The sequence below is a fragment of the Maribellus maritimus genome (assembly GCF_022267315.1).
Taxonomy (GTDB): domain Bacteria; phylum Bacteroidota; class Bacteroidia; order Bacteroidales; family Prolixibacteraceae; genus Draconibacterium; species Draconibacterium maritimum.
In genome coordinates this window covers 1-57,671 of the sequence record NZ_JAIKLE010000007.1, presented here as the reverse complement: position 1 = coordinate 57,671, position 57,671 = coordinate 1, and the positions used below count along the sequence as shown (strand labels likewise).

The window sequence follows — 57,671 nt, the reverse complement described above, 5'->3', positions numbered from 1 at the left end:
TCATTTTTTGAACGTCTGCATAGGCCGGGTCGTCATAAATGTTATGCATTTCGGTCGGGTCCTTTTCCAGATCATACATTTCCCATTCGTCAATATCATAGTAAAAATGCATCAGTTTATAACGTTCAGTTGCAACACCATAATGACGTTTTACCATGTGAACCGACGGATATTCGTAGTAGGTGTAATAAACAGCATCGCGCCACTCATCTGTTTCTCCGCTTACCAGTTTGCGGAAAGATTCTCCCTGCATTTCTTCCGGGATGCCAACACCTGCATAATCAAGAAAGGTAGGAGCAAAGTCGAGGTTCTGAACCAATTTGGTAACTTTTGTGTTGGGTTTAATCTCTTTCGGGTACCTTACTAGAAGTGGTGTTTTGAACGATTCTTCATACATAAACCGTTTATCAAACCAACCATGTTCACCAAGATAAAATCCCTGGTCGGAAGTGTAGACCACGATTGTATTTTCAGCTAATCCTGATTCATCAAGATAATCAAGCAATTCGCCCACACCGTCGTCAACCGATTGGATGCAGCGCAGGTAATCTTTGATATAACGGTTAAATTTCCAAAGCGCAACTTCTTTTTCTGAAAGCTTTTGTGCTTTCATCGCTTCATTTTTTGGAGTATATGCCGCCAGCCAGTCATCCATCTGTTCCTGGTTGAAACGTTTTAGTTGATTCATAAATCCTGTACTGTCGCCATTGGGGTCAACAATCATTTTGAAATCTTGACCCCATTGCGCATGACCGTCAACTTTCATCTCCTGCTCTTTTGCTGCAGTTCCCCTGTTTTTATAATCATCGAAGTAGTTGGATGGAGGGTCAAATGTTTTATCGTCGTACAGGGCAAGATATTCCTGAGCCGGTTTCCAGTTACGGTGCGGAGCTTTCTGGTGGTATAAGGCGCAGAACGGTTTATCTGGATCTCTTTTGTATTGCAGCCAGTTCAGCAAACTGTCGGTAATGATGTCGGTACAATATCCTTCAATCCGTTCCCATTTCCCGCTCCCGTTAACCATAAACTCGGGATTGTAATAATTGCCTTGCCCCCGTAACACCATTGAATAATCAAATCCCTGTGGGCTGCCATCCAAATGAATTTTACCAATCATAGCGGTTTGGTACCCGGCTGCCTGCAGTAATTTTGGGAAATTTGGCTGATCCCAGTTAAAAGGCTGAACATTGTCTACTTTACCATTTACAAAGCTGTGTTTTCCGGTTAACATGACCGCCCTGCTGGGAGCACAAATGGAGTTGGTAACACAAGCCCTGGTGAAAATTGCTCCTTCGTTTGCGAGTCTGTCGATATTTGGTGTTTCGTTTAATCCATAACCATATGCGCTGATTGCCTGGTAGGCATGGTCGTCACTCATGATGTAGATAATATTTGGCGGCTGCCTGGTTTCTTCCTGTTGGGGAGAACAGGAAATAATTAACACGCTGCAAATAGCCAGTAAAAAGACAATTCGGATTTGATAATTTCGGTGCATAGTTTCTATCTTAAAAGTTGATTATCGTAAAATTAATACAATATTTAAAAAGGGATAGCTTTCAGCTTGTCTGAAAGCTATCTGTAACATTAACTAAACTTGACTATCATAAACATTTTAAAGTTTTGACAAATTGCTGCAATAGACTTTGTTGATTTTATATATTTCATTTTTTTTATTTCTCATTTTTCTATAATGGCTTAAAGCTATTGGCTAGTATTCTACCCAGTCTGTCTTGTATTTTCTGTTTTCATTTGGCGGTGGAAGAGATTTCCATTTATATCCACTTTTTTGAATCTCCGTGAGTTTATCTTTAATCTTTTGTTTGTAAATCCCGGCTTCCGGACAACTATTGATTATATTTTTTTGCTCTCCAATATCTTCACCCAAATCATATAATTCAAATTCTTTTACTGCCATAATATTGATATAATCCATATCAGGCTTTGAAAATGAATGTGCCCTTTTTATCGAATCATTATCCTTACCCATAATCATATAATTATCTATCCTCATGGCTATTTCAGGAGTTGTTCTGTAAAAGAACCAAAACAGATTGTTTTTCCGGTCAAAATCTTTTCCTTCCAGAAGGTTAAGGATACTTGTTCCGTCTATAACTCTGTCTTTTGGAACATCTTTCCCTACAATCTCGCATATTGTTGGCAGCATGTCTACGAAGCCTGCTGATTCGTCAACAACCTTATTCTTCTGGAATATTGCCGGACAGCTTATTATACCGGGCACGCGAATTCCGCCGTCATAAAGATAACTTTTAACGGCTCTGAGGTTTCCATTTGAAGCGCTCCGGTAAGAACCATTGTCTGAACTAAAAAAAATCAATGTGTTTTCGGTCAGATTATTTTCCTCAAGATAGGCCAATAATCTACCAGCGGCCAAATCCATGTTTTCAACATTTGCAAGGTATTCAGCATCCTTCGGAGGGTAAGTACTGTATTTTTTCACCAACTCAGGAGGAGAAGCAACTTTCATATGAGGTTCATGAAAAGCTACATACATAAAAAACGGAGATTCCTTTTTATATCTGTTTTTCAACCACGATATTGCTTCATCGGCAACAATTTGACAAGAGTAACCTTGAACTTCACCAATTTCCTTTCCGTTTCTAACAAAATTTACGGGGTTGAGATGCGACGGGACAGCATTATTTTCTGTACCCAGGGAATAATCAAAGCCCTGGTCAATCGGTTGCGGGTGATTTAATAAAGAATCCTGGGGCAAACATCCGAGATGCCATTTCCCAAAATGAGCGGTTTGATAATGTTCTTCTTTGAGTATTTCGGCAATGGTAATCTCAGAATCTCTTAAATGCATCGGATGTTTTGGCGGGCGGTAGTTGTACATTCCAACACGCGAAGGAGAACGACCTGTCATTAAACCGGCCCGCGACGGAGAACAATTGGGAGCAGCAGCATAAAAATTTGTAAACAGAATGCCTTTTTCAGCAAGATTATCTAAATTGGGCGTGTTGGAAACTCCGCCATAGCAGCCTAAATCCGCATATCCCATATCGTCTGTAAGAATAAACAATATGTTTAAGTTGGATTTATTTTTACCGTCACTATTTATTGCTAAAGCATTTTGAAAAAACGAAATTAGAATAATTACTATCAATATTTGTTTGTTCATTTTCTTTGGTTTTAAGTTTGAAATGTTCCTGTATCACAAAAGAATAATCTTATTCTACAGGATTTGGTTTGGCTCCGCCATCGGGATTCCAATGGGTTACTTTTTTCAACTCCTTTTTTAGTTCATTGTATATATTTTTCTCTTTACCAGACAAATTATCATAAATTAAAGGATTCTCTTCAAGAATATCGTTTTTTATATTATAAAACTTTCCGCTATTGTATAATTTATAACCGGTAGTTTGTGCAAAATATCCCCGGTACTTATTTACCCTGCTATTCCACATTGGATCGTAATATATCAATATCTTATCTTGCTCTTTTTGTGGATCTTTTGAACTTATTGCAGGCAAAAACGAGTTACCATCTGTTTCAACGCTGTTATCCAGCAAATCGGCAAAAGTGGGCATAAAATCAGCAAAAGAGATCAAATTTGAACATACTGAACTATTTTCATTGTATTTGGGCCAGTGAGCAATTAAAGGTACGTGTGTTCCATCTGTAATGGTATTTCCCTTGGCGCCTTTTACAACTCGGTCTTTTGTATTGGAATAAATGGTAAAGTGCGTTCCGTTATCTGCGGTAAAAATGAATAAAGTATTTTCATACACATTGTTATCTTGTAACGCCTCTTCAATTTTACCGACAATTTTATCGGTATAGTTCATCATGTCAGCAAAAAATGAAGTATCGTTTTTATCTCTCAACGTTTTATCAAGCCATTCAGGTGAATCAGGAGTTGGAACAAAAGGGCTGTGAACCAAAACCATCGGATAATATAAAAAGAAAGGATTATTTTTATTTCTTTTTATAAAATCCACCGCATAATCAGAAAAAATGTCCGGACCATATTTATCGATTCCATAAAATTTAGCAACTCCATTGGTATTAATATACGGATTTGCATATCTCGACCCATTGTTGTCGGTAACCTGCCAAAGAGCGAATTCTTCAAATCCCATTTTGCCGGGCCGGGTTAAATCATCATAACCAGGAATTTTAAAAACAATTCCATTTAACTGCCACTTTCCAACAATGCAGGTTTTATATCCTGCTTCCTGCATTAAATGACCAAAAGTTTTTTCATTTTCATTTAAGTATCCAAAATATTCATAGTTCCTGAAATTATGTTTCCCCGTCATTATCTTTACTCTTGAAGGAGTACATAAAGGCTGGGAATAGCACTGCGTAAAACGAGTTCCTTTTTTTGCAATACGATCCAGTACAGGAGTAGAATATTCGACGCTGCCATTTACACCCAAAGTCTCATAGCCCATGTCATCAGCCATTATTAAAACAATATTTGGCTTTTGATTTTTTGGAGAGTTATGTTTATTTCCTGTTTCAAAAGGAATATAAAAGAGTTGTATTATAATAAATACCACTAAACAGTGTATATTACCCATATGTTTGAAATTAAAAATATTACAACGGCAATTATGGTTTTCCCAACCATAATTGCCTGTTTGAAAATTTTAATTGTAACCTGGATTCTGAGTTAACTCAGCCTCGGTATTTTTTTGAATTTCACTGTATGGAATGGGCCATAGATTTTGATGGTCGTAGAGATCAAAAAGTGTATTGTAAAGCCTGTTCCGTTCCACTAATTTACCAAGTCTGCATAGAGTTTGTAACCTGTTTTCTTCAAAAGCTAACTCACGAGCTCTTTCGTCAAGAATATAGTCAATATCAACGTCTTCAGCAGCTACTTCAGGTGCCTGTGCCCTGCTTCTCACGACATTAATATCTTTGGCTGCATTAGCCTTATCTCCTTTGCCCAGATATGCTTCGGCTCTAACCAAATAGGTTTCAGCCAGTCTGATCTGGTAAATGTTGGCGTAAGTTGTATTGGAAGGGCCTCCTTCCATTGTAATACTTCCGGGGACTGTTTGGTCCTCCAGCCAAACCTCAGCCGGATGGTCACCCATACTCATAATTTTGGCAACAATGTGAAAATAATCGCGACAAGTATCATCTGCTGTTTTGAATTCTACCAAATTATCTTTGAGTATCCATTGTCCATAATGAGGTGAGTTTGGGTCGTTTACCATGAGATCACGAACTATGTTATGATCTGCATTACGCATATCCTGATCCCAACCACTGTCATTCCAGATTTTATTGTAAAAATATAGACTTGGTTTCATTTGTCCCGCACCACGTCCACCATAGTAGGTATTGGCAGTAGGTAAAAATGCATTCCCGTCAATTTTAATTCGCCAGGTGCGAGGTCCAGAACAGGTTTCCCAGCGATAGCCTCCGTTATTAAGAGACACATCATCATATCCCCCTGGGACGTTACGGGCAAATTGAATAGTCCACAACGATTCGGTATTTCCTGATGACCTGTTTTGATTATCTTTTCTAAAAAGATCCCAATATACATCACCTCCATTAGCCCACGGTACTCCAGGCACAGGTTCGTCGTTAACCCGCGATCCAAAACGCTCTGTCATAAGCGCGGTTTCCGGAGCATCAATAGTAACGCTAGCTGCTGCGATAGCATTATCATAATCTTTCAGGCAAAGATATGCCTCAGCTAATGCATGGTAAGCTGCTAAATTACTTACTCGTGCATCATCGGTTTCAGTTATCGCCAGAAGGTTTGCAGCCGCAAATTTCAAATCATCCACACTTTGCTGGTACACTTCGTCTCGCGATGCTCTTACGAAGTCCCGTTTTGGCTCAGTTGTTTCTTCCAAAGTTATGGGCACTCCGCCATGGATATCCGCCAACATTTTATAGCAGTATCCTCTAAAGAACTTTGCTTCCGCCTGTACAAGTACTTTTTGTTCTTCAGTTAATTCAGAAATCTCAGCATCAGAACGACCAATAATTACATTTGCATCAAAAATTATCTGGTAACAAGGTTTCCAAAACGCCGTATAGACCCAGTTGCTGTGCGGGGTTAACAAATTAGGAAAATCTGCTGTATTCTGGTCGTACGTCACCATATCGGTACATGTCATTGATACACGTGGGGGACGAAAAGCATCTCTCGTTTGAAAAAAGTTGCTCCGAAATACCTGGTATAAGTTGAACAACGATGCTTCAAAATTTTCATAGGTGATATATGAATTCTCAGGCGCATAAAAATCAAGTGGTTCTTCTTTTAAAAATTCGTCTTTATTGCACGAGTAAGACAAAGTAAAAAGCAAAGCAAGTAGCAAAGTGCGGGATTTCATCAAAATATTCGCAATTTTTATTTTTATTTTCATTTTCATTTTTCTACTTTTTAAGTTAAAATTTAACTTCTAATCCGAAAGTATACCCTTTTAAAACAGGCCTTCCTCCCATACTTATTTTTTCTCCGGTTTCAGGGTCCCAACCGTTCCAATTGGTGAACGTAAGTAAATTCTTTCCATTGAAAAATAGTCGTAAATCCTGTAGGTTAATCTTGGTCAATAGCGACTCTTTGAAAGTATATGAAAGATTAACGTCCTGCAGGCGAACAAAGCTTCGCGGAATATATCTGCCAGCCCCAAGTCCACTAGAATAACTAACGCCCATACGTTGGTAACGGGCATCCTGATTCTCAGGTGTCCACAAATCACTATTGGCCGGGAAGTTTGTGTTATCGAACATTGTTCCATTCAGGCTATTAAATGACATCATATCATCTTTTCCCAGATAAAATTTATCGTTACCCCAAACAGAATTAATAAAAAACGACAACTTCCAGTTTTTATAAATAAAACTGTTGTCAATAGCGATTCGGAATAATGGATCAGAAGTTCCAAGGATATGTTTATCCAATGGGTCAATTATCCCACTTTCATCATAATCCAGTATTTTATAAGAACCCAAATCAGCCGTGACTGGTATTGCCCCAGCATAATAATCATCGAACTGCCAAAGTTCTCCTGTTGTGTAATAATCGTAAATGGCATTCAGCGACTCTCCGATAAATAGTCCTTCGGAAACAAGATCGTCTTCAACACCATCGCCATCATTATCGTATCCTAATAACTCAACGAGTTCATCGCGATTTAGTGAAAAAACTAAAGAGCTATTCCATCTAAAATCATTGTGCTCTACATTTATGGAAGATAGAGTTACTTCAAAACCATAATTATGAATTTTTCCTAAATTATCAGGAAAAGTTTCAAAACGGGAGATACCCGGTATATCAACATCATAAAGCAAATTCTTGGTGTTATTATTATAATATTCAACAGTCCCCCAAAGACGCTGGCCCAATACCGAAAAATCCAACCCCAGATTTAATCCGGTGGTGGTTTCCCATTTTAAATTTGGACTTGCTAACTCAGTGATTCCCTGAGTATATACTGGTGTTTGACCACCGTCGATGTAATTAAAATTGCCGTTAACTCTTGCCAAAGTTTGGTAACGCCCAATAGTACGGTTTCCATTACTTCCATACGAAGCCCGGATTTTCAAATTGTCAAGCCATGTTAATTTTTCCATAAACGATTCTTCGGATATAACCCATGCAAACGAAGCAGAGGGGAATGTCCCGAATTTATTTTGGGTTGAGAAGCCAGAAAAACCATCACGCCTGATGGTTCCGGTAAAAAGATATTTCTTTTTGTATCCATAAAAAAGTCTACCCATAGTATAAAGTGAAGCTTCCTCCCAAGCGCCTGTGTTAACTGACTGTAAAGTAGCGTCCCCTGCTTCCAGTTTGTCGTACCCTAATTCCTTTGATGCGAATCCAGCTGCATTAGCCTGTGTAGAGGTAGCCATTCGTTGTTCAGTTCCAAAAACAAATGTGGCATTTATTGCGTGAGTATCATCAAAAGAATGCTCATAATTCAATATATTGTCGTTGGTCATTTCAGTCCGACGTTCTTCATATTTTTGACCTTCTCCTATAAAACTGTTTGCATAATCACGAAACCAGTATTGACTAAGTGTTATGTAGTTTATGTTAAAGTTGGGTTTAAATGTCAACCCTTCTATAAAAGGAAGTTTTATAGAAGCATATATATTTCCGAACATATTATACCGTTTATTGTAATCATCGGCATTTGCAAGGTAAATCGAGTTTGTACTGACACCTACAGCATGTGGAAAAGGATTAAGTGTAACGCCATCCTCATAGTAAGGTGGATCAAACCAGTCATCTCGATAACGGTTTCCAAGAGGCAAGTCCTGTCCTGAATAATCGCTGAGTGTCATAAAAGATTGTATTCCCATTTTAAACCAATCGGTAATTTGGTTGTCGAGGTTGATACGGGCATTCCAACGGCTGTAATCTTCGTTAAGCATATACCCGACCTGGTCGGTGTATCCAATCGATACAAAATACCCAGAACTTGCTGTCCGCTGCTGAAGTGAGATGTTGTGGTTTTGAGTGTGCATTTTATCTCTCGTAACATAATCATACCAATCAAAAGTCAAATTGTTCTCAATTGCCCTTAATTGTTCCGCATCGCGCATCAAACTTCCTACTTCCCAATTTGGATTTGATTCGAGATACCCTGATTCTTCGGTACGACTATTAAAAAAGTGTCCTGCAATAATCCTTTGAATATGTTGCTCAGGAGTTTCTGGAACGAATTCTACAGATGGTGTTTCAAAAGTGTACCTGCCTGAATAAGTAATGGTTGGTTTAGTACTTTTTTCTCCAACTTTTGTTGTGATAATTACGACACCATTTGTCGCCTGAGAGCCATAAATTGCTGTTGAACTCGCATCTTTCAATATATCAATTGATTCGATATCGTTTGGGTTAATATCTACCATACTACCACGAAAAATTACACCATCTACAACAATTAATGGGTTCTGACTACCAGATATTGATGTCCTTCCTCGAATAGAGATATTTGGATTCTCTCCAGCCTGATTAACTTGTCCTACATTCAATCCTGCAGTTGAACCCTGTAAAGATTGAACTAAAGATACCCCCTGGCGCTCTGTTATTGTTTCACTGGACACTCTGGAAACGGAACCTGTCAAATCACTTTTTTTTACTGAACCATAACCGATGGCAACAACCTCTTCTAAACCTATTACATCTTCTTCTAACGTAACGTTGATTTGCGTCTGGTTACTTATCGGAATTTCCTGTAATTTCATACCAACAAATGAAAAAACAAGAACAGCATCACCGGAAACATTTTCTAGCGTATATTTTCCTTTTACATCTGTCACTGCCCCTTGCGTGGTACCTTTTAATACTACAGTCACTCCAGGTAGTGGTTGATTATTAGAATCAGTTACTATTCCTGTAACTGTATTTGGCTGTTGCTGACTCTGTAGAAAAGAGAAATTGGCGATTTCTTCAGAGTCTTTGGAAAGCGCTATTTGCCGGCCTCTTACTTCGTAGGTAACACTGGTATTATCAAATAATTCATCCAGAATCTCGAAGATTTTTTTGTTCTTTTGAGAGATTGATGTAACTCTGTCAACATCCACCCTATCGCTGTAAAAGAAACGAAATTCACTTTGATCCTCAATTTGGCCAAGAATTTCTTTCACAGTTGAATTCCTCATATTTAAGGTAAGCTTAGTTGACTGCGAATAGCTTTCTGAAGCGATACTGCCTAAAAATGTAATTAGAATTAAGAAGACTGTTAGTTTCATTTTCATTAGCATTTTATATGCCACAGGCATGTTACCCGGGCATAACCGAATTTTTTTCATAATTTTGTTTTTTGGTTTAATTATTTGTGTTAAATCAAAATTCTTAAGAGGTGAATATCACATGACTTGGCGGACAGTGGTTTTGCCTCTTTTTTTTTATAAATAGCTTAAAGGCGAATCCTCAATTTTTAAGAGTAAAAAATGATTTTATTCTCTTGAAATCATAAGGATTCAGATTTAATGAGTGTTCACATAGGCATTTCGTTTAAGCGTTAAAAATTATCTAATCATAAAATATCCGTATTGTACGGGTTTTTTCATTGTAATAATACGATATCGGAGCAGTAACCTTTAGTAATTCCAATACTTCGCTGAAAGACTCCATTTCAAGTGTTCCTGAATACCATATTTTTGATAACCGGGGATCGTCGTCCAGTTCAATCGTAACATTGTACCATCTTTCAAGTCGTTTAACTGCTGAGGGCAAATATTCTTCCCTGAAGATAAGTTTTCCCTCTTTCCACGAAGTGTAAAGTTCAGTATCGACATTTTTTACACTAATTTTTGATTCCAAAATATCGGCTTGTTGTCCGGGATGCAGAGTAACCCGTTTTTTTGTATTTTTTTCGGTAATGCTTACAATTCCCGAAACAAGCGTCGTCTCAAAAACTTCATTTTTGAAAGCTTTTACATTAAACGATGTACCCTGAACTTCTACGTTGCCATATTCTGTTGAAATGACAAAATGTTTTTTGTCTTTTTTGACATCAAAAAACGCTTCACCTGTGAGTTTTACTGAACGAATTTCTCCAAATTCTGAAGGGTAGGAAAGTTTGGAACCCGAGTTGAGCCAAACCACAGAACCATCAGGTAGTTCAAAATTTGTTTTTGCTCCCAGGGGAGTTGAGATGTTTTGAGTAACCAATACTGATGTTACGTCGCGGGTTTCAGTTGCCCAAAAAGTGAACAAAACCCCAAAAATAAATGCTGCAGCCACAGACGCAGTTCTTCGTAGTTTTATTTTTCCTCTTTGATGTTTTTCTGTGTTTTGAATTTTTTTCAATAACGAGCGCCATCTCATTTCCAGGCGGCGATCAGTTGAAGAGAGTAAATCATTTTGTATATTCTCCTGCTCCGAAAGAAAAAGATTTTTGTTTGTTTCGCTCTCCTTTACCCAGGAAAGCAGAAACTCCTCTTTTTCTTCCGAAAGTTTTCCTTCCAAAAAATTTTGAATTAACTCTTTTATTTTTTCGTTGCTCATGCTCTTTTGCGTGGTTTTAAAGAATAGACAATCCAGTTTCAATTTTACCAACCTTAAGAATTATATTTTTTGAGAAGTGGGAAAGTGGGGATGTCGGAGATTTCATTTTTGCTTTTTGTCGCTTTAAGTCAGGTTGGCGTATAATTTTTACCTTTTTGTGCAAATGTATAACAGCAACAATGGCGGAATAAATTTTTTCCGTGCAATTTCAAGTCCTTTAGCCAGATGCTTATCGACCATAGTTGTCGAAATATTCATGATTTCTGAAATCTCCCGTATTTTTTTACCCTCAATCCATTTTAAGTGAAAGGCTTCACTGCAACGGTCAGGCATTTGAGTGATAACATCTTCAATAATTTGAGACAAATTCTTTTCCATGGAATCAAAATCGTCTTCGATGCCAAAACTTATGTGATATAACTCCTCTGATTTTAATTGTGCCTGAGAACTTAAATATTTTTCTTCTATTACTTTTCGTTTTAATATGTTCAGGCATTTATTTCTAACCATTTTGAAAAGATAGGAGGTAAACTGCTTTTCGCTGATAAATAATTTTCTTTTGTTCCATACTTCAATAAACACTTCTTGTATGAGATCTTCAGTAACAAAAGAATCATCCAGAAAATGATGCGCATATTTAAATAATCGGGGATAGTAAAGTTTAAATAATTTCTCGTAGGCGGGAGTTTTACCTTTACGAAGTTCATTTATAACTTTATTAATTTCCGTTACTTTACGCATAGCCGGTTGTAGTTGTAGACAAAAATATGAAAAAAAGAACCCAAATTTTTGAGAAGAAAGTTAATAGATCAACAATAACATGAATAAAAGTTAGATTTGTACTCGTAAAAAACAATAAAAATATGAGTCATTTACTTCCCGTAATTATTTTAGTTTGGACACTGAATATTTTCACTTCAGCTGTTGGGCAGAAAAAAAATGAAACATTGACAAACCTCAATCTTGAATTTGTGGAATTGCAGACAAATTCCGATGCGAGTATTCGCGGGTTGTTTGTTGTGGATGAAAACGTGATTTGGGCGAGTGGTTCGGGCGGAACCGTTTTGCGGTCAACTGACGGAGGCAAGAATTGGATTGACGTGAAGGTTCCCGGGCAAACAGCGAATGACTTCAGAAGTATTCATGCGTGGGATAAAAACAAGGCTTTGGTTTTTGGAGTTGCCGGACCCGATTTTGGTTTTTTAACCGAAGACGGAGGAGAAAGCTGGAAGGTGGTGTATAAAAATGCTGCACAAGGCGCTTTTTTCGATAGCGTGAAATTTTCCGACAGTGACACAGGGCTGGCAGTAAGCGACCAGATTGATGGAAAGCCCTTGCTGATAAAAACGACAGATGGAGGGAAAAACTGGAGAAAGATAGAGAACCTTCCGGCTGTAGTGGATGGAGAAGCTCATTTTGCCGCATCAAATACCTGTATTGAATTTTTATCCTCCGGGAAAGCATGGATTGCAACGGGAGGAGCAGCTGCCCGCGTTTTTTATTCGGAAGATTTTGGCGAAAACTGGGAGCTTGTAAAAACACCAGTGATTCAGGGAAAACCGTCGTCCGGAATTTTTTCGATTAGTTTTAAAAATGAGAGGGAAGGAGTTGTTATTGGCGGTACATATGACAAGCCAGAGCAAAATAAACAGATTGCTGCTTACACAACCGACGGGGGAAAGAACTGGATTTCCGCTGAAAAAATGCCTGAAGAATACCGCTCTTGCGTGCAGTTTGTTGCTGATGAGAAAGAAAATTTCTTTTTCGCTATTGGCAAAACCGGCTGCGATCTTTCAGTTGACGGGGGAAAGAACTGGAGTTTTCTTGTTAAAACCAATTATTATACGTTTCGCGCCGTACCGGGAAAATTAGCTGGTTTTGTTGCCGGTGCAGAGGGAAGAATTGCCCGTGTTGAATTCAATTAAAAAAACGGGCTATATTTTCCGGAACCCGTTTTGCTGATTTATTCTGTATGCTAAAAATTTCTTATTCTTCCCACGGAACTTGGTTTGACTTATAAAAATCGATTCCCAGGTCTTCAAATCTTTTTCCATGTTTTGCCAGACGCATTTTGTATTCGTTCCAGTCTCGTTTTTCAGGAGCTGTCCAGCCAATTTCTGCATAGCCCGGCAGGCGTGGAAAAACCAGGAATTCCACTTCATCTATATTTGTAACTGTTTCCGACCAAAGAGGGGCTTCAATTCCGATGATGTTTTCTTTGGTAACTCCGGGTACCAGTGTTGCCGGATTCCATGTATACCCATGATCAACTTCAATATAACCCGCCCAGTGTAACCCGAGGTGAGTTGTGGAATCGTACTGCATATCGAGGTAGGCCCGCGCTGCCGGCGACATGATTACCCTGGCACCTTTTTCAACTCCCGTTGTAGTGTTTTCCACGTCGGCCCAAAACTGAACCGTGGCATCGTCAACCAGTTCAGCATTGGCAATTTCGTCCCAACCAATTACTTTTTTGCCGTATTTTAATACAATTGGCTGAACCCTGTTTACAAAATAAACATAATCATCGTGGGCTGTAACATGCGACTCATCGCCGCCAATATGAATGTACGGTCCCGGTGTTAAAGCGGCCAGCTCCCGAATTACATCATCAATAAATTGGTAGGTTATTTCTTTGTCCGTACAAAATGTACTGAACCCAACTTCTGTTCCGGTGTATAATTCCCGGGCTTTTCCATCGCAATTTAATTCGGCATAAGAAGCCAGTGCAGCATTGGTGTGTCCCGGCATGTCAATTTCGGGGATGATTGTAATTTGCCTTTCCTGTGCATATTTTACTAGTTCAGTATATTGTTCCTGGGTGTAAAAGCCACCGGTTCCGCCACCAACTTCTGTACTTCCGCCTATTTCTGTTAATTTTGGCCACGACTTTATTTCAATTCTCCATCCCTGGTCGTCTGACAAATGCAAATGCAGTATATTCATTTTATACATGGCCAGAAAATCAATAAATTGTTTAACCTCTTCAACATTAAAAAAATGACGTGAAACATCCAGCATCGCTCCACGGTATCCGAACTCAGGGAAATCGCGAATGATACCCGTTGCAAATTCTATCGGATCTTCAGCATACAGTTTCTCCGGAATAGTTTGTAACAAGGTCTGAACGCCATAAAAGCATCCCGCAACTGTTTTGGCTTTTATTGCAATCAGTTTTTTGCCAATATTTAGCTCGTAGCCCTCGGTATCTAATTCTGAATCTTCGTTTGCAACAGTAAAATATACTCCTTTTTTAGGTGTTGCATTTGTTGACTCCACCTTTAAATTTACGCCGGAAGTCCGTTTGATTTCCAAGGCAAGGTATTCAGCTACCGTTTGAAGTCCTTCTACACTTTCTTCATAATAAATAACAGATGATTCTTTCAATTCAAAAGAATTTCCGGTAACATCAACACTAACCGGCTTTGGAATAAAAGCGGTTTCGGAAAGATCGGTGGAAGGTTGTTGTGTACATCCGATTTGAAGAATTACCAGTGCTAAAATTCCTGCAAAGCCAAATTTGTTTTTCATAAAAGAAGATTGTTTTACTTTTGTTTGAGCGATAAAATTATGGATTTGATTTTAAGAATCACAATTAATTTGTAAGGTTTTGAAGCATTTGTCTTTTTCTGAATTGTTTTGGAGTACATCCGTTTATCTCTTTAAACTTCCGGTTAAAATTCGACAGGTTTCCAAAACCGACACGGTAGCAAATATCTGAAATATTAAATTCTTCCTGTTGCAACAACTTACAAGCCTGCCCAATTCGATACTCTGTTAAAAAGTCGATGTAAGTTTTTCGTGTTCGTGTTTTGAAGTAGCGGCAAAACGAATTTACTGTCATGTTTGAAACTCCGGCAACCTCCTCCAGGCTAATTGGCCTGTAAAATTCATTTAAGGTAAACCGGAAAACAGCATCGAGACGTTTTTCATCGGTTTCATTCAGGTTATTATACATCCCTTCGGTTGCAAGAATCTGCCCATGATTTGATTTGGAAAGAAGGGTTACCAGCTGCAATGTGAGAAGTAACCTGTTTATTTGGTTTTCTTTTGAAACCTTTTCAATAATTTCCGCTTCTTTTGGATGAAAAGAACCAGGGTAAAAAAGTCCGCGCCTGGCTTTTTGCATGTATTCTTTTATCATTTTAGTTTCAGGGAGGTTCCAGAATGCGTTGCCAAAAACTTCACTTTCAAAATATATGGATAAAGCCTGTGCCGTTAGGCCATTTTCTTCGTGGTAATATTCCGGATCGTTTCGAAGGGCATGTGGTAAGCCCGAACCAAAAACAAAAATATCACCGGGTTGAAACGCAATAAACTGGTTGCCGGCAATCACATTACCGGTACTTTCTTTTATAAGTGTAATCTGGAATTCGTTGTGCTGGTGCAAAATATCATAGAGGTGGGGGAGCAGGTCATTTTGAATCCAAATGGATTGATCGGCGGGTTTTGCAATTTTAAAAGGCAGGATTTTCATACCGTTTTTTTTAAAGTAAGCTTGAATAATATGTAATATTCCCGAATAATGGTTTGTTTGATAAAACATAGATAAGATAGTATTGGTTCATGATAATATCAAAACAGTTCGTGTTACAGCTTTATTTTATTTTTGAAGAATAAAAGATGATTAAATATTTAATAAATAAAATAAGACAACATGAATTTTGAATGGAAGGGAATATTTCCCGCAATTACAACAAAGTTTACATCGGCTGATGAGTTGGATTTTGAAGCATTTGATGTAAATCTTGAAGCTCAAATTGAAGCCGGAGTAGATGGCATTATCCTCGGGGGATCGCTGGGAGAAGCCAGCACTTTGTTGCAGGATGAAAAAGATGCCTTGTTGAAACATACGAAAAGTGCATCAAAAAACAGGATTCCGGTATTGATGAATATCGCCGAACAGTCGACAAAATTTGCTGTTGATGCAGCGTTAAAAGCACGAGATTTTGGAGCAGATGGATTAATGTTGCTTCCGCCAATGCGCTACACTTCCGATGAACGGGAAACAGTAACTTTTTTGCGTGAAGTGGCAACAGCAACTGAATTGCCCATTATTTTGTACAATAATCCGGTAGATTATAAAATATGGTTATCTCCTGAAATTTTCAGGCAGTTGGAAGATTTGCCAACCATTCAGGCTGTGAAAGAGTCAACGCGCGATATTTCGAATGTAACGCGTATGAAAAATGCTTTTGGCGATCGTTTTGCGGTTTTAACCGGAGTTGATACCTTGGGTATGGAAAGCCTTTTGATGGGGGCTGACGGTTGGGTAGCCGGTTTGGTTTGTGCCTTTCCAAAAGAAACTGTGGCCATTTACCGCCTAATCAAAGCAGGAAAAATTGACGAAGCACTCAAAATTTATAGCTGGTTCCTGCCGGTTTTGGAACTCGATGTATCAACAAAATTGGTTCAGAATATCAAATTGGCGGAGCGTCTTACCGGATTGGGAAATGAAAATGTCCGTGCACCACGTTTGCCATTGGAAGGAGAGGAGCGTGAGCGTGTTTTGTCAATTTTAAATGCAGCTTTGGAAACTCGTCCTGAATTACCTGATTACCTGAACCTCTAAACAGTTACATATGATACACGGAAAAAATATAATAGGTTTTAATTTATCTTCGCAGGGTTCAACAACATTTCAAACCTTTAGCCCGCTTACGCTTGAAGAAATGCCCGAGCTTTTTGTTCAGGCAACTGCCGGGGAATTGGAAGAAGCCGTTAATAAATCAGCATCGGCATATGCAGAGTACAAGAATAAAAGCGGAAAGGAACGTGCCGACTTTTTACGTTTGATAGCGGAAGAAATCGAACTTCTGGGAGATAACTTAATCCGGCGTGCCTGTGCGGAAACCGGTTTGCCGGAAGGAAGAATCACTGGTGAACGAGGTCGTACAGTAAATCAGTTGCGCATGTTTGCCAACGTTTTGGAAGACGGTTACTGGGTGGAAGCAACAATTGATCCTGCACTACCCGATAGAAAGCCGCTTCCACGTGCTGATATTCGGAAGATGTTACGACCGGTTGGCCCGGTTGTGGTTTTTACAGCCAGTAATTTTCCGCTTGCTTTTTCTACGGCTGGTGGCGACACGGCTTCTGCTCTGGCAGCGGGAAATCCGGTGATTGTAAAAACTCATCCTTATCATGCGGGAACCAACGAAATGGTTGCAGGCGCAATTGTTCGGGCTGCGCACAAAAGCAATATGCCCGACGGAGTTTTTTCTTCTCTGAATGCATCTGATTTTTCTGTAGGACAAGGTTTGGTTTTACATTCAAAAGTAAAATCGGTAGCCTTTACAGGTTCGTTTGCAGGAGGAAAAAGCTTGTACAACCTTGCACAAAAACGCGAAGACCCCATTCCTGTTTTTGCGGAAATGGGAAGTGTAAACCCGGTTTTACTTCTACCTGCAAAAATAGAGGAAAATGTAAAAGAACTTTCAGCAACTATCGCATCATCCATAAATCTTGGTGCAGGGCAGTTTTGTACAAATCCCGGTGTGCTGATAGCATTAAAAGGCGCAGAAACAGAGGCCTTCAAAAGAGAACTTGTTGTCAACATTCAGAAGTTGCTGCCGGAAACGATGTTGCACAAAAATATAAGTGTCAGTTTTGAACAGAAAACAAAGGAGTTTTTTGATAACAGGGTTGTGGATAAACTTGCTGAGTCGGAGAACGAAGTGGCGGAAATGAAGGGACAACCGGTTGTGGCAACAGTGAAAGGAAGAGATTTTGTTGCTAACCCGGCATTGGCCGATGAAATTTTTGGCCCGTTTTCTTTGTTAATAGAATGCGATGGCGAAGATGAGCTGTTAAAGGTGGTCGATTCATTTTCCGGTCAGTTAACGGCTTCTGTTTTTTGCACTTCTGAAGACGTGCAGAATTATAAATCTTCTATTACAACCATTCAGGAAGTAGTTGGGAGGTTGATATTTAACGGAGTTCCTACCGGAGTAGAGGTGGGATATGCCATGCAACACGGAGGCCCGTATCCTGCCTCAACCGATGGGCGTTTTACCTCAGTAGGAGTTGATGCCGTCAAACGTTTTGTTCGTCCTGTTTCATTTCAGGATGCTCCTGACGAATATTTGCCCGATGAGCTAAAAGATACAAATCCACTGGGAATATGGCGAAGAGTGGATGGAGAGTTGAGTAAAGAACCGGTAAAAAGATAAAAATGGCAGCCAAGACTTTCTTTTGTGTCGATGCGCATACCTGCGGAAATCCTGTTCGGGTGGTAGCAGGCGGAGGACCGGTTTTGAAAGGGGAAAATATGTTTGAAAGGCGTCTTCATTTTATGAAAGAGTTTGACTGGATTCGCCATGGATTGATGTTTGAACCACGCGGTCACGATATGATGTCGGGAAGTATTATTTTTCCCCCGTCGAACCCGGCAAACGACATGGGGATTCTGTTTATTGAAACCAGCGGTTGTTTACCGATGTGCGGACATGGAACAATTGGCACAGTTACCGTTGCTATTGAACAGGGCTTGGTTACCCCTAAAAATCCTGGTGAACTGATGGTGGAGGTGCCGGCTGGTTTAATAAAAGTCGAGTACAAAATGAACGGTAAAAAAGTGAGTTCAGTAAAACTTACAAACGTTCCATCCTTTATTGCGGGAAAAGATTTGGAAATAGATTCGCCACACCTTGGGGAATTGCAGTTTGATGTAGCTTATGGCGGAAACTTTTATGCAATCATAGATCCGCAGAAAAATTTTAAAGGATTGGAACATTATTCCGCCGATGAGCTGATTTCATTTAGCCGCCCGCTAAGAAAACTGATAAACGAAAAATACACATTTGAGCATCCTGAAAACCGGGAGATCCAAGGTGTTAGTCATATTGAGTGGACAGGCGCTACTCTTTCTGAAAATGCCGACGGACGGAATGCTGTTTTCTATGGCGATAAAGCTATCGATCGATCGCCTTGTGGCACGGGCACTTCAGCAAGAATGGCTCAGTTGTTTGCACGAGGTAAACTTAAAGAAGGAGATAAATTTCTTCATGAAAGTATTATAGGTAGCCAGTTTTTAGGCAAAGTGGAGAACCGGACAAAAGTTGGCGAATTTGATGCAATCGTTCCAAGCATTGAGGGGTGGGCTAAAATTACCGGCTTTAACAATATCTTTATCGACGATGAAGATGATCCCTATGCCCACGGTTTTCAGGTCATGTAAATCTTTGTTTTCTAAAAGAATGAGTAAAGTAGTAGTGGTTGGCGGAGGCGTTATCGGTTTGTTTACCGCCTGGTTTCTTGCAAAAAAAGGTGCGGAGGTTACAGTAATCGACAAAGGAGATTTTTCCGGTGGATGTTCTTACGGAAATGCCGGACTTATTGTCCCAAGCCACGTCGTTCCGCTGGCTTCACCGGGAATGTTGAGAAAAGGCGTCAAAAATCTTTTCAATTCCTCTTCTGCTGTGGGATTTCGTTTTGCGCCTGAAAAGGGTTTAATCCGATGGTATCTAAAATTTGTATCGGTGGCCAATGAGCGGCATGTTCTAAATTCAATTCATATTTTGAAGGAATTAAGTTTGCTCAGTAAAGATTTGTTTTCTGAAATTAAAACTTCGGGTGAATTGGATTTTCCGCTTTGGAAGAACGGTTTGCTGATGTTGTATCAGTCAGGGAGAACCGGAGCAGATTTGCGGGAGGAAGCAGAAATCGCACGAGATGCAGGTTTAAAAGTGGATGAGTTATCGTCGACAGATATTCTCCAACTGGAGCCTGATGCCAAACCAAATGTCGCCGGCGGCTTTCTTTATCATTCCGATAATCATCTAAACCCGAATGTTTTAATGAATGTATTAAAACATACACTGCAGGAGAAAGGAGTTGTTTTCAAACCAAATTGTGAGGTAAAGAAGATAGAAATCGAGTCAAATAAGGCGGTCAGGATAGAAACAGAAAACGAAGATTTTGATTTTGATGAATTGGTAATAGCAGCCGGGATGTGGAGCAGGGAGTTGTTAAATCAGCTACACACAAAAATAGATGTTCAGCCCGGGAAAGGTTACAGTTTTGTGGTAAACCCGTCTTCCCCCGTTCATTATCCTGCCTTACTTTCCGATGTGAATGTGGCAGTTACTCCCCTTGGAAACGGGGCTGTTCGGTTTGGAGGAGGAATGGAAGTGGGATACAAGGATTATAAGATAAACAAAAGACGTGTAGAAAAAATTATTAAATCAATAGGCGAATTTTATCCTTCTGAGAAGCAGGTTGAAGTAATGGAAAAGTATATCTGGCAAGGACACCGGCCCTGTTCCTTTGATGGATTGCCTTATATTGGACGTGTTCCAAAGTTTCAAAATATTTATGTTGGTACAGGGCACTCTATGATGGGAGTAACCTTGGGACCCGTAACAGGCTTGCTCCTCAGCGAATTAATTTCCGGTGAAAGAACAAGCCTCGATCTTAAAGCTTTTAGAATCGGACGATAACTTTATAACTGTTTTTCGCTTTCTATTCTCTATAGTCAGGATTGTTGGGAACCAGTCCCAGACTTCCCAGAAAATCCATACAGGCGGCTTTTACGTTATAGTTACGCTCCGGCATTTCATGTACTTGTTTTATTGTGCTAACAAATCGGTGTTTATCGTCGGTATACAACAGTTGATTAATGGCAGAAAGAGCAAGATTCATGTTGTCATTTTTGCAAAAATCTTTCAACTTTTCCTCCGCTTCCTTTAAATCAAAATCTTTGTCAGCAATTGCAGCAGCATTTATTGCTACCGGAAGATAAGTATCATCCATTGCTTTAATGATTTTATTCCTGTATTTTTCAAGCGTTTCCGGATGTTGTGAGCGAAGACCGGTTATGGCCCAATAACGTACAATTTTATTGGAGCTGTTTAACAGTTTAACCTGCTGCTTTGCCGTTTTTTTGTCTCTTTTACCCGAAAGTGAAGCCGCGTTATAGATTTCGCTAATTGGATATTCCTCATCATTTAACCTGAATTCATAAGCATTTTTTTCTTCAGATATTTTTTCGATTTCATATTCGGGTAAAAACATCACATCACGTCCTTTAATCACTTCCTCATCTAGCAACTTGCGCATTTTTTCCAGTACACTACTGTATTTCGGGTCATTTACAAGATTTTTGGTCTCCCAGATGTCGTTTTCTATATCAAATAAAAATTCAGCGGGACGATCTTCAAAAAGACTTTTCTGTAGCGGGTTTAACAAGCCGGCTTTTAGGTCGTTGCGCATCTGCTGCTTTATCTCACCTATTTCCATGTAGCGGATGTAACGTGCTTCAGGCATAAAAGGCAAATAGTTGCGCGAATACACAAACCTCCCATCAGTAATACTGCGTACCATATCGATTCCGTTATCTGAACGGTCGGCAGAAAGAATAAGGTGGTCAACAGGTTTCGACCGACTTTTGCCAATAAGAATCCGGCCTTCAAGATAATCCGGTATTTCACCTCCGGCAAGGTTGATAAGTGTTGGTGCCAAATCCTCAAAGTTGATAAGCTCGTCTGACACAACTTGTGTTCCCCACGGAGAAAGTTCTTTGTACATTTCGGGAAACCAGATTACAAAAGGTACACGATACCCATAATTGATTCCGTTGGTTTTTCCGCGAGGCATTCCTTCGCCATGGTCGGCGTAAAAGAAAATAATTGTGCTGTCGCGCAAATTGTCTTTTTCAAGTCGTTCGAGCAAATCGCCAATCTTGTTATCCGTAAGTTTTATCGAATTGTAAACACGCGCAAATTGTTTTCGCATTTCCGGACTGTCGAGGTAAAACGGGGGCATATCAAATTCGTTGTCACCAATCCGGTCTTTAGCAGGGAGCTGTTCCCACACATTCTCCCTGTACCATTGGTAAGTATTTGTCATGGTTCTTGATTGGTGTGAATCGTTGTAGTTAAAAACTGCAAAAAACGGCTGCCCGGGTTTTCTGTCCCACCAACCGGCTTTATTCGAACTTTCATTCCAGGCTTCTTTCGTAAACGTTTTAACATTTCCCACGTTATAGTCGGTTTTGGCATTGTTTGTTACATAATAGCCTTGCTTTTGAAGATAGTAAGGAAATCCGTGAATATATTCAGGAATGCTATAATTACTCCGGTGGTTTCCTGTTCCCAATTTAAATGTTCTAACGCCGGTAATAATTGTTGAGCGGCTTGGAGAACAAACAGTTCCGGTTGAAAAGGCATTGGTAAAACGGATACCTTCCTCTGCCAGTTTGTCTATCACCGGTGTACTCGCATCTTTATTTCCATAACATCCAAAAAATTGTGGAGATGAGTCTTCAATGGTTATCCAAAGAATATTGGGTTTTTTCTGCGCAAAGGAGAAAAAACCAATAAATATAAAAACAAAAAACAGCGTTCCGGTCCGTTTCATAACTTAAGATTTACTCATTGATTACGTTTAGAAAATTTTTTTTGTTTTTGAAAAAGATTATAAATCCAACCAATAATACAACCGACATTATGGAAATAATGCCCCAGATCGCATCCCAGTTATAATCTGCTGCTGTTTTATAATGCTCAATAATTCTGCTGCAAATCAGATTCCCGACCAACAGTCCTACTCCGTAAGTGACCAGGAAAATAAAACCCTGCGCCTGAGATTTTAGTTGAGAAGGAGCTTTTTTGTCGATATAAATTTGGCCGGCAACATAAAAGAAGCCAAATATCAATCCGTGAACCAGGATTCCGATGTAAAACATCCAGCTTAGGTTTACAACGCCGCCCATGTAAAAAGCAAGGTATCGGATACAGAGCGCAATTAACCCAAATACCATTACTTTGCGTAACCCGAATTTTTTTATTGCCGGGGGCACCAGGAGCAAAAATCCCATTTCTGCCAGTACCCCCCAGTTCATTGTAACCGAAATATATTTGGTGTTGATGTGTAACAGAAATTCAGAAAAGAAGGAATAGTACATTGCAAAAGGAATCATGGAAAGAAATGAAAATAAAATAAAAACGGCAAAGTTTTTTTCTTTCATCATTTGAATTGTACCCAATCCGAATATTTCTATCATCGATACTTTTTCTCCTTTTGCCGGAGGAGGAGTGTCTGGCAAAGTAAGATTAAGCAAAACCGCGATAAAACTTACTCCCGCGCCACAATAAAAAGGAATATGTGTCCCGTCGAAGTCGATGTTTAAAAAGCGGATAAAAATTATACTGAAAATTCCGGAGGCAACCCATCCTATCGAGCCAAATACCCTTACTTTTGGAAATTCTTCGGAAGAAAGATGTGCCATGGAAATTGAACTGGTAATCCCCCAGGAAGGCATATAACCTAACATCGCAATCAGCAGAAAAATAAATAACAGATTCGGATTATTTGTTGTTGCTGCACCTAACAGCATTATTGCGTTTATTAAGTTTAACCCGGCCAATACTTTCTGACTAGCTATAAATTTGTCGGCAACCATTCCAACTACCGGAGATAAAATACATCCAAAAGCCATTGAGCTTAAAATGAGTGCTTTTTGAGTGCTGTCGACACCAAGGTTTGTTAAATATGCTGCCAGTGGTACCCACCAAACTGCGTACATCATGTACTGGAGCAGCATCATTACCGAAAGTTTTATTCTAACCATAATTTTTATTTCTCTAAAAGATCTGAATCATAATCTGTTTTATTCACCCATCCTGCCGGAACATTTTCTCCGCTTATATACCGGTTATAGTAATTTTTTACTGCTCCCGAATATTCATAATTATCAAAAATATCTCCGTTTCCTAAAATTCTAGGATCGTTCTGTTGGGTAAGTTTTTGTTTCATTTCATCCTCTAAGCGTGTTTTTACTTCTGAATAATTTTCGTCTTTTGCCAGGTTATTCATACAAAACGGATCTTCTGTAATGTTATACAATTCCTCTTCCACACGTTTTCCAAAATTGAGTTGCCAGTATTCCATAACTCCTTTTTTCCGGCGGGTATCCAGAAGGTAGGTTTTTGTCGGGCTGCCATCACAGTTCAGATACCCTGTTTCCGGGTTTCCCAGAGGCCAGCGGTCGGGTTTAAAGTTATGGAGGTATAAAAATCCATCGGTTAAAATACCTCGCACCGGGTAACCTTCGTCGTTGGGGCGGCCTACATCATGGCGTTCTTTTCCTACCAAAACAAAATTGCGGTCCGGATTTACTTTGCCTTCTTTTTCTGAATAAAATATATCCGTAAGACTATTCCCGCTGATGGCTTGCATTCCTGCCTGTTCCGGGTTAATACCGGCCACTTCAAAATAAGTGGGGGCAAAATCGATAAAGTTTACAAAATCATCGACTACCCTGCCGGGGTTTTTTATTCCGTTTGGCCACATAATGGCCAGCGGCAGATGGTTTGAATATTCATAAACCTGTCCCTTTATCCGGGGAAATGGCATTCCGTTGTCAGCGGTTACAACAATAATTGTATTTTCCAGTTCACCGGCTTCTTCCAGTTTTTCAATCATTTTTTGAAGGTGGCTGTCAAAATATTCTATTTCAAAAGCATAGTCGAGCAGGTCTTTCCGCACAGTATCCACATCGGGCCAAAACGCAGGAACTTCATCAATTTCTCTGGTATTCTTTCCTCCTTTGTTTATCCCTGATTCAAATTCATAAGCACGATGAGGCTCTGTGCTTCCATACCAAAAGCAGAAAGGTTTTTCGTCGGGTTTGGCTTCGAGAAAAGCTTCAAAGTTACGGGCATAATCGTTTTTATTGATTGCATTGGTTGGAGGCGTAGTTGTATATTCATCAAATTTTGGGCCCGTGAGTTCACGTTTTTTTCCGTTGATTTCACCCGGATCGCCCGGAGCCCATCCTTTGGCAACGCTTCCAACAAAATAGCCGTTTTCTCCCAGCGCTTCAGCATAGGTTTTGAACTTGGCCGGGAAATGAGGGGAGTGATTACAGGCTTCTTCCAGCTGCCAGCTGTTTCGCCCTGTTAAGATACAGGCTCTCGACGGTGCGCATTTGGCATTGGGGGTGTAAGCATTGGTAAATAAGATTCCACTGCCGGCCACCCGATCAAAAGCCGGAGTTTTTACCCAATCGCAGCCGTAGGCGCCAAAATGCTTCCACGAAGCGTCATCGGCAATAGCAAATAAAATGTTGGGTTGCCGCGGAGGAGTTTCTTTTTTTTGTGTACATCCTGCACTTACCAGAATAAGTAAGAAAAAGAATGAAAAAACATAATTTCTCATAAAGGTCAAATTGTTTTAGGTTGTATTAAAATGGCAAATACTATTTACGCATGCGAAATATAATGAAAGTATCAATTTAAAATCTGAAAAAAATGAATTTATTATTGTACTCCCTTCTTTATATAAGACGAATAAAACTTGTTTTACACTAGTTTGAAAAAGAGTTTATTTTGGAAGAAATTTTAACACAATTGCCTGAAAATTTTCATTAAATTGTTTCTTCTCAGTTTGTTGAGTGAATGTTTGGAGAGAAAATACGGTAATCAATTTTTTTGAAAAATTAGTATATTCTTTCGCCATGTTACTTTTTATTGCATTTATATGGTCCTAATATCGATTTTATCTTGTACGACTCATCTTTTGTTGTTAACAGGCAAACAAAATATTGTTTACCTTCGGGCATGACTTTTATTACAACATGACCACCGTCTCCTGTAACTTTTTTTAGTTGATCAACGCCAATGTATGCTCTTGATATTTCAGGGATGTTGGTTGGTATTATATGTTTCAAATTTGGATTTAATTTTTTATTTGCCATCCTATTCATTGTCGATAAATTGAAGTGAGTTATGTGGTTGATTTGCATGACAATAATTTGAGGTTTTACACTGTTCAGAAAGTTTTCGTTCATTGCATCAATCCATGCATGATGATTTGCTTCACATACTTCAACAATACCCAGTGCTTTGCCTACCGGGGTCTCTATATCCTTCCAGTCTTCCATTCCAAATGACAGGTGACCGGCGAGGTCTCCGCCATTAAAATAGTCAAAATCTCCGTAAGAGATTTTAATTCCGCAACTGCGTTTGTTTTCGCTAACCGCTTCTCCTTTAGGAAACACTTGTTTTGTCTTTTCTCCCTTTCCCGTCCAAACTTCGCCGTTGGAGACGATATTTCTAATCTCAAACCCTGGATATTTTTCAGGCGAATTAACAAGGACAAATTGTTTATTTGTTCCAGGGATAAAATTTTCTGCGGTCAGCTTATTGTTTTTATTGTTCCATTCAAGGAATTTTTTATAATTATCAATCGCGTTTGTTTTGTTTGGATTGGGGTAGTGGTAGGAAGGCCAATCCCGGTCGATTATTTTAGAAAAAGGCGCATGTTCATATACTTCTGTAATTCCGCTTAAATAATAATCTCCTCCGTTTCTGGTTTTTTCCGAGTTTTCGTACACTCCTCCCATGTGGTCAGCATGGAAATGGGTCAAAAATGCGTAATCGATTTTTTTATTGTTTTTAAAATCAATTCGATTTGTAATATATCGGGCAAGCCATTCTCCTGGTTGTTTACTGTCGTTGGGAGATGTTTTTGTTTGGCGGGGATCAATATGTGGACCAATATCCCCGGCATCAATAAGTAAAGTTGTTCCATCAGGGAAAATACAAAAGACCGACTCGCCACCGCCGGTAAAAATATGATGAATCTCCATCTCTCCTTCTTGCCAGACCGGAAGAGGCTCTCCTGTATCCTGCGCCGTGAGGGTAAAAGAAATCAAACACCCAATAATAAGGATTGTACTTTTTTTCATTTTGTTATACCTTTTTATTTAAGACGAATGAGAAGTCGTTTGCACAGGTCATAAATCTTTTTCAAAAAAATAGGGGAGCAGGCATATCAGTCTGCTCCCCATCTTCAGTTGGTTAAGGATTCTGCACCAGTGCAGGATTTAATATGATTTCTGATTCGGGTATAAAATGTACTATCGAAGTTGAGGTAGATTCTATCGTTCTCGGACCGTGCCATGAAACATCTTCGGGAAGATAAGTTCTGTCCAGCGTTCTAATTCATCCAAAAAGTTTTGATTTACAAAGTTATTAGAATATTACCTTAATAGCAGCTCTTTCATTTGTTTGTTTAACCTTGTTTTTATTTGAGAATAGTTTGGATTGTCAGACAAATTATACCATTCGTACGGATCTTTTCGATGATCATATAATTCTTCAAATCCATCAGCCCAAAGAATATATCTAAATTCCTGGGAACGAGCTGAATAGTGTTGTTCGTTTACAGGAGGTAATTCTCCAACTTTTACGTCACTCATTCCTGTTACTACCGTTAAAGCTATTTCTGGCCCACCCCATATATCGATTTCGGGATCATCTAAAAGTGGGAGTAGACTATTTCCATCCAATTTTTTTTGATTTATATTCTGGTTAGGTTCTTTGGGTAATTCACATAAATCAATCAAAGTTGGATATAAATCTATTAACGAAACTGGATGGAGACATTGTTTGCTAGAATTTGCTTCATTATTAGGAAGTTTAATGATGAATGGGATGCGTGTACTTTCCTCCCAAACCGTATTTTTTCGGAGTAGATCTTTTTCACCCATATGAAATCCATTATCAGCAATTAATACGACTATTGTATTATTTTTATAAATACTTGTTTTTAATGCATCAAGTATTTTTCCAATTTGAGCATCGACAAATGTAACTGATGCAAGATATCCTCGTAACCACATTTTCCAACCTTCACCATTATCATAAGCTTTATTTAACCGAAAAAATCGGTTTGTCCATTCATCATGCATTTCATAACGGTCAGGAGATAATAGACCACAATCTTTTGTATCATTTAATAAATATGGGGGAGATACTAAAGTATCAGGATCAAACATGTTAAAAAAATCATCAGGAACTACCCATGGACAATGAGGTCTAACGAATCCTACAGTTAAAAAGAATGGTTTTTCATGTTCTTTCTGAAGTTGCTTAATTGCCCATTCTGCACTAATTTCATCTGGCATTTCATCTCTATCATCTTTGTTGTTGTAATAAAATGGTTTCCCATTTAGTCTCCAACCACTATAGCCAGGAATTCCCTTGTGTGGTACAGGCAATACATTTGGTACATCCGACAGTGGGGCGACTGTTTCAAAATAATTTAAGCCCCAAGGTAATTTCATTGAAGGATGAGGCACATGAGGAATCTCTACTAATCCATTCCATGGTGAAGGTCCAAAAGAACTGTTATTTTGAAATGAACCAGAACCATTTAGAGTTTGAATCAATTTAGCGGTATGCTGATTATTATGAAATATTTTTCCTGTTGTATAAACTCCATATCCATTTAATGAAAAGTGTTCAAATATTGTAACCGCGTTTTTTAAAACAGGACTATCTCTCCATGTATATTTATTCTGATTATAACCAATTATTCCACTTTTATGAGGATATATTCCTGTCCATAGTGAGGCACGTGAAGGTCCACAAAGAGGTGCGTTACAATGAGCATTCTGAAAAATAACCGCTTCCGACATAAGCCTGTCAATGTTTGGAGTAATTGCCTGAGGATGTCCACCCATTCCTTCTACACTGTCATTCAAATCATCACAAATGATAACAAGAATATTAGGTCTTTGATCAGATTCATCGCTGTTTTCATTAAAACTAAAACCTATTAGTGCCAAAGTTGCTAAGCAAATTTTTGATATAATTGATTTCAAGTTGAAAATGTTGTTGTCAGATAATAAATTAAGCATAGATTTTATTAATAATTATGAGGAGGTTGAGACATTAAATCTTCTATAATATTTGCCAAATAACATGGGTGTGATTTAATTGAAACAAATCTGTGTTTTTTACTATTATTTTGCATCCATTCTGTATTGCCTTCAGAATCAATAACTACTTGTCCATAAGGAGAAACAGACCAATAAATACTGTCTATATCTTTTACCGAAATTAAAATCGCGGCTTGATCATGACTTGGTTTGCCCTGATTAATTGCTGGTTGCCCTCTGAAAGGTCGTAATTCAAAAGCACGACGGACAGGATTTCTAGGACTGGTTTGTTTTAACTTCATGCCAGTATAAATTGCCCAACCTACTTCAACTCCTTGCCATATGATTTCACCAGGCCATTCATTTGTTACAGTAACCGCAGCGGATGGGTCAAGCCGGATATTTGTTTCAGGTAGCTGAGTGCGAGGAAATCCTCCACCCATTATAATTGTCTTTTTTACCTTCTTACGAATGAGTTCCAATCCATCTAAGCTACTATATTCATCAGTTTTGGACCGAACTAAGTCTTCCAAGTTACTTAATGCACCAACACTACAAATAACAACAGAAGAATCAGGCTGCAAGGAAAGGATTTTCCTGTATATATCAAGTGCGTCAGGCATCTCATTATCGTAATCCGCATTATTCGGAAACTCATTTTTTAATTGGAGTGTAAAAGAACTCGAATTACCCATTTTATAAATTCCATCTTTGTCTGTTCCTATAGGTATATCAGGTCTGCCATAATAAGTATTAATTACACTAACCGCGGCAGCAGATGAATTGGCGGCATCCTTCCTGTTTGTTACAACTGCTAATATTTCAGCTTCTCCAAGATCTGCTAAAGCATTCAAAACTGCAAGTGCACCAGCATCATCACAATCACTAGCCATATCTGTATCAAAAATTATTTTAACAGGTTCTTGTGAATGTATTTTTGATACTATACATAAACAAAATAAAATTATTAACCAAAATTGATTCTCACTATTTGAGAATTTATGATTCTTCATGTGAATTAAAATTTAGTTAGTTTCATTATTGGAAACTATATTAAACCTTATCAAGTAAATATCGTTTTTCTCCATCATATGAGAAATTCCCCAACCAGGTATGGTATCTATAAAATGTTCTGTTAAAGATGGACGATATAATCCCGGTGCCTGCGGAATTTGTTTGAGATTATTCTGCGCAGATGAAAAATTAAATCCATTTGGAGCAAATTGTATAGAGCTGCTAATTGATGCAAGTGCAGCTATACCTCCATCCTGATTCCATATAAGTACTTCATGACTGCCGTCAAGTAATGGTTTTTTCTGCTTGTAAAAGGGGCCTTCTGGATGGTTAGAAAGTGCAACTCCCATTTTTGTAAATTTAGGCCCCTCTTTTCCATAAATTCTTGACCTGCCTTTATAATACAGCCAAATCTTTTTATCTCTAACCAACAAAGATGCATCGTCAACTCTATAACTGTCAAAATCCATAGTAATATTACTAAACATAAGAATAGGCTCACGATTTATTCTTACAAACGGTCCATCTGGACTATCTGACACTGCAACGCCAATAGCCGTAATATCTGTATCAGAGTTATTTTCGAATTCGTTAAATGGATTCTCAGGTGTAGGTTTTACTCCAGTATAATATAAGTAATACTTATCTTTATACTTTAAAATATTTGGAGTAAAAACAGCATGACTATCAAATTCCGAATTTTCCCCAACACTAAGAGCCTCTCCTTTTTCAATCCAAGAGTATCCATCAGGTGAAGTAGCGTACCATATTGTACCACAGTAACCACTAGGATATAAACAAGAATTAGCAGTTATCTTTGTATACCAAATATAATATAGATCTCCTACTTTAATTATATCACTAGGATCACGTCGTGAAATACCTTCTGTATATCCAATACCTGATATTTTTTCATATTTAAAATAAATGCTGTCTTTTAAAACTGTTTGTTTCCCATTCCCCCGTATCAATTTATTTTTTGAAATCGATTTAAAACCAAACAGTAAAAAAAATAGTATCAGGCAAATAAATAAAATATAAATAACATAAAATGATTTTTTCATAATATCAATAAATTAATTGTTCCCCTCCTCTTTAATTGGAATTTGTCCTAGTGTTCTATTATTCTCAGATAGTTTTTTGTTGAATTTATAAATTTGTTCAGTTAGATATTTTTCTAATTCTGGATATTCTCCTACAAGGTTATTTTTTTCTCCAATATCATTTCTTAAATTGTATAACTGGAGATTTTCTCCAATAAATAATTTCCAGCTTTTATACCTGATTGCTTGGATTCCGTGACCTTGTTTTAGATAAAAAAAAGTATTACGTAGATTATTTTTTTTACCTCCTAAAAAATAATCTATTATGTTTATTCCATCAATGTCTCTGTCATCTGGTACATTACTTTCGGCTATATAAGCAAGTGTTGGAAAAATGTCAATACAAGAGGTCAATTCTTGGCACAATGTTCCTTTTGGGATCATGTTATTCCATTGCATAATGCATGGTACACGTAAACCACCTTCATATATTGATCCCTTTCCTCCCTTTAACGGTCCTGCACTTCCAACGGCAGGACCGTTATCTGAAGTAAATATTATTAATGTATTAGAATCAATGTTAAATTCTTTTAATGTAATTAATATCTCTCCCACACTCCAATCTAGTTCTTCTATTGTTGCAGGATATAGAAAATCACGTGTTTCTTTGCCTTCTCCATTAATTTCAGATAGCTTTTCATTAGAAAACCATTTTTGAGCATATTTGTATGATGCATGACATGGACGATGAGGCATATTATGAGCTAAATAGAGAAAAAAAGAATTGTTTTTGTTTCTTTTAATAAATTCTTTCGCTTTTTCTGTATAACGCATAGTGAGATAATCTTGGTCAGGATTAGTTTCAATAACTTTAGTGCCATCATATAAAGGAATAGGTTCAAATTCATATCGAGTATTACCTGGAATCATATCATTACTATAAGGTAATCCGAAATATTCATCAAACCCTTGGTTGAGAGGCATGAACTCAGGGATATCACCCAGATGCCATTTACCTATGCAAGCTGTTTTATAATCTTTTGATTTTAGTAATTCTGCAATGGTTATTTCTGTTGGATTTAATCCAATTGCCATACCATTTTTTTGTCCAAGAGGCATTGAATTAGGAAAAAGAACATTATTTAGCCCAATCCGTTCAGGATAACAACCAGTTAACAAAGCAGCTCTTGACGGAGTACATACAGAAGATGCCATATAAAAATCTGTGAAACGAATCCCGTCTTCTGCCATCTGATCTATGTTAGGAGTTATATTATTTTTATTACCATAGCATTTTAAATCACCATACCCCAAATCATCGGCCAATATAATAATGATGTTTGGCTTTTGAGAAGATATCTCTTTGGCAACAGAAACCCTAACTAAAAAAATCAGGGATAAAATTGAAAAAATTATTTTATGACTCATTTATATCTATTAATCGTTTGTAATTTTACTTCCCCACCAGTCATTTCCCGGATCATAATCTTTTGAAAGGTAATCAAGACGTTGCTTTTCAAGTTGGGGCCAGCGTTTGTTAATTACATTCTGTAAATAGTCTTTTTCTTTTTTTGGATCGTATTCCGGATCTTTTACCGGAAATTTTGCTCCCACTTCATCCAGATAATTAAACAATTTTTCATTGAGCTCACTTACAATTCCTTTATGTTCGGCAGCTAAATCGGTAGTTTCTTCCACATCGTTTTTCAAGTTGTACAATTCTTCGCGGCCATCTTCATAATAATGAATCAGTTTCCAATCGCCCAAACGAATAATAGAGGAAGGTTCGCCACCCTGATTTCCGTAATGCGGATAATGCCAGATAAGTGGCCTTTCCGGAATCGTCCCCCCTTTTAAAAGTGGAACGAGGCTCACGCCATCACTGTGTTCAGCAGGTTTTAACAATGCTCCTGCCAGTTCAAGAATAGTTGGATAAAAATCGGTTCCGGTAACCGGAGTACTGTTTTTTTGTCCGTTGCCCAATCCCGGAACTTTTATAAAATAGGGCTCGCGAATTCCACCTTCAAACTGATAACCCTTACCGGCACGCAGCGGTAAATTCGATGTAGAATATGAATCACCTGCAGCCACTCCTCCATTATCCGAAGTAAAAATAACCACGGTGTTTTCTGCCAGTCCAAGCTCATCCAACGCTTTTAAAACTTCACCGACAGCATCGTCCATCGCTTCAACCAGTCCGGCATAAACAGGGTTGTCCTGCACCTGACGGATGGGGAAAAAATGACCCATCTTATAACCCGTTTCAGCAATTCCGAGTTCCTCTGCTTTTTCACGGTATTTTGTCCATTTTTCCCGTGTTGTTTGAATGGGGCCATGCACGGCATAAAATGCCAGATAAGCAAAAAAAGCTGTGTCTTTATTTTCTTTCAGAAACTGAACGGTTTCTTTGGCCAGCCGCATGGAAAGATTTTCACCATTGGGCCCGCTGGGAAGATTCGGGTTTTCCCACGGAGCAAAATAACCGCCTTTTGGGCTGCCAACGTCCCAACCTCCTTTGTTAATGTTGAAACCATGATCTTCGGGCCACGAACCTTTGCTTCCCAAATGCCACTTCCCGGCAAAAAAAGTTTTATATCCTGCCTCTTTCATTGCCTCGGGTAAAGTTGTGTAATTCAATGAAAGACTGTGTTCGTATTCCGGTGGAAGCAACTGGTTCTGCCGTCCCTGTTTTCTCCAGTCTTCTCCGGTTGCAGCTCCAATCCAGTCGGTAATTCCGTGCCGGGCAGGAAATTTCCCCGACATGATACTCGCACGCGACGGACTGCAAACCTGACAAGTTGCATATCCATCGGTAAAAATCATTCCTTCAGCTGCAATCCTGTCAATATTGGGTGTTTCGTAAAATTTACTACCTGAAATACTTAAATCGTGATAACCGTAATCATCGGCTAAGATGAAAACAAAATTGGGGTTTTGCTTTTCTTCCGACTTTGGGTGACATGAAATCATTAAAAGAGCAAATGTTAGAAAAACATAAAAGCCTCGCCGATCCTTTCCAAAGGAGAGGTGTTTGAAAGATGACCATTGATATTCTTTTTTCATAATGTTCTGATTTTAAAATAAATATATTCCCCTTCACGTGAGAATGACAAAATACCTATGCATTTGAATATCATTAATTTCACATTTATACTATTTTATAAGAATCGAATTTCGATATAGATTCCAGAACCATTCTATGATTACATTTGAATTTCTTTCAACAAGCATTTTGTCCTTCCCTTCAGATTGCCTTTTGAAATTTATTTTTTCCTTTTCAATACTCATTGAAATAGTACCATTATGAAAAATCATATTCTCGGATAAATTCCCAGAAGCATGTAATAATGCGGGAAAGCTCCAAAGATTCTTCCCTAGAGGAAATTGATCTGTTTGTTTTAGAAATTTTTCACCGCGGTAGATTCGCCATTTTTTTAAAATATCACTAAGAAATATTGAAACTGAATCTTTAAATAAGTAAAGTTGATTTTCATATTCGCCAGGAAATAAAATTCTATTGCTCCAAACTGCAGGTATCCAAATAATTGGAATTGGTGAGTTAAGAATAATATCACCAGCAATATGGTCTAAACCTATATTCATTTCATTTAAATAATCCCAGTTTCCACCAATAAAATAAACATTCTCAATCTTTTCCATAAATAATATAGAATCTTTACTAAATGCCAAAGCCTCATTGCGCAAACTTCCAACCGCAATCAACCGGACTTTACAAGATGTTTTACGCATAGTTTCAATTATGAATTCTGCTCCATCATGATATTTAGATGCTTGAACCGTATCATTTAAAATTTTAAGTTTGCTTTGGACTCCTTTCAAAATTGGTATATTCTCTTTTTTTAAAATAGCTAAAAACTCGTTTGCATATTTTTCAACTTCATTTGTGGCATAATTATCTAAAATAATTCCTGAAGCATTAATTTCATTAAGTTGTAAAAACAAAAAAAGATCGAACCAATCATCTGGATCTCTATCAATTGATAAATCAGTTGATAAAATTGTTATTACGTTATTTTCGGTTTCTTGAGTAAATATTTTATTGATTTCATCTACCCCATATATTTTAAAATAAGCAAATAAGATACTTATGGAAAATAGAATTTTCTTCATATTTTTATTTCTAAAGGGGAAGGATTTTAATCCTTCCCTAAATTTAAAATCTACCAGTTAGGATTTTGTGCCAGATTAGGATTTTTTAGTAATTCTTCTGAAGGAATAGGTTCTAAGTAATCTCTTTCTATTTTGAAAGATCTCTGATCCTCTGGTTCAACTATTATATTCCCATCATTATCAAGAGATGGAGTATACGGGTATCGTAATGTTCCGTCTTCAAGTATTGCAGTCTCATATTCAGTATTTTTGAATTGAACTCCTCTTATGGCCATCGGCATTTCAATTTCCGCAGTTTTCCATCTTCGTAAATCGCTTCTTCTAAAACCTTCATGTGCAAGCTCTATACTTCTTTCCCTCCTGATTTCAGTTTTTATATCTAATCCATTTTGAGAGATAAAATCATTAGTTAAGTTAGGCATCCCTGCCCTTGCCCTAACAATATTAATAGATTCTCCTAATTGGGCATCCGTAATGCCATCATTTTTCTCATACAATGCCTCTGCATATATTAAAAGTACTTCCGCATATCGTAGCATATGATAGTAGAACACTCCCCTGTGTCCAGTTTGATCAACATAAAATTCAGTCAGGAACTTATAGGTTGTATAAAGTGTTTGTTCTCTCAAGAATTCTGGAAAATCCTGTCCCGTACCTTCTTGATCTAATCTGTCAATGGCATAATATCCAGGTGGAATTATTGTCATAGTCATCCTTGAATCCCTATTCTCATATTCTGAAATCATTAATTGACGGCCTTCATAAAGAGGGGACTTATTAATTGGGAGACCATCTTTGCACAAATATAAATCAGCCAATTTTCTCGTTGAAGAGTTAAATCCTTCATACACTTGTAAACTAAAGCCATGGTAATTATTTAGATCATATCTCCGTGCAACTATTTGCTCTTTTGAGTCATTTCCTACCTCCATGAAAAAATACCTGTAGGACTGTTCCGGATTTGATTCATAACTGAACAACGAATATTCTTTACTATCTATAACAGCTTTTGATGCAGTTATTGCTTGATCGAATCTTTCATTTGCATCGCCTGGTGTTCCATGATATTTGATCCAAGTTCCTTCAAATAAAGCGACTCTTGCTCTTAGTGCATTTGCAGCACCTTTTGTGATTCGACCAAGCTCAGAATTATCAAGTTGACTTTGTTCTGGCAGTAATTCAGATACTTCCTTTAATTCTTGTAAAATGAAATCGACAACTTCTTTTCTTGGTGTTCTAGTATCAAATAATTCTTCAGAAGAGGGATCCAAAGTTTTTGTGTAAAAAGGAATGTCACCATAAGCTTCAACTAACCGAAAATAGAAAAGCGCTCTAAACCATCGAGCTTCAGCCACATAACGATCACTTTCAAATCCATTTTCTATTGCTCTATCGATAATAAAATTGCATCGGCGAATATCTCTGTAAGAATTATTATAAAAATTACTTGATGCTGGAACATCTCTTGAGCCATTACTAATGTTATTAGGCCCAAGGGCATAAGAAAAATCAGAATCATTATCAGTTGCATCAGAATGAGATCCGATGCTAGGATAAAGTATATTGACACCTGCTTTATAGTGTTCAGATTTATCCCATAAACTTCCATCAGACAATTGATGTTCAGGAGTGAGATCAAAATCTTGACATCCTAGAAACAATATAGGAGCGAATAAAATATATATTAAATTTTTCATAATAATTGCATATTTTTAATTAAAAGGTAATTTGAGTTCCAAGTGAGAACGTTCGTATAAAAGGATAGTTAAATCCTTGGGCACCTAGTTCAGGGTCAAATCCAAAATCACGGGATTCTTGAGATTGGAATTCAAAAAGATCTTCTCCGCTGATATATAATCTTAAATTGTCTACTTTAACTTTATATAATAATTCTTTTGGTATGCTATATCCAATTTGAATATTTTTTAATCGGACGTAAGCACCATTAATCTTTTTATTTTCTGAAATTCTATAATTATAATCATTAATTCCAGCATCAACACTCAAACGCGGATATTTAGCGTTTACATTTTCTTGAGTCCAGGTTTCTCCATAAAAAGCTTTTAATCCCTGATTAAACCAATTTAATATTGGTCTAGACCAGTGACCTGTTTTAAAGAGAGTTTTTTTACCAACTCCTTGAAAAAGAACATTGAAATCAAATCCTTTATAATCCCCACCAAAGTTAAAACTAAAACTATATTGGGGTCTTATATTTCCTAACTCAACTAAATCACCAATGTCTCCTTCTGTTGGATTTCCTAATGCACTTAATCTTCCGTTATTATCAACATCAACATATCGCACATCACCGACTTCAATTGCACTGGGAATACCTGATGTTACATTAGAAACATATTCATTAAGTTCGGATTCATTTTGGATAATTCCATCAAATTTCCACCCAAAATATGTCCCAATTGAATAACCAACCAATCTATTATTAATACCTTCTTGTTTTACTCCTTCTGATCCTTGTAAACTTGTTAATTTATTTTTATCGTTAAATATTGTACCCTTTATATAGTAATTTAGATTACCAATTTTGTCTATCCAATTCACTTCAAGTTCGAAACCTTTCGTTTCCATTTGTCCTTTATTTAATGCAGGAGGAGATATACCAAGTACAGTAGGCAGGTCAACTGCTACCAACATGTTTTTATTTTGTTTGATATAATAATCGAAAGATGCATTTAGTTTCGAATTCAAGATAGATATATCTATTCCCAAATTAGTTGTAGCTAAGGTCTCCCAACTTCTTTCAGTGCTGACTGCACCACTTTCAACAAAATATGAATTTTCTGTCTGGTTGCCCCACATACTAGAGGGGGGGCCAAATATTATCGGGCTTCCTACATTAATTAAAGATAAATAATCATAATAGCCAATTCCTTCTTGATTACCCGTCTCACCATATGATACGCGAATCTTTAGATTATCAAAAAAATCTAAATTTTTAATAAAATTATCTTCAGAAAGTCGATAAGCTAACATTGCTCCCCAAAATGTACCCCATCTATATTCTTTTGTGAATCTTGACGAACCATCCGCCCTTAATACCGCATCGGCAATTAATTTTTCTTTATATTCGTAATTTAGTCTTCCAAACAAAGAACGTATAGTCCAAGCCCATCCATTAGAATTTACTCTCGCTTCATCAAGGTCACCAAGACTTAATGACAGTAATTCATTAGTTGGAAAATTTCTTGATTCCGCGTAGTTGTAATTATACTTTCGTTGTTCATGTGATGCTCCTACAGTTAAAGAAACGTTATTTTCTTCATTTATTAATTTTGCATAATTCAGATATGCATCCATGGTCATATAATTATTAGTAGCGAAAGACTCGTTTATTCTATTTGGACTAGTTTGCGGAACTATTCTAAAACCAGGAGGATCTGTATTCCAGGTATTTGCTAGATAAATTGTTGGAATTTTTGTTTGTGCTTTATTAATCAGATGATTAATTCCAAAATTTGTAGTTAGCTTTAATTCTTCTGTAATGTCATAATCAAGCTTAAAGCTAGAAATTAATCGAGTATTTTTAGTTGAAATTTCACCGCCTTGCAATAATAAATCATTTGGATTATTAAAGCCTCTGAATGTATAATATGCTCCATCAAGCCTCCTACGCATTGGCATAATCGTCCAATTGCTCATTATATGTGAATAAGCTAAATCTAATTGAGAATTTTCAGAAACATCACCCAATTCCACGGAATTTTGCGTCGCAAGCACTAATTTTTTCCCTATATTAAATGTATTGTTTAAACGAATATTATATCTTTTATAATCATCATATTTGGAATTTATTACACCATTTTCATCCAAGAAGCCTAAAGAAAGCCTATAAATCGAATTATCACATCCTCCCTCCACACTTAGATTATGATATTGTCTTTGTCCCGTTTCAAAAAATTCATTTACAAATGCATTTTCAGGTTGATTAAAAATCAAATAGCTATCATCTCTCAATGCTCCCCCATCAGCAGACTGGTTTAAGTTTAGGACTTGGTCAGTTCCCAAGGCATCAAAAAATATCTCTCCAAACAATTCAGATTGTCCATCATTTATTCTGCCGTCATTGACCATTTCCATAAACTGTCTCATAGTTGTTTTTTCAGGAATGTAGGTGGGATAATTAAAACCATAGGACATATTGTAAGTTATCTTTGGGATTCCTCTAATCCCTTTTTTTGTTGTTACTAATATTACACCATTGGATGCTTGATTCCCATAGATGGCTGCAGTGCCATCCTTTAATACAGAAATACTTTCTATATCATCTGGGTTAATTGTTTCAAGGTTTGATTGAAGGCCATCAATAAGTACTAGCGGACTATTTCCTCCATTTATTGAACTCATACCTCGCAATTGAATTGATAAACCTTGTGAGCCCGGTTGCCCCGAGTTTCTAGTAACTATAAGTCCTGATGTGGTCCCTTGCAAAGCATTAATAGCGGAAGTTATTGGTCTAGTTTCAAATGTTTTACTATCTATGGTACTAATTGCACCAGTTAATGTTTCTTTTTTTCTTGTTCCATAACCTATAGCAACCACTTCTTCAATACCAATGGCATCTGTTTCCATTTGAATATTGATGGAGCTTTGGTTACCTACAACTACTTCTTGGGTTATCATTCCAACAAATGAGAACTGAAGTGTTGCCTCTGCCGGAACATTCGGGAGAGAATAATAACCGTCGACATTTGTCACAGTTCCCTGCGTTGTTCCCTTCACCACAACGGTTACACCCGGAAGTGGAATTCCTGCTTCATCAGTTACAGTTCCTGATACCGTTTTTTGTGGAGAAGTTAAATCATCCTTAACTGCATTATTTATAGCTTTTTCCGCCCCAAGTAATATTAATTTATCACTGAAAATTTTGTATTCTATACTGTATCCGTTGAACAGCTCATTCAGAATTTCTTCTACTGTTTTATCGGAAACGGAGATGTTGACCTTCCGTTCCACATCAATTTGTTCGTTTTGATAGAAAAACCGAAATTCACTTTTGCTTTCAATCTCTTTTAATACGTCAACCACTTTTGTATCTGACAAATCGAAAGAGAAACGGGTACTTTGAGAATATACAGAAGCCGAAACCTGCATTAGTCCGATTAGTAATAACAAAAATGTTAGTTTCATAGTTAGTAATAGCTTTTTCACACTTCTGCTATTAAGCAAAGTGCTTTCATCATTTTTTTTCATAAATTTGAATGTTTTAGTTTTTAACTTTAGGTGTTACAGCACCTTAAAAAAAAATCAAGGGCCGGCAGTGTTACAGCATTTGCCGGTTTTTTCATTTAGTTCTTTGGTTAAATCATTTTATTCCTCCTGTTTGTTTTTATGAATTATTATTTTTTGATTTTCAATTTTAAATTCTATGGGTAATGTATGCTGGATGATTTGCATAATATCCAGTATCGATTCATTTTTGATTGTTCCTGAATAGTGATAAGTAAGAATATCGTCATCAAAAACCTCTATGTCTACGCCATACCTTCGTTCAAGTAAAATAATAAGTTCTTTTAAGTTCATATTCAGGAAGATAAGCTTGTTGTTTTTCCACGAGGTGAATAACTGGGTGTCAACATTTTGAACAAACAGTTTTTTCGACTTTTTATTAAGTACCACTTGTTCGCCGGGTTGTAAGCTTATATTCTTTGTTAATTTGAAATTTTCAGATGAACCTATTTCTACCTGTCCTTCTTCCAGGGTTGTGGTTACTTCAGAGTCTGAAGGGTATGATTTTACATTAAATTGCGTTCCGGTTACCTGCACATCATAATATTGAGTATGCACTATAAATGGCTTTTGTTTATTTTTTTCAACCTGAAACCATGCTTCTCCGGTTAAATAGACCTCTCTTTTTTTGTTGTTTGTTTCGGGAGAATATCGAAGTTCAGAACCGGCATTCAGATAAACGAGCGTGCTGTCGGCGAGTATCATTTGAGATACCGAACCTGCCGGCGCGATCGAAGTAACGTATCCTGTTTCATGTTTTGAGTTGAATTTTGTGACCAATACTCCAACCACCAACCCAATGAAAAGAATAGCAGCAAAACGATATACGATTTGCCAGTTGCTTAAAAGGTTGAACATATTTTCCCGATGGCCCTTTCCGATGTTTAAAAGGAATTTTGACCACTCTTTTTCCGTTTCTGCAATTTGTGAAATATTGGGCTGGGAAGCTTCCCACAGATCTTTGACGCGGGCATAATATTTTGTGTTTTCTTCTGATTGCGCCACCCAATCGTTTAGTTTTTTTAATTCTTCTTCACGCAGGCTGCCGTTTAAACGAGCAATTATTGTTGCTTTAATTGATTTTTTTGTATCCATTCAGATGTCGTTTCAGAAGGTAAGACACTTGAAAGAGATACATCCCTACCTCGGTATTTAAAATTTATTTACAAATGGATAACGCCCGGCGCTCCGGGTGCAGGGATTTCTAAAACTTACAGGGTAAAGGCCCTGTAATGTTTTTTTTGATTCCCCTAAGTTGGAGGGGCAGGGGAGGCGTTTACTATGGCAAAAAGTACTATTCCAAGGTGTTTGGAAAGTCCTGCCCGCAAAAGGGCAAGGGCTTTTGAAATATGTTTCTCAACCATTTTTTCAGATATGCTGAGTTTTTGGGCAATTTGTTTGTTCTTGAAATGTTCCCTGCGACTTAATAAAAATACCTGGCGACATTTATCGGGCATAGATTGAATGATTTTTTCTACTTTTTCCTCAATCTCTTTCTCAAACAAACTGCTTAGCGGATCATCTGATTTCAAATAAGATGCCCTTTCCATCGAATTTAATTTGTAAATCAGTTCTTCTTTTACCGAGTGTTTTATGTGCAAGTGGCGTTGGTTATTTATACAACTGTTACGTACCGCCTGGAATAGATAGGCTTTGGGGGAATCAACAGATGAAAGATCTTCTGATTTTTCCCACAGTTTAAGAAAAGCATCCTGTACTAAATCCTGTGCAACCTCTATATCATCGGTAAATTTTTTCGCAAAGAGGACAAGCCTGCCATGATATTTAAAGAACAACTCCTGAAAAGATTCCAGTCTTTTTTGTTCCGCGTTCAGATGTCTTATCGGTTTTTTACGATCCATTGCGCTGTTTACTCGAAGGAAACAAACTTAAGTAAAAACAAGGAATTCAAAGAAGCTAAAATTTAGTTTTAACACAGTCGTATTATAAATATCCAAAAAGGATTCGTATTTGTTTCCCTGTTTGCAAGACGAAAAGAATGCCTTTTCTGGCAAAAATGAATGGCTGTGTTATTTTTATGGATTTGAGGAGCCGATAATAATTTTAATATCTAACAAATGGTTACAACATTAATATTTAAAACATGTGCCAGTTTTTCTATTTTATTACCGATATGGCCAGTTCCTATGGCGCAATGATGGGCCGGACCAGCTTTCGACCACTGTTCAATGAATTTTTTTGCTCCCACTGAAAATTTGTAGCGGCTGTTTGTGTTTCCGATTTTTAAGGTTGGCCCGGGAACAGATTGTCCTTCAGCAACCAACAGGAAAACCTCATCTTTGCCGTCCACAACCGATAACAAAGTCACCGGTCCGTGTTTTACTGTCATTTGAATGGAAAGCCCTTTCCCCGGTTTTCCATGATAAACGGGTAAGGGAACCAGCTTCACCTTTCCTTCGGCTATGGCAAAGTGGGCAGGTCCGTCGTGTCCAAGGTAAATTACATCGTCGTTGAAATCCATCAGATAGAATTCAGAAAAAGACCCGCCGGCTCCCAGTTCAGCCATTATTTTCATGGCATGGGCATTTTTTACTTCACATTCTCCTGCAACCGGAATGTTTCTTCCTGTTAATATTGTATTTCCTGCAATAATTGATGTTACAATATTTTCGTATTCGTTTCCCGATTCACCTTCATAGTAATACGCCAGCGAGTTGAGGCCATGCTTTTGTATCAAGTTGTCAAGTGCCACAGACGTGCGCGCTGCACGCTCCAGTTCAGATGCTTCACATTCCGGAGAAACATCAAAAGACTCCGAAAATTCATTCAGTTTATTTTTTAGTTGTTTTTGGTTGACATTGTCACGAAAGGATTTTAGTTCACACATTTCCAGCATTTCAAAATGTGTTCCAAAGGTAGCGCTCTGGCGGGTAAGGTCGGTATACACATCGAGCATCCCTCCGTAATAATGTCCCAGAATTCCCATCCGGTTTGTTCGTAGTGTTTTTGCTACACGTGCTGCTTCTGTCCAGGCAGCTATTTCCTCCCAGGCAGTCTCATCGGAGAGAAATCCGGAAACCATGTCATAACGAATTCCGGAGCGGTTAAAAACCCCGGCAATTTCGGGAACCGAACAAGCCTGGCAATGTTCCAGCCAGACACCGGTCATTTTACCCCGGTCATTCAGATTATTAAAACTTTGATAATCAAGTTGAGCAACCGGTTGCAGGTTTAAGAGAAGAAATGGCACTTTAAGCTGCTGTGCTATCGGTAATACAGTGGACGAAAGTGCATAGGTTGAAATGTACAAAAAAACCATTTCAACATCGGCAGATTTTAGCAGCAGCGCAGCTTCTCCGGCTTTTTTCGGATTATCAACCATTCCGGCGTCCACCACTTCTACACCCGATTCTTCTGTTTTTTGTTTGATTTGTTTTTGATACCTGGTCAGGTTATCCAGTAATCCATCAAACTGATTCCAGTAGGTGTCGAGACCAACACCAAACAAACCGATTTTTATTTTGTTTTTTTCTTTCATCTTATCATTCAAAAGTTAAACCTATTCTGAAAATAAGGGTTCCATAACCATCTGATATTTTCCTGAGCCCACACTAAGCGCAAGCCTTTCTTCTCTATTAAACTTGCTGATGATGCCATCCTTTGGTTTTTCCCCGTTTACTCTTACTGAATTTAATTCATTCGTTGGCAACAAAATGGTAGCTTTTGTATTGTGCGGAATTTCCACTTCCAATTTTAAACCCGTGGCGTTTTGCTCCCATTCTGAACGTATTAAACCATATGGCGATTCAAAACCGGCTTTTACAAAGGAAAGATCTTTTACCACCTGAGGTTGAATAACAATCTCTTTGTAAGCAGTTGAATGTTCAGACTGACCAATACCGCCCAATCCGGCATAAAACCACTCCATCACATGTCCCAGCATCAGATGGTTATTGGAAACGACCTCCAGGGCCTGCCACGATTCAGTTAGTGCAGTTGCACCTTTCTTTAGCTGAAATCCATAACCGGGAACATCATCACGGTTTATCATTTCATACATGAGCTGTGCAGCGCCTCCGCTTGTTAATGCTTCTACCAGGTAATGAAAGCCGACATCTCCTGCGGTAAGTGCTTTGTTCCCTGCCACGATAGAATCCACGAGATTGGCAAAAACCGCCTGCCGTTCACCTTCTTCAGGAATCCCTGCGCACAAAGGCATGGACATGGCAGTTTGACTTCCGGTGGAATAAACTTTGGTTTCAGGGATATAAAATTTTTGATTAAAAGCCGAACGTACTTCTTCAGCCCACTGATTCAAATTCTCCTTTTCCGGATTGCTCATTAATGCGGCCATTTCAGCCATTAATTTCACATCGTAATAATACGTTGCTGTTGCTGTCAATGCAACGGGTGTTAACTGAGAAACTCCCGGTCTTCTGGGGCCCAAATCAAACCAGTCGCCCAGTCCGTAATCGAGAATATGTCCTTCGGATTTAGTTTTCAGGTATTGGATGTAACGCATCATCATAGGCCAGGCATCCGCAATAATTTGTTTATCGTCGTACCATTTCCAAAGAAGATAAGGCAGAAAAACGGCTGCGCTTCCCCATTCCGGTGAGTCACGAAAGCCACCCTGAAATTCCACATATTCAGGAGCGATATCGGGCACCAATCCTTCCTCAGTTTGAGCATCCATCATATCAAAAACCAATTTGCGATAGAGATGGTAATTGTCATAGCGAAAATGAATCCCCTGTCCCATTAAATAGCTTTGCTCCAGCCAGCCCAGCTTTTCGCGATGTGGACAATCAGAAAGTACACTCTGGAAATTACTTCGGATGGCCCAGTCGATTAATGTATGGGTGCGGTTCAGTAAATCATTGCTGCATTCAAAAGTTCCGTTTTGAGGAGAAGAATTACGTGTGTGCAAGAAATTGAGTTTCTTAATTTCCGGAAGTTCCCTCGGATTGTCCTCTCCCGCAGGAACAGCTCCTGATACCTGCACATACCGAAATCCGTAATATGTAAATTTTGGTTTCCATGTTTCATCCCCAATTCCATTCAACTTATAGGAAAAATAGTAAGGTCGGCCCGAAGCTTGCTGATTGGCTGATTTATCAGAGTTTATGAGTTCGGAAGGCCACAGTTTTATTTCCTGTCCTGCGCCGCCTTTTACTTTTAGCTCAACAATTCCCGAGGCATTCTGCCCAAAATCATAAAGCCAGGCTGTATCTCCCAATGGTATTATTTTTTGAGGTTCAAACGTCTCCATTTCCATCAATGGATAATCATTTTCAGCCACTAATTTACCTTGCGGCTCCCGGGCAAGTAGTGCTGAGTCCCATTCCGAATCATCAAATCCCGGATTTTTCCATCCTGTTTGTTCCATTGCGGCATCGTAATCTTCTCCTCCGTAAATGCTGGTATACGTAATTGGCGACGGAATAACTTTCCAACTTTCATCCGTAACCACTATGTCAGAAGTGCCATCACTATAGGTCAAATGAAGGTAGCCGATCATTTTTGGAAATCCGTAGGCAATAACCAGCTTCCGGTACCTTTCCCGATTGATGTTGTAAAATCCGTTTCCCACTAATGCCCCCAGCACATTTTCTCCGGTTTTTAACTGAGAGGTGATATCGTAAGTATTGTACAGAATTGTTTTCTCATAATCCGTCCATCCGGGAGCCAAAAAAGCGTTGCCCACTTTTTCTCCGTTCACGGTTGCTTCATAGTGGCCGAGCCCGGAGATAAAAAGCGTGGCCGACTGCAGTTCTTTTTTTACTTCGAATGTTTTTCTGAACAGGGGAACAACAGGGCGTTTTACCGCCAAATTTCCCAATTGGTCGCCAAAACCGTGAATGCCTGGCACTAATCGTTTGGAAGAATCGATTTTTTCAAAGGCAATCCACTTGGCTCCCTGCCAATCTGTTTCTGAAAACAGTCCGGTTTGCCACCAGGCGGTTTTGCTCCAGGCAGATTCCAGCCCCAACCCATTCCAGATTTTTACCTTCCAATAGTAACGTTTCCCCGGCTCAAGCTCCTGTCCAAGGTAAGGTATATTTATAGATCGAGCAGATTCCATTTTCCCGGAATCCCAAACAACACCATTTTCCTTCTCCAGGTCGTTCAGATTTTCGGCCACCATAATACGGTAAGCTGATTGTACCAAATTATTGCCTGAAGACTCGAGTTGCCACCCCAGTAATGGAGCTTCTGAATCAACTCCCAAAGGCTGTTTTCTGAAATTACATGTCAGGTGGTCAACGTTTACTTCAGGATTCTGCGTGCAAGCTAAAACCGTTAAAACAATTGCTACAGCGGACACCAGAAAGCTATATTTTATTTTCATGTTTTTATTCCTTGGTTTCTACTTTGAACTGATAGATTCCGGAACCGATTTCAATATCCAGATGATTTTTGTTTTTTACTACATTATAAATGCCTGTTGTTCCTTCAATATATTGGTTATTCACCCATATTTTTGAGTCGCCTTCCCAAAGTACAGTTCCTGCATCCGGAGAAACAGGAAGAGATACAGTTGCGGTTGTATTTGCCGGTATTGTCACATTCTGGATAAAGTTGCCATTTTCTTTTTTCCATTCAGAAACAACAGCTCCTGCGACGGTTTCCACCGAGGCATTCGCAGCTTCCAGTTCATTGGGAATAAATGGTTTTACATAAATATTACGGTATCCGTTTGCAGTTTTACCTTCCATTGGCGACTGAATTCCAGCAAGAAATTTATAAAAATATTCCGTTACTGAACCAAACATCTGATGGTTGTGCGAGTTGTCTCCTTCCCACGATTCCAGCAGCGTAGTAGCTCCGTTATTTATCCAGTAGCCGAAACTGGGATAAGTAGTTTGTGTAGCTATTTTATAAGCAGTTTCGTTTTCTCCGTTTTCAACCAACACAGGCCACAAGTATTTTGTACCGATGATTCCTGTATTTAAATGGTTGCTCCTTGTTTTGATATCGTCGATTATCGTTTGGAAAACTTTTTCCCTGTAATCTTCCGGTACTACATCACCGGCCAAGGCCAGTAATTGGTAGGTTTGGTATGTTGAGTCAGTTCCGTACAGTCCAGTTTCTGTATTAAAGAATTTCCGGTTGAATTCCTTTTTTACTGTGTCGGACAATGCCTTGTAATATTCTTGATCTTTGGCGTGTCCCAGTTTACCTGCAATTTTTGAAAGTAGCAGACAATTTTGATAATAATAAAATGTGTTAACTACGGGATGATTTGGACAATCACTTTCTCCGGGAGCACACCATTCGCCAAGTGAGTACCAGTATCCGTCGAAATTATCGATAATGTATGGCTCCGAAGGGTTTTCATCTTTTGACCCCAGTTCCCTGAGGTAATTTACATACTTTTTCATGGTCGGATAATGCTCTTTTAGAATTTGTGTATCCTGGTAATAGTGATTCATCCACCAGGGGATGAGCACGTAAGCGCTTCCCCAGGCAACGCCGCCGCCCATTCCACCTACCAATACAGGTGAAGTATTTGGAATCCGGCCATTTTCTTCCTGCGAATCGCGCATATCGTTCAACCACTTGGTATAAAACGGTGCCATATGGAAATCGTGCATTGAAGTTTCTGCAATCACTTGACCATCCCCGTTATATGCTCCTTTTTCGCGATGCGGACAATCGGTCGGATAGCTTTGCATATTACTCATTTGCGCCCATACTCCGGCTTCGTAAATACGATTTAGTAAGGTATTGGAAGATTTAAAGGTGCCGTTTCTTTCGTTTGCCGAACGTACGACTCTTCCTTCTATATTCAGGTATTTGGGATTCCTTTGGTCGTTTACCGTCACTTCAATGTAACGAAAACCGGTGTAAAAAAAGCGAGGTTCATAGGTTTCTCTTTTATTACTTTTAATTGTGTAATCGGTCCATGTTTGAGCATGGTATCTTTCTTTTGTACTTAGCTTATCGCCTTCTTGCAGTGGTGTTGAGAAAAGTGAGTCATTCAGGGTTTCGGCTCCGCGAATACGGATGACTTGTCCGGGTTCTCCTTCAATTTCGAGGCGCCACCAGCCGGCTATATTTTGTCCCAAATCAAAAAGATAAACTCCAGGTTGCGGATTGGTTTGTTTTACCGCGGAGAGGGTTTGGGTGACTTTGATGGGCGGTGTCAATTGTGCTTTTAATTTTCCTCCCGGCCCTTGACTCAAAGCTACTGTTGCCCAGCCCGAATCATCAAAACCACTTGACGACCATCCGGGAAGTTCTTTTGTAGCATCATAATCTTCTCCACCGTAAAGATTGTTAAATGTTATGGGGCTGTCGGCTGTTTTCCAGGTCTCATCAGAGACGATAACCTCCTCGCTTCCGTCCTCATAGGAAATTACCAATTGCATAAAAAAAGCGGGGCTTCCGAGTGGATTTCCCCTTCCCCAACTGTACCTGCCCTCTGTTTTAAGCAAATTCCATGCGCCGTTCCCCAACATTGCTCCGGTTACATTCCCGCCTTCCTTCAGCAGCGTTGTAACATCGTAGGTAGAATACAAAACGGTTTCCCTGTAATCCGTTACTCCGGGATCCAATACATGGTCGCCTACCTTCTCACCGTTAAGGAAAAACTCGTAGAATCCTGCTGCAGTAACATGGGCAATAGCCTGTTTAATTTTTTTCTCAATCTGAAATCCTTTTCGCAGAAGGGGACTGGCATTCGTTATTTTTTCCTGAGTTGTTATCCACTTTGCCTGCCATTCATTCTCGTTGAAAATACCTGTTTGGAAGAATGCAGGTTCACTCCATATCGAAGTTTCATCATCGAGCCACACTTGTACACGCCAAAAATAGGTGGTGTTACTCTGTAGCTTACTCCCTTCATATTCAAGATTTACAGTTTCTTCTGAAGTGGTTTTTCCGGAGTCCCAAAACGTTCCGTTTCCGTTTTTTACTTCATCAATGCTCTCGCCTACCACAAGTTGATAAGCGACCTGATAAACGTCACGCTGAGATGACCAAAGTTGCCAGGAAAAACGTGGTTGTGCCACATCTACGCCCAGTGGATTGGAAAGATATTCAACACTCAGCTTTTTAATTTTGGTATTTTTATCCTGAGTTGAATTGCATGACTGTAATAATATGATGCTGATTCCAAAAACGAAGAGAGCAAGGAGTTTTAGATATTTTTTATAGCGTTTCATGTCAAATGATTTTATTTTCGTACGAAAGCGAATTCCGTTGGTTTATTCTTATTACTTATTTTTCAAGATTAAAGCAAATAACAATTTTTTTTCTGTCATCCCGTCCTGCACTTGCATGCATCCCGTTGTTTAATCGATTACAACAGTATAGCTTCCTTCGGTTAAGTCAAACTTTCCGGTTTGTAACCCTTTTACTTCAGCTGAGGAAAAATCGGAATCCTCCTCTTTCTGAATTGTAACACTCTTTCCACTCGTTGGCAGGTTAACAAAAGCTGTTGTACCATTGGGGATACGGAAATTGTAAATTGTTTTATCCGTTTCTTTTTTCCAGTTGGAAACAATTTTCCCGAAAGGTGATTGGTAGCTGCATTTTACTGAGTCCAGATTTTCCGGAACCGAAGGATGAAGTTTAAATTTCTTAAACCCGGGAAAATCTTTATCGGGTTCAATTCCGCCCAGCCAGCGATAAAACCATTCGGAAACCGTTCCAAACATCGGATGACAATTGGAATAGGTGTTGTCACTTTCTTTCCATGTTTCCCATATTGTGGTTGCGCCTTTGTCAATCATAAATCCCCAGCCGGGGTACTTTTTGCTGTTGACAATTTCGAAAACGTGATTTGGCGAGACATATTTGGAGAGCGCTTCCAGAATGTATTTTGTTCCAAAAATACCGGTAATAAAATGCCCTGCAGGCTCTTTTTTTATAGCAATAAGTAATGAATCAGCAGCCGCAATATTTTCTTCCTCTGATAAAACATCAAAATAAAGAAGACTGGCAAAAAGCGTTTGTTTATTGATTCCCTCTTCAACAGGAGTGTTCCAAAATCTTTCTTTGATACTCTTTTTTAATTTCTGCTCCAGTTCCTGATACATTTTCTCATCGGCTGAATTTCCGGTTAAGGCAGCAAAACGTTGCATAATCTGCGCACAAAACAAATAATGACAAGTGCCTGTCAATTCCACCGGAACCGGTTCCAGCGATTCGTGATCGGACAGCCCGCTGTCAACGATTCCATTTGGATGAATCCGGGCCACTTTTTCCATCCATTTTTTATCAAAATCATAGAGTTCCTTTACCAAATCCACATTGTTGTAGTAAAGTAAAAGGTAATATTGTGTTGTCAGAAATGCCGATTCCCAGCTGAGTCCGCAGTAATTTATACCCACGAACGGAGCTGTGTCGATAAAAACAGAATCGTTTATTGCATCTACCCAGTCGTAAATGGTTTTCCGATAGAATGAATTCATATCGAAATTGTAAATAAAAGTCTCGCTGGTGGCATTTAAATCTCCACCATATCCGAACTTTTCGCGCGCCGGGCAGTCGGATTGAACACTTTGCAAATTGGCAAGAAAAGTTCGCTCGCTGGCTTTCTGAATAGAATTAAGTAATTTATTTGAGCAGGAAAAACTGTTTTCTGCTGAAACGTTGGTGTTCATTGCCAAGCCTTCAATATCGCTTAGTTCAGGCTTCGATTTTAAACCGGAAATTTCGATATAACGATAGGTGTGAAACGTAAATTCGGGTTGAAACCAGGCTTTGGTTTTCTCGCCAATAACGTAAGTATCGGTTTGCCATGCCACATCGGGCGCTCCCGGACCACCCACTCCCGGTCGTTTAATTTGTCCGCAAACCGTTGTCTTCGGATTCAGACTTCCGTCGGGATAAATCCGTTCGCCAAAACGAAAAACAATCGAATCACCCGTATCACCGCTGATTCTCATCCGAAATGTTCCGGTAAAATTTACGCCCATGTCGGCAATACAAACTCCCGGCGACGATGAATAAATACTAGTTGGAGTTAATCGCTGTGTAATTTGAATCGGAGGGAAAAATGCTTTTTCAAGCTTGCCGCCAGGTTCTTCTTTTATAACCGCATCAAGCCATTCTGCATCATCAAATCCGGGAGAATTCCAGCCTTGTATTTCATTCCGGGCATCATAAACTTCGCCGATGTAAACATTATTCTTTTGAATAGGGCCATAGGCAAATTTCCAGGACTCATCAGTAACAAATTGATCTGTTTTTCCATCCTCATATTCAATAATCATTTTTGCAGTAAATACTGGTCTGCCAACAGGCAAAGTTTTCCTAAGGTTGCGGTTGCCCCACATGCGCAGAGGCAGCGGATTGTAAAAACCATTTCCAAGCGTTACTCCGAGGCAATTCTCTTTTTGAGCGAGAAGTTGCGTGACATCGTATTCCGAGTAATAAATGCGTTTGCTAAAATCAGTCCATGCCGGGTCGAGCCGGTTTTTCCCGACTCTTTTCCCGTTAATTGTCGCTTCGTAATAACCTGCTGCAGTAATCAATAAACGCGCAGATTTTATCGTTTTTTCAAGCTTGAATTCTTTTCTGAAAATTGGAGAAGGATCATTCTCATAAAACAATGAATCAAAGGCCGGTTGCGGTTTATTGTCGCCAATCCAACTCACTTTTTCATCCGACGACCAATCTTCCCTTTCTGTTGTTTTAGTGTTTTTCTGGCTGCATCCTAAAATCGAAACAGCAGAAATTACTGTTAAAAACAAACCGACTACAAAAATTGCTTTCTCCTTCATATTTTAATCTGTTAATTCTATTGCTTTTTCTCCGAATAAATTACGACTTCTCCCGCCAAACCGATGGGGATCTTTTGATATCTTCTGGTCCAGCGTTGTGCCGTTGGACTATCTTTCATACTCATTACATAATTGGCAAGCACTGTAGTATATTTTATTTCCAGCTGATTTTCACCTTTTTTTAACACGCCGTCCAATTGAAATACGGGCTTTCCGTACCAATTTAATCCAACACTTTCTCCATTCAGAAATACTTCGCTGATTCCTTTGTTTGTTTTTCCGAGTTCCAGAAAACCAGTAGTGTCGTTCGAATTGAAAGAAGTAGAATAAATAACTGTTCCGGCAAAGTCGTTTAGTTTTCTGTCGTCCGGGGTGTCGAACGTAAACAGCGTATTTAATTTCCGGGTAAAAGTTTCCCCGTTAACAGGTTCAAATGTTGCCTGCCAGGGACCTGTTATTGAGGCAACTTTTTGGGTTCCTTCTTCAACCGTTGGAGTTGGTTTTCCTTTGAGTTTGGGTTCGAACACCAGCAACAAGGATTGCAATGGTTTTAGTTCAATTGTTAATTCATTCTTCTCTTCATTGAAAGGGAACACCCTTCGTTCACCATTTTCAGGATTCCATATCCACGGAGTTTTGGAAGATGTTGGAAAAACAGTATTTAAAGTAACTGTTTTCGTCCGGTTGATATTGGTAAAAAACCAGATGTCTTTTTCTCCGGTTTTTTTATGAATCTGAAAAACATTTTTATCCGGCTGCTGAATGTTTACATCTTTTTGAATATTTGCCTTTTCCAGAAGTTCAATCGTCCAGGAAAGTAACTCCTCCTCTGTATTTGGGCTGGCAAACGAATAAAGTTGATCCGGAAATTTATCATTAATTTCAGTAAAAACAGCTTTTACAATTGAATCGTTTTGGGTTGCATTTTGAAAAGAAAGCGATCGGAAGGGCAGCCCATCGATGGCAACTAACTTTCCGCCACTTTTTACAAACTCGAGTAAAGCGGTTGCTGTTTCCGGTTCCAGCGATTCAATACTACTTAGAAAAATCGTTTCAAACGACATCGGGCCATACGAAAGTTTGCCGTCGTCGGTCTTTCCTTCCTGAATAATTTTCTGACTAATATAATCGCAGGAACCTCCCGTCTGACTCAACGATTCCCAGAGCCGGTAAACATACCAGGGGCGGGTATGAAAGGGATCGCGTGTTAAACCATTTTTTGCCCAGATATCAGCGGCCGGCGCGAGTATGGCGATATCTTTTACAGCTTGAGAATTCTGAAAAACAAAGGAAAGACGTGCGTTGTAATCTACCCATTTGGAGAAAAACGGCCACCATGTATTTTTTTCATTAAAATAGGCACCGTATCGAATCCAGCCCGGGAACCCAGCTTTTTGCGGCGAATAGTTGTAACCATGTAAAACCGAGTGGTTCATCCCGGTTATAAAGTTCATATCGTCGTGCTGTTTTATTTCTTCCAGCGAAGTTTTAAAAACACCACTCGTGTTGGTCATCGCTTCGTTGCTAATTATTTTCCGACCTTTGAGGTGTCCGCCTGAAGCAGCATACAAATTCCAAATCATATAACCGTGTTGCTGGTTCCAGTACCACGCATCGGCATCCATGTCCGTTGAATAAATCCAGTTGTTGCTTTCCGGAATATCAGCAATCATATTTCCCTCCATCATTCCCATCAAAAATGGCGTTCCGTAAGCCTGGTAGCGACAGAGTACACCTTCTTCCGTACAAAAATTTTGAAATTCCTGTGTGAAGTTTTCCAGAAAAACCTTTACCAACAATTTATTGTAATCGTACCTCACCCGTTTTAATTGTTCTGCAAAATCAGCATCATAATTTTCTTCCACATATCCTTTAAAAGGATCGTAAAAAACAAACGGCAGCCAGGGAGAAAGATCGTAGTGATAGTTTTCGAAAAAGATATCCTGAAAATTGTTCGTCCAGTTGGAACCGTCTAACTCAATGCTGTCGCAGAAGAGCGCCCGAATCAACTCGGATAGGGGAGTGCCGGTGTCTTTACTAATTTTTTCCAGCCTGCTTAAATAGGCGCGGGTAATTTTCTTTTCGTAGTGGTTCATAACCGGACCGGCTGCGCCCGGAGCGCCGTGCATTACTTCACGGGTACCACGTTGAAGGATACCGTAAACCATGTTAAATTTTCCGGAAGGAATCGTGACTTCCAGCCGATCGGTCTTCCAGTATTTATCATTAAAAAGGTCAATCTCTTCCGAAGTATCTTTTATGTCAACAGGGATCAGACGAATAAAAGCCATTTCATAACTTCGAACCTCCCCGTGACTTCGGGATAATGATTCTTCAGCTTTTTTGTACAAGTCCTCTAAAGTTTCGTTGAGTCGCTGCCCGCCGGAGCAGGGAATTGTATTTTTAATCATCCGCTGCATGGTTTCACTCTCCGACAGGAATTCTCCTCCAAAAGGCCAGCCTGACCCGACAATCAAATCAGCAATCATTCCGCGTTCTTTTGCCTGTTCTGCGGCAAATTTTAACATGTCATTCCATTCGGGACTAAGCCAGGTCATGGGTTTTACACCAATGTCCGTCGCTTCTTCGGGCATGGCAATCGGGTTGATTTCCACACCTCCTATACCGGCCTTTTTCAAAATATCGAGCTGCCGGATGATTTCATCCTTTTCCAAACAGTTCCCGTTCCACCACCACCGGACAAAGGGGCGTGCTTCAGCCGGTGGATTTACGAAACCTGCAAACAAGGTGTCGTCTTCCACTTGCGTTTTTTGTGTGCAACTGAAAATAAAAAGTAAAACAACAATGCCCGTTATTTTAAATGGATTTCTTAAACCTCTATTTTTTTTATTCATTGGCTTAGGTCTAAACGGTTGAAATAAACTCTAAAATTTTTATTTTGAATACGGATCGTAGTCTTCTTTAATTACTTTTTTCACAGCTTCCAAATAGCCAAATCCGTTTAACATATCGGGCAATAAATAACTTCCTTCTACCCATTCGTTCCATGCATTAACTGTAATTATTTTTGGTTGTTCGGGATGACTGTCTGCATATTTTTTTGCTTTGGATAACAGCGCTGCGAAACTTTCCGGCGTGTTGTGGTAGAGAACGACATCTTTGATTCCTTTTGCCGGAAAACGCGGTGTGTCGTCCCAACCAATTGAAACACAGGGAAACAAAGGAATGCCGAGAATAGCGTCCATTTGTTCCCTTATTTTTACGGCATTGTTCCCATACACCAGATAGTCTTCATTTAATCCCCCCATGTTATACATTGCCACGCTATTGAATCCCATTTCGTTTACTCTCTTTGAAAAATTTTCAGCGGCAGCTTCCGACATAATTGAACCTCCGCCCTGATTCCATTGAATATGCAAACCCGGAAAACCTGCTCTTTTAACTTCTTCTCTGAAATAATCCAGCGCTTTCCGGGCTTCTTCCAAACTTCCTCCGAAACCTTGCAGCAAGTTGTCGATGCTGAATATGGAGAACACAGGTTTACCGTCGATTTTAAAATAGTTGGGTTGTTTGAAATATTGATTGATAACGCGATCAACAATAATTTTGAAATTGTCCCAATCTACTGCTCCGTCCCACAGCAGTGAAGTGTCGTCTTTAAATTTGTGCACATTCCAGTAGTTGTGTTTTACATCGTGGTTGGCCCACATAATGTAAAATTGCATTTTCGAATTGTTCTTTGCTTTCAAAAATCCATCATTTAAGGCACTTTCCAGGAAGGGGCCTTCGTCAAACCAGTACCAGTCGTAAACAAAAATATTTACGCCATGATCAACTGCAAGGTCAATCCATTTTTCCACAACCTGCGGGTCATTGTCCATTTCGTAACCCCACAGTGGTAAGCGCGGTTGGTAATGCCCGTCAAAACGTGGATTGCCTTTTTTTATGACTTCCCATTCGCCTGAACCTTCAGGCCAAAGCATGTCGCCAAAACGCTCATCGTGGTGGCACGATGGCCAAACATAGGCAGCTACATAATAATCGCTTTTTTCAGCGTTTACCGGAGTTTCATCTTGTGTTGAAGTTTTTGGTGCGGGTGTACAGGAAATGATTATTCCGGCCAACAAAATGCCAGAAGCCATTTTGAAACGTTTCGTGAAATTCATGTTGTATTTGTTAAGTTGTTAGTTTATTGTTTTTTATATTCTATTTTAATCGTTTTTAAGTGTGTGAGATCCTTTCTATTGGTCAGCTTTTGCCTGAATAAGTACCGTTGTAAAACTGTCGGTTTTTATTCTAAGGTTCTCTAAAACAGATTGAAAAGTTACAGAATCTTTCAGGTTTGTAGTTTCTTTGGGGTCCTTTTCCAGATCGTATAATTCCTCGTGCGCTAAATCTTTTCTGTAACGGAAATACTTCCATTTTTTTGTCCGGATTCCTTCGCTGGGAGCAATAATATCCACATCCCACAAATGCTCGCAGATGAATGACTCTCTGTTTGCCAGGGGATTTTGGCCAGACAGAAAGTCGGTAAGACTTTCTCCTTCCCATTTTTCAGGAATTGACACTCCTGCAAGGTCAAGAATCGTAGCCGGAATATCAATGTTTAATGCCATTTCATCAATATCCTGGTGATGGTTGTTTCTGGGATCATAAATAATCATAGGCACGCGAAGGGAGTTGTCGTACATCAACCATTTTCCTGCCAATTGCCGTTCTCCTTCAAAATAACCGTTGTCGCCCATAAAAAGAATGACCGTATTGTCAGCGAGTCCCTTTTCTTCGAGCGTTTTTCTGATTTTCCCAATCTCAGCATCCACTCCGGAAATCATCCGATAGTAGCCTTTCATACTGTGCTGGTATTTTTCAGGTGTATCGTAACGCCAATGCCAGCGCGTGCGGTTTTCGCCTGTTTTTACATATTCAGGCTGTTCTTCAAAATATTTGTCTTCGCTTAAAGTAGGTGCCGGAATAGTTATATTCGCATACAACGAGTCGCCTGTTTCCTGCCAAAAATATTGATCTTTCGCAGCATCGTGGGCATGCGGTGCGCTAAAACTCAGTGAAAGACAAAACGGGCGATCTTGCGGCGCGCTATTTATAAAATCGATTGCGCGTTGCCCCGTGTAACGTGTTAAATGTAGGGTGTCGTTCCCAAGTGTTTTGTAGAAATACCCGCGGTAATCTTTAAATCTCCCGTTGCGGTCGTAGCTTTCAGAAACATCAAACAACGAAGCAATACTGTCGTATTGAACGCCAAATTTTCCATAAAAGCCGGTGTAATAACCTGCCTCCTTTATTAAAACAGGGTATGAATTTTTGATGTACGGATCTTTTATGTTTCCCTGGTGAAAAGTGTAACCGTGTGTGCGTTCATATAATCCAGTAAAAATACTTGCCCGGCTTGCGGCACAAATAGGTGTCGTAACAAAAGCATTTTTGAAGTAAATTCCGTTACTTGCCAGATTATCCATTTCCGGCGTTTGAACGATTTCATTTCCGGCGTAGCCAAGGGCATCCCATCTTTGATCATCGGTAAGGATGAAAATGATATTCGGAGGAACTTGTTTTTTTTCTGAGCATGATTGGAAAAATAAAAGAATTACGGCTAAAAAAATCAGATACTTTTTGTTCTTGTACATTTTTGTAGATGTTGGTTATAGGTCTATTGTACAAAGGTTGTAAAAAGAAAAGAATGGATGAAATATTATTTCATCCATTCTTTAATTATTTTATCAGATTTATTGATAATTCTATATTTTTTCAACCGGGGGTGCGTCATTCTAAAATAGGATGACAGACTTAACTATGATTTACTGATTATTCTCAATACTCCACTTTCTGTATTGCTCTTTTAGCTCTTTTACTTTTTCAGGAAATTGGTCAGCAACATTTTTTATTTCACCGGGATCGCTTTTTATATTTACCAGGAAAAGTGAGTCTTTGGGTAAAAAATT

Annotated in this window: 35 protein-coding genes (1 of these 35 running past the window's edge); 5 read left to right on the top strand and 30 right to left on the bottom strand. The window is 38.8% G+C overall.

All coding sequences use genetic code 11. The annotated features are described in order from the left end of the window. From K5G00_RS08140 to K5G00_RS08110, 7 genes are all read right to left on the bottom strand, one after another. A protein-coding gene (locus tag K5G00_RS08140; protein WP_238765646.1) for a sulfatase family protein crosses the window boundary here: on the bottom strand, positions 1 to 1,495 show its 5' portion. The gene continues 125 nt to the left of window position 1, outside the view; only the first 1,495 of its 1,620 coding nucleotides appear in the window; it begins with the start codon at positions 1,493 to 1,495; its stop codon lies off the left edge, out of view. Positions 1,496 to 1,708: 213 nt separating this feature from the next. After that, positions 1,709 to 3,142, bottom strand: coding sequence for a sulfatase-like hydrolase/transferase (locus tag K5G00_RS08135; RefSeq protein ID WP_238765645.1), 1,434 nt, complete (start codon positions 3,140 to 3,142; stop codon positions 1,709 to 1,711). A gap of 49 nt (positions 3,143 to 3,191) precedes the next feature. Continuing rightward, positions 3,192 to 4,547 (bottom strand): sulfatase-like hydrolase/transferase, encoded by a 1,356-nt coding sequence (locus K5G00_RS08130; RefSeq protein ID WP_238765644.1) that lies wholly within the window; start codon positions 4,545 to 4,547, stop codon positions 3,192 to 3,194. A gap of 69 nt (positions 4,548 to 4,616) precedes the next feature. After that, positions 4,617 to 6,365 carry a RagB/SusD family nutrient uptake outer membrane protein gene (locus K5G00_RS08125; RefSeq protein WP_238765643.1) on the bottom strand — a complete coding sequence of 583 codons (1,749 nt, stop codon included), beginning with the start codon at positions 6,363 to 6,365 and terminating at the stop codon, positions 4,617 to 4,619. A gap of 16 nt (positions 6,366 to 6,381) precedes the next feature. Continuing rightward, complete coding sequence (locus tag K5G00_RS08120; RefSeq protein ID WP_238765642.1) at positions 6,382 to 9,753, bottom strand: SusC/RagA family TonB-linked outer membrane protein; 3,372 nt, start codon at positions 9,751 to 9,753, stop codon at positions 6,382 to 6,384. 223 nt (positions 9,754 to 9,976) lie between these two features. Further along, positions 9,977 to 10,954, bottom strand: a complete 978-nt coding sequence (locus K5G00_RS08115) for a FecR family protein (protein WP_238765641.1) — start codon at positions 10,952 to 10,954, stop codon at positions 9,977 to 9,979. A gap of 147 nt (positions 10,955 to 11,101) precedes the next feature. Continuing rightward, positions 11,102 to 11,695 (bottom strand): RNA polymerase sigma-70 factor, encoded by a 594-nt coding sequence (locus tag K5G00_RS08110; protein ID WP_238765640.1) that lies wholly within the window; start codon positions 11,693 to 11,695, stop codon positions 11,102 to 11,104. 122 nt (positions 11,696 to 11,817) lie between these two features. Here K5G00_RS08110 and K5G00_RS08105 point away from each other — a divergent pair, with 122 nt between their 5' ends. Further along, positions 11,818 to 12,879: a WD40/YVTN/BNR-like repeat-containing protein gene (locus K5G00_RS08105; protein WP_238765639.1), complete on the top strand. Its 1,062-nt coding sequence runs from the start codon at positions 11,818 to 11,820 to the stop codon at positions 12,877 to 12,879. 61 nt (positions 12,880 to 12,940) lie between these two features. Here the strand turns inward: K5G00_RS08105 and K5G00_RS08100 are convergent, their stop codons facing one another. Both K5G00_RS08100 and K5G00_RS08095 read right to left on the bottom strand, forming a co-directional pair. Next, the gene (locus tag K5G00_RS08100; RefSeq protein WP_238765638.1) at positions 12,941 to 14,485 is read right to left on the bottom strand and encodes a family 20 glycosylhydrolase; all 1,545 of its coding nucleotides are present in this window, start codon (positions 14,483 to 14,485) and stop codon (positions 12,941 to 12,943) included. A 64-nt stretch (positions 14,486 to 14,549) separates the two neighbouring features. Next, positions 14,550 to 15,431, bottom strand: a complete 882-nt coding sequence (locus K5G00_RS08095; protein WP_238765637.1) for an AraC family transcriptional regulator — start codon at positions 15,429 to 15,431, stop codon at positions 14,550 to 14,552. A 180-nt stretch (positions 15,432 to 15,611) separates the two neighbouring features. Here K5G00_RS08095 and K5G00_RS08090 point away from each other — a divergent pair, with 180 nt between their 5' ends. Genes K5G00_RS08090 through K5G00_RS08075 form a run of 4 tightly spaced genes read left to right on the top strand, consistent with a single transcriptional unit; the run spans position 15,612 to position 20,394 of the window. Beyond that, positions 15,612 to 16,526, top strand: coding sequence for a dihydrodipicolinate synthase family protein (locus tag K5G00_RS08090; RefSeq protein ID WP_238765636.1), 915 nt, complete (start codon positions 15,612 to 15,614; stop codon positions 16,524 to 16,526). A 10-nt stretch (positions 16,527 to 16,536) separates the two neighbouring features. Further along, positions 16,537 to 18,126, top strand: coding sequence for an aldehyde dehydrogenase (NADP(+)) (locus tag K5G00_RS08085; protein ID WP_238765635.1), 1,590 nt, complete (start codon positions 16,537 to 16,539; stop codon positions 18,124 to 18,126). 2 nt (positions 18,127 to 18,128) lie between these two features. Then, positions 18,129 to 19,133: a 4-hydroxyproline epimerase gene (locus K5G00_RS08080; protein ID WP_238765634.1), complete on the top strand. Its 1,005-nt coding sequence runs from the start codon at positions 18,129 to 18,131 to the stop codon at positions 19,131 to 19,133. 19 nt (positions 19,134 to 19,152) lie between these two features. Then, positions 19,153 to 20,394 (top strand): NAD(P)/FAD-dependent oxidoreductase, encoded by a 1,242-nt coding sequence (locus tag K5G00_RS08075; protein WP_238765633.1) that lies wholly within the window; start codon positions 19,153 to 19,155, stop codon positions 20,392 to 20,394. A 22-nt stretch (positions 20,395 to 20,416) separates the two neighbouring features. Here K5G00_RS08075 and K5G00_RS08070 read toward each other — a convergent pair whose 3' ends face one another. The 21 genes from K5G00_RS08070 to K5G00_RS07970 form a co-directional block, all read right to left on the bottom strand. Beyond that, a complete protein-coding gene (locus K5G00_RS08070; protein WP_238765632.1) occupies positions 20,417 to 22,312 on the bottom strand; it encodes a sulfatase family protein in 1,896 nt (631 codons plus the stop codon). A 10-nt stretch (positions 22,313 to 22,322) separates the two neighbouring features. Then, positions 22,323 to 23,525 carry an MFS transporter gene (locus K5G00_RS08065; RefSeq protein ID WP_238765631.1) on the bottom strand — a complete coding sequence of 401 codons (1,203 nt, stop codon included), beginning with the start codon at positions 23,523 to 23,525 and terminating at the stop codon, positions 22,323 to 22,325. Positions 23,526 to 23,530: 5 nt separating this feature from the next. Beyond that, on the bottom strand, positions 23,531 to 25,114 hold the full coding sequence (locus K5G00_RS08060; RefSeq protein ID WP_238765630.1) for a sulfatase family protein: 1,584 nt from the start codon (positions 25,112 to 25,114) through the stop codon (positions 23,531 to 23,533). A 301-nt stretch (positions 25,115 to 25,415) separates the two neighbouring features. After that, on the bottom strand, positions 25,416 to 26,645 hold the full coding sequence (locus K5G00_RS08055; protein ID WP_238765629.1) for an MBL fold metallo-hydrolase: 1,230 nt from the start codon (positions 26,643 to 26,645) through the stop codon (positions 25,416 to 25,418). 294 nt (positions 26,646 to 26,939) lie between these two features. Continuing rightward, the gene (locus tag K5G00_RS08050; protein ID WP_238765628.1) at positions 26,940 to 28,601 is read right to left on the bottom strand and encodes a sulfatase; all 1,662 of its coding nucleotides are present in this window, start codon (positions 28,599 to 28,601) and stop codon (positions 26,940 to 26,942) included. An 8-nt stretch (positions 28,602 to 28,609) separates the two neighbouring features. Continuing rightward, complete coding sequence (locus K5G00_RS08045; RefSeq protein WP_238765627.1) at positions 28,610 to 29,635, bottom strand: nucleoside hydrolase; 1,026 nt, start codon at positions 29,633 to 29,635, stop codon at positions 28,610 to 28,612. Between the two features lie 12 nt (positions 29,636 to 29,647). Further along, positions 29,648 to 30,700, bottom strand: a complete 1,053-nt coding sequence (locus K5G00_RS08040) for a family 43 glycosylhydrolase (protein WP_238765626.1) — start codon at positions 30,698 to 30,700, stop codon at positions 29,648 to 29,650. 12 nt (positions 30,701 to 30,712) lie between these two features. Further along, complete coding sequence (locus K5G00_RS08035; RefSeq protein ID WP_238765625.1) at positions 30,713 to 32,107, bottom strand: sulfatase family protein; 1,395 nt, start codon at positions 32,105 to 32,107, stop codon at positions 30,713 to 30,715. A gap of 9 nt (positions 32,108 to 32,116) precedes the next feature. Beyond that, the gene (locus K5G00_RS08030) at positions 32,117 to 33,742 is read right to left on the bottom strand and encodes a sulfatase (RefSeq protein WP_238765624.1); all 1,626 of its coding nucleotides are present in this window, start codon (positions 33,740 to 33,742) and stop codon (positions 32,117 to 32,119) included. A gap of 90 nt (positions 33,743 to 33,832) precedes the next feature. Further along, positions 33,833 to 34,810 (bottom strand): nucleoside hydrolase, encoded by a 978-nt coding sequence (locus K5G00_RS08025; protein WP_238765623.1) that lies wholly within the window; start codon positions 34,808 to 34,810, stop codon positions 33,833 to 33,835. A gap of 50 nt (positions 34,811 to 34,860) precedes the next feature. Further along, positions 34,861 to 36,507, bottom strand: a complete 1,647-nt coding sequence (locus K5G00_RS08020; protein WP_238765622.1) for a RagB/SusD family nutrient uptake outer membrane protein — start codon at positions 36,505 to 36,507, stop codon at positions 34,861 to 34,863. Positions 36,508 to 36,526: 19 nt separating this feature from the next. Further along, the gene (locus K5G00_RS08015) at positions 36,527 to 40,021 is read right to left on the bottom strand and encodes a TonB-dependent receptor (protein ID WP_238765621.1); all 3,495 of its coding nucleotides are present in this window, start codon (positions 40,019 to 40,021) and stop codon (positions 36,527 to 36,529) included. Between the two features lie 117 nt (positions 40,022 to 40,138). After that, entirely contained in the window at positions 40,139 to 41,152 is a 1,014-nt protein-coding gene (locus K5G00_RS08010) for a FecR family protein (RefSeq protein WP_238765620.1), read from the bottom strand. A gap of 155 nt (positions 41,153 to 41,307) precedes the next feature. Continuing rightward, a complete protein-coding gene (locus tag K5G00_RS08005; protein ID WP_238765619.1) occupies positions 41,308 to 41,919 on the bottom strand; it encodes an RNA polymerase sigma-70 factor in 612 nt (203 codons plus the stop codon). Between the two features lie 209 nt (positions 41,920 to 42,128). Then, positions 42,129 to 43,556, bottom strand: coding sequence for an L-fucose/L-arabinose isomerase family protein (locus tag K5G00_RS08000; protein WP_238765618.1), 1,428 nt, complete (start codon positions 43,554 to 43,556; stop codon positions 42,129 to 42,131). Between the two features lie 21 nt (positions 43,557 to 43,577). Further along, complete coding sequence (locus tag K5G00_RS07995) at positions 43,578 to 46,370, bottom strand: family 78 glycoside hydrolase catalytic domain (protein ID WP_238765617.1); 2,793 nt, start codon at positions 46,368 to 46,370, stop codon at positions 43,578 to 43,580. A gap of 4 nt (positions 46,371 to 46,374) precedes the next feature. Then, positions 46,375 to 49,188, bottom strand: coding sequence for a family 78 glycoside hydrolase catalytic domain (locus K5G00_RS07990; protein WP_238765616.1), 2,814 nt, complete (start codon positions 49,186 to 49,188; stop codon positions 46,375 to 46,377). Positions 49,189 to 49,317: 129 nt separating this feature from the next. Then, a complete protein-coding gene (locus K5G00_RS07985; RefSeq protein WP_238765615.1) occupies positions 49,318 to 51,753 on the bottom strand; it encodes a family 78 glycoside hydrolase catalytic domain in 2,436 nt (811 codons plus the stop codon). A gap of 17 nt (positions 51,754 to 51,770) precedes the next feature. Beyond that, complete coding sequence (locus K5G00_RS07980) at positions 51,771 to 54,608, bottom strand: glycosyl hydrolase (RefSeq protein WP_238765614.1); 2,838 nt, start codon at positions 54,606 to 54,608, stop codon at positions 51,771 to 51,773. A gap of 39 nt (positions 54,609 to 54,647) precedes the next feature. Next, a complete protein-coding gene (locus K5G00_RS07975) occupies positions 54,648 to 55,880 on the bottom strand; it encodes a glycosyltransferase WbsX family protein (RefSeq protein WP_238765613.1) in 1,233 nt (410 codons plus the stop codon). Between the two features lie 75 nt (positions 55,881 to 55,955). Continuing rightward, positions 55,956 to 57,356, bottom strand: a complete 1,401-nt coding sequence (locus K5G00_RS07970) for a sulfatase family protein (protein WP_238765612.1) — start codon at positions 57,354 to 57,356, stop codon at positions 55,956 to 55,958. Between the last annotated feature and the right edge of the window lie 315 nt (positions 57,357 to 57,671).

Excerpts from the sequence above, each read along its gene's own strand:
- K5G00_RS07970 (WP_238765612.1), bottom strand. The coding sequence starts at position 57,356 with ATGTACAAGAACAAAAAGTATCTGATTTTTTTAGCCGTAATTCTTTTA.
- K5G00_RS08090 (WP_238765636.1), top strand. The coding sequence starts at position 15,612 with ATGAATTTTGAATGGAAGGGAATATTTCCCGCAATTACAACAAAGTTT.
- K5G00_RS08085 (WP_238765635.1), top strand. The coding sequence starts at position 16,537 with ATGATACACGGAAAAAATATAATAGGTTTTAATTTATCTTCGCAGGGT.
- K5G00_RS08020 (WP_238765622.1), bottom strand. The coding sequence starts at position 36,507 with ATGAAAAATTTAATATATATTTTATTCGCTCCTATATTGTTTCTAGGA.
- K5G00_RS08040 (WP_238765626.1), bottom strand. The coding sequence starts at position 30,700 with ATGAAAAAATCATTTTATGTTATTTATATTTTATTTATTTGCCTGATA.
- K5G00_RS08105 (WP_238765639.1), top strand. The coding sequence starts at position 11,818 with ATGAGTCATTTACTTCCCGTAATTATTTTAGTTTGGACACTGAATATT.
- K5G00_RS08010 (WP_238765620.1), bottom strand. The coding sequence starts at position 41,152 with ATGGATACAAAAAAATCAATTAAAGCAACAATAATTGCTCGTTTAAAC.
- K5G00_RS08030 (WP_238765624.1), bottom strand. The coding sequence starts at position 33,742 with ATGAAAAAAGAATATCAATGGTCATCTTTCAAACACCTCTCCTTTGGA.
- K5G00_RS08120 (WP_238765642.1), bottom strand. The coding sequence starts at position 9,753 with ATGAAAAAAATTCGGTTATGCCCGGGTAACATGCCTGTGGCATATAAA.
- K5G00_RS08055 (WP_238765629.1), bottom strand. The coding sequence starts at position 26,645 with ATGAAAAAAAGTACAATCCTTATTATTGGGTGTTTGATTTCTTTTACC.
- K5G00_RS08075 (WP_238765633.1), top strand. The coding sequence starts at position 19,153 with ATGAGTAAAGTAGTAGTGGTTGGCGGAGGCGTTATCGGTTTGTTTACC.
- K5G00_RS08100 (WP_238765638.1), bottom strand. The coding sequence starts at position 14,485 with ATGAAAAACAAATTTGGCTTTGCAGGAATTTTAGCACTGGTAATTCTT.
- K5G00_RS08135 (WP_238765645.1), bottom strand. The coding sequence starts at position 3,142 with ATGAACAAACAAATATTGATAGTAATTATTCTAATTTCGTTTTTTCAA.
- K5G00_RS08110 (WP_238765640.1), bottom strand. The coding sequence starts at position 11,695 with ATGCGTAAAGTAACGGAAATTAATAAAGTTATAAATGAACTTCGTAAA.
- K5G00_RS08060 (WP_238765630.1), bottom strand. The coding sequence starts at position 25,114 with ATGAGAAATTATGTTTTTTCATTCTTTTTCTTACTTATTCTGGTAAGT.
- K5G00_RS08050 (WP_238765628.1), bottom strand. The coding sequence starts at position 28,601 with ATGCTTAATTTATTATCTGACAACAACATTTTCAACTTGAAATCAATT.
- K5G00_RS08005 (WP_238765619.1), bottom strand. The coding sequence starts at position 41,919 with ATGGATCGTAAAAAACCGATAAGACATCTGAACGCGGAACAAAAAAGA.
- K5G00_RS08045 (WP_238765627.1), bottom strand. The coding sequence starts at position 29,635 with ATGAAGAATCATAAATTCTCAAATAGTGAGAATCAATTTTGGTTAATA.
- K5G00_RS07985 (WP_238765615.1), bottom strand. The coding sequence starts at position 51,753 with ATGAAGGAGAAAGCAATTTTTGTAGTCGGTTTGTTTTTAACAGTAATT.
- K5G00_RS08115 (WP_238765641.1), bottom strand. The coding sequence starts at position 10,954 with ATGAGCAACGAAAAAATAAAAGAGTTAATTCAAAATTTTTTGGAAGGA.
- K5G00_RS08035 (WP_238765625.1), bottom strand. The coding sequence starts at position 32,107 with ATGAGTCATAAAATAATTTTTTCAATTTTATCCCTGATTTTTTTAGTT.
- K5G00_RS07980 (WP_238765614.1), bottom strand. The coding sequence starts at position 54,608 with ATGAATAAAAAAAATAGAGGTTTAAGAAATCCATTTAAAATAACGGGC.
- K5G00_RS08070 (WP_238765632.1), bottom strand. The coding sequence starts at position 22,312 with ATGAAACGGACCGGAACGCTGTTTTTTGTTTTTATATTTATTGGTTTT.
- K5G00_RS07995 (WP_238765617.1), bottom strand. The coding sequence starts at position 46,370 with ATGAAAATAAAATATAGCTTTCTGGTGTCCGCTGTAGCAATTGTTTTA.
- K5G00_RS08095 (WP_238765637.1), bottom strand. The coding sequence starts at position 15,431 with ATGAAAATCCTGCCTTTTAAAATTGCAAAACCCGCCGATCAATCCATT.
- K5G00_RS08025 (WP_238765623.1), bottom strand. The coding sequence starts at position 34,810 with ATGAAGAAAATTCTATTTTCCATAAGTATCTTATTTGCTTATTTTAAA.
- K5G00_RS08000 (WP_238765618.1), bottom strand. The coding sequence starts at position 43,556 with ATGAAAGAAAAAAACAAAATAAAAATCGGTTTGTTTGGTGTTGGTCTC.
- K5G00_RS08015 (WP_238765621.1), bottom strand. The coding sequence starts at position 40,021 with ATGAAAAAAAATGATGAAAGCACTTTGCTTAATAGCAGAAGTGTGAAA.
- K5G00_RS07975 (WP_238765613.1), bottom strand. The coding sequence starts at position 55,880 with ATGAATTTCACGAAACGTTTCAAAATGGCTTCTGGCATTTTGTTGGCC.
- K5G00_RS08065 (WP_238765631.1), bottom strand. The coding sequence starts at position 23,525 with ATGGTTAGAATAAAACTTTCGGTAATGATGCTGCTCCAGTACATGATG.
- K5G00_RS08125 (WP_238765643.1), bottom strand. The coding sequence starts at position 6,365 with ATGAAAATGAAAATAAAAATAAAAATTGCGAATATTTTGATGAAATCC.
- K5G00_RS07990 (WP_238765616.1), bottom strand. The coding sequence starts at position 49,188 with ATGAAACGCTATAAAAAATATCTAAAACTCCTTGCTCTCTTCGTTTTT.
- K5G00_RS08130 (WP_238765644.1), bottom strand. The coding sequence starts at position 4,547 with ATGGGTAATATACACTGTTTAGTGGTATTTATTATAATACAACTCTTT.
- K5G00_RS08080 (WP_238765634.1), top strand. The coding sequence starts at position 18,129 with ATGGCAGCCAAGACTTTCTTTTGTGTCGATGCGCATACCTGCGGAAAT.